We start from the raw sequence: 57,671 nt of genomic DNA on the forward strand, positions 1-57,671 counted from the left end.
CGGCCAACTCCTCGAAATCTTCACGCCCTCCATAAAAAGCAAGATCGGCTTTTTACTGCGGCCGCTCCAGTTTTTTTTCGGAGCTGAACGGGCCGTTTCAGCTTTGTTGTGGCTCTTACGAAGCGTCCCTTGCTGAGTTAGAGCCACAATATGCATGAGAACGTAGTGAGCATATAATCCATGTACTGCATCGTGTCCTGCGCCTTCGGATCCAGCTTCTACGGCCAACTCCTCGAAATCTTCACGCCCTCCATAAAAAGCAAGATCGGCTTTTTACTGCGGCCGCTCCAGTTTTTTTCGGAGCTGAACGGGCCGTTTCAGCTTTTCATTCAATAATTCTCCACTACAATATCCGCGCATCGTTTGCACAGTGTTGGATGATCGTGGTTTTCGCCTACGTCTTTTTTCACAACGCGGCATCGTTCACATGTTTCGCCTTCCGCTACGGTTATCGCCACAGCTACGTGGTTATCTTTGATTGCTTTGGCTGGTGCTTGATCCAAGCCTTCTACTAACTCAAAATCGGATACGATTAGCAGTTGTGCAAAGTCGCCTTCTAACGAGTCGAATAATTGTTTTGCTTCGCCATCTACGAACAATGTCACTTTTGCAAGCATCGATTTACCGATGATTTTTTCGTTACGCGCTTCTTCCAATGCTTTTTGCACAACATCACGAATTTGCATAAACTGATCCCACTTCTCAGTAATCGTAGCTGTTGCCAAGTAGTTCTTCACTTCTGGCATTTCGGCTAAATGTACGCTCGTTGTTTCTTGACCAGTTATGTGCGACCAAACTTCATCTGCTGTATGTGGCAAAATTGGCGCCAGTAATTTCGTCAACACAACAACCGCTTCATAAAATACCGTTTGCATCGCGCGACGATCTTTGCTATCAGCCGCTTCGATGTACACAACATCCTTCGCAAAATCCATATAAAATTGGCTAAGCTCTACCGTACAGAAATTATTAATTTGGTGATAAATCGTTGAAAACTCATACTTATCATAACTTTCACGAACATTCTTAACGAGCTCATCCAGTTTAATCAACAAATATTGATCGACTTCACGTAAATCTTCATACGCAATCGCATCCGTTGCTGGTGTAAAATCAGAAATATTTCCAAGCAAGAAACGCATCGTGTTACGAATTTTACGATATACTTCCGAAACTTGTTTTAGAATATTATCACTGATACGCACATCCGCTTGATAATCCACAGAGGCAACCCATAAGCGTACGATATCCGCGCCTAATTGATTGATGACTTTCCCTGGAAGCATCGTGTTTCCAAGCGATTTACTCATTTTACGACCATCGCCATCTAAAGCAAAACCATGACTTAAAACGTTGCGGTACGGCGCTTGTCCACTGATAGCAACACTAGTCGTTAACGAGGAGTTGAACCAACCACGATATTGATCAGAGCCTTCCATATACAAATCAGCCGGACGATTCAAGTAAGGACGCGCTGCGAGAACGGCTTGATGACTTGATCCTGAATCGAACCAAACATCCATAATATCGTTTTCTTTCGTAAACTCCCCATTTGGACTGCCTTCATGCGTAAATCCAGCTGGTAACAAACCCTTCGCTTCCCGCTCAAACCAGATATCCGATCCGTGCTCACGGAATAATTCCGAAACGTGATTAATCGTCTCATCCGTAATGATCGGCTCCCCGTTTTCCGCGTAGAAAATCGGAAGAGGAACCCCCCATACACGTTGACGCGAAATAACCCAGTCCCCGCGATCGCGAACCATGTTGAATAAACGCGTTTCTCCCCATGCAGGCGTCCAAGTCACCCCTTGTACAGCATCTAGCAACTCTTGGCGGAATGTATTAATGGATGCAAACCATTGCGGTGTCGCACGGAAAATAACTGGTTTCTTCGTACGCCAATCATGCGGATACGAGTGCGTAATGAATTCCATTTTTAGTAACGCACCGACTTCTTCTAGCTTCTCCGTCACCATTTTATTCGCTGTATCATAAAATACACCTTCAAAGCCTGGTGCTTCGTCCGTGAAAACGCCGCGACCATCCAGTGGGGCCAGCGTCTCTAAGCCATATTTTTGACCGATGATAAAATCGTCTTCCCCATGCCCAGGCGCCGTATGAACTGCACCAGTACCAGCTTCTGCCGTGGCATGCCCGCCGTTCATCACCAAGGAATCACGATCATAAAATGGATGTTTCGTTACAACGCGATCAAGCTCGGAACCACGCACTGTTTTAACAATCTCAGCGGCTTCCCAGCCCAATGTTTCGCGAAGGCTTTCGAAAAGCGCTTCTGCCACGACATATTTTTCGCCATCAACTGCTGCAACGACGTATTCTAAATCTGGATTCACCGTAATCCCCATGTTCGCAGGAATCGTCCACGGCGTCGTTGTCCAAATCACGATATTCGTGCCTTCTTCTAGCGCACCTTTGCCATCTTTCACTTTAAACGCCACAAAAATCGAGGCAGATTTCTTATCTTGATATTCGATTTCGGCTTCCGCTAAGGCAGATTCACTCGATGGAGACCAATAAACTGGTTTCTTGCCTTTGTAAATATAGCCTTTTTTAGCCATCTCACCGAAAACTTTGATTTGTTCTGCTTCGTACTCGGGTTGCAACGTGATGTATGGATTCGCCCACTCACCAGTTACGCCGAGACGTTTGAATCCTGCACGCTGGATATCCACTTGTTTATACGCGTACTCTGCACAAAGTTTACGGAATTCAGCGACGGACATTTCTTTACGCTTCACACCTTTATTAGCTAGCGCTTGTTCGATTGGCAAACCATGGGTATCCCAACCAGGAACGTATGGCGAACGGAAACCACTCATTGATTTTTGACGAACAATCATGTCTTTGATAACCTTATTCATTGCGTGGCCCATATGTAGCTCACCATTCGCGTAAGGCGGTCCATCGTGTAAAATAAACGTCGGTTTGTCTGCATTTTTTTGCTGAATTTGATCGTATAGATTCATATCTTCCCATTTTGTTTGCCATTCTGGTTCTTTGTTAGGAAGATTACCTCGCATTGGGAATTCTGTTTTCGGCATTAATAATGTGTCTTTATACTCCATCAGTTCATTCTCCTTTGTAACACTATTTTTTGTTATATCCGTGCCATATTCAGTGCTTTTCACGACAAAAAACCCCTCCCTCAAAAAAAGGGACGAGTCTAATAGTCGCGGTACCACCCTTGTTGACATTGATCTTACATCTTTGCCCACTTCGTTACATCGTTAACGCCGACTTACGCTTCTTCCTACTTGACGCTTGGTCGTTCAAAAGAAGAGCTCCAGAGTGATTTCCATATCTCTATCCTACTCACTGGGCTCTCACCATCCACCAGCTCGCTTTATCATAGGCTTTCATTAGAAAATGTACTTGTCTCTATTATGGCTTCTCTATTTCGTTTTCCTCTACAACTTCCAATGGTTCTACTGATTTCAACTCGGTTGCATCAACTTCGTATTCCATCAATTGCTTCCAATCGTCACTCTTGATTAAATCCATCTGTGTTTCTACTAGTATACGCAGGCGTTCGCGGAATACTTTCGATTGACGTTTTAAGTCTTCAATCTCAATCGCAATTTTGCGTGCTTTAGAAAGGGAGTCACTCAAAATACGATCCGCATCTTTCTCAGCTTCACGCACGATCAGCTTCGCCTCTTTATCCGCATTATCAATCACTTGATTGGCAGCTTCTTGTGCCACAATTAATGATTTGTTCAGCGTCTCTTCAATATTCGTGAAATGTCCTAAACGGTCATCCCTTGAAGATAGTGTCTCCTCTAGGCGTTTCTTCTCTTTAATCAGTTGTTCATAATCCTTAATAATTTGGTCGAGGAATTCGTTCACCTCGTCCTCTTCATAACCTCTAAAACCACGGCTAAACTCTTTGTTATGTATATCCAGCGGTGATAATGGCATGCTCAACACCTCCATATGGTCAAAGCCTATCAAAATCTAGGCTAGCCCCTCTATTATACCATAAAAATTCATTTCATATATACCTGTCTATTACTATAATAAAATTATGACTTTCTCGCAAGTATTAGCTTCCCAAAAGGCAGAAACTTTAGCGTAAATAGCCAATTTCCATTCGAATTTTATCCTTCTTCGTATGCCCGTTAATCTCGCCCAGTTTCACACGTCCGTATCCACGAGCCGAAATAATATCCTTTTCTTCACATTCAAAATCAGGATTTTCAACGGTTTTCCAGTTTACTTTGACAAGTTTTCCTTGCACTAATTGTTTCGCTTTTTGTCTAGAAATATGATGCGCCGTTGCTACGACTAAATCGAGTCTTAGACTAGTGATCGTGGTGCTCTCATAATCCCAATCTGCACGTACTGGCAACGCTTGGCTTAGCGGGATTTCTTCTAGCATAATGTTCACTTTCCCTATTTTATCAAGCTGCAAACTAATGTATTCTTTCATTTCCACCATCACGAAAAACTGCCACAGCTCGTTCTCCGTCAATATATCGCCAAAGATATCCCGTTTCATTCCAAGCGACATTACCGTCCCGAGAATCATCTGGTGCGTCAATGTTGTGAATTTGACCGGATAGCGAATATCAAATAACGTAATCTGAAAATCATTCTCTGTTGGCTCGTAGTAATCCGGATAAATAAGCGCCCGTCTACGCTCTGCATGTGCCACTCCACCCCAGAACTTCACACGGATATGCTCATATCCACCAACAACTGATTCAAGTATATGACGTTGCCGCGGATCTAAAAAATCGGTCAAACGGGGCGTATATTGGTCCTCTACTTGCACAATCCATTCCAGCGCCAAGTCAATAAAACCATGTTCCTCTGCTCTAAAATGTTGATAAATTCCTTCCATGTCCCTTTACTCCCTTTAATAACAAAACATCTCCTTGTAAGATGTTTTGAAAAATAGTCGTACACATAGTCCCCATTATAGCACGGTTTCCCCATTTTTGACACCCATTAAAAATCCAAAAAATACCGAATGAAAGCACACCTGATTTTTCAGATCGGTTTCATTTCGGCATTCCTTTTTAAATAAAAAATGGTAAAATATAATTGTAAACTAAGTACTGCAAACCAAACGTTGCCATTCTTATTGCAAAAAAGGCGATGATTGGCGATAAATCAAGGACGCCACCGATCGGCGGAATGATTTTGCGAAACGGTGCTAAGACCGGCTCACAAATCTTGGCTAAAAAGCGACCAAATGTCGTTTCATATGCGCCAGGAAACCATGACAGCAAAATATAAACAAATAAGACGTACGGAAAGTAATCCAATACTAAAAAAACATAATGTGCGATCTGATATGCTAAAATGTGTTACACCTCATTTACATAAAATCTTGTTCTTCCAACATTTCAGAAATAGCGCCATCAACCTCGACGTTTTCTGGTGTGCATAGAAAAATATTGTTACCAATACGCTGAATATCTCCACCTAAAGCATACACAGTCCCACTCAAAAAGTCCACAATGCGGATTGCTTGATCATGACTGATACGTTGCAAGTTCACAACCACTGTTTTGTACTCCTTCAAGTAGTCGGATAATTCTTGTGCTTCTGCATACACGCGCGGTTCCACTAGTACCATTTGGCTAGAAAATTGCGCGCCATTCATGCTTACAACCTTGTGATCGTCGTCCACAGGTGCTTCACTTTGATTTTTAAAATAGTTTTTTCCTGTTGTTTTTTTCATTTTATTCTCAGCTGGAACCTCGCGAAGTGGCTGCGGCTTTGTTGCAACTGGCTCTTCATAATAATCTTCGCCCTCTTCCTCATCTAAGAAAAAGTAAGATTTAAATTTATTTTTCAATCCCATCTGATTGACACCTCCACATTTAGTTTTCCTCTACTAAAGCTCTTCCTACTCTGATAAACGTTGCGCCTTCCTCTATTGCAATCTCAAAATCATTCGTCATTCCCATCGATAATTCATGACACGGAACATTCGCGATTTCAAGTTTCTCTATTTCTTGTTGCAATGCTTTTAATCCTTGAAAAACGTGGTGTAAAGTTTGTTCATCATCGGTGTTTGGAGCCATTGTCATCAACCCAATAATTTCAACGTGTTGATAGTTCTGCGCTTTTACAAACGCAATTGCTTCTTCGGCATTAAAGCCATGTTTTGTTTCTTCCTCCGAAATATTGACTTGCAAAAAACAAGCCATTTTTTCAGTAGCGCGCTTTTCAATTTCATCCGCCAGAGATACCCGGTCTAAAGAATGTAAAAAACGCGTATATGGTAGGATGGCTCTCACTTTTCGTGTTTGTAAGGATCCGATAAAATGCCAAACAACATCTGGCTTACCCGCGAATGCCTCTACCTTTTCAGCAAAAACATCGGCGCGATTTTCGCCAAAATGACGAATGCCTAAATCGTATAGCTTCTCCATCGCAGCCACATCTACGGTCTTGGTTACGGCAACTAAATGCACGTCACTTCGCTCGCGATGACTTCTTGCTACTGCTCCCGAAATTTTATCTTCCACCAACTTTAAGTTATCGTTATAGCTCATCACATATCACCTATTTTTACGTTTTAGTTTCGACGATTTCGATTGCGGATAAACGCTGGTACTTCGACATCGAGGTTTTGACGTGGTTCTTCCACGTGCGGTGCTTGTTGTGCTTGTTGTTCTTCTTGTGTATTCTGTTGTTGCGAGGGTGTTCCGCCGGTTTCTTCTTTAACTGCATAACCGGGACGGTTCACTTGAATCGATGGATTGGGTTTGTTTTGTGCCTGTGCTTGCGATTGCGCTTGTGCCTTAGCTTGAGCAACTTCGTCAAAACCAGTGGCAATTACCGTAACAATCAATTCTTCCTGCAAATCGTCATTAATAACGGAACCAAAAATCATATTCACGTCTTCATCAGATGCAGAAGACACGATTTCAGCTGCTTCTTGCACTTCATAAAGGCTAAGATTAGAACCACCTGTAATATTCATCAAGACGCCTTTCGCGCCATCAATAGACGTTTCCAGAAGTGGTGAAGAAATCGCTTTTTTAGCTGCATCAGCTGCACGATTTTCACCCGTTCCAATCCCAATTCCCATCAAAGCAGAACCACGATTTGTCATAATTGTTTTCACATCGGCAAAATCAAGGTTGATTAATCCTGGAACAGCAATTAAATCAGATATACCCTGTACACCTTGACGTAAAACATTATCCGCTTCACGGAACGCTTCTAACATCGGTGTATTTTTGTCGACAATTTGTAACAAACGGTCATTTGGAATGACGATTAATGTGTCCACTGCTTCTTTCATTGCTTCTGTACCAATTGCCGCTTGCTTTGTACGTTTCGGCCCTTCAAAACCGAATGGGCGCGTGACCACACCTACCGTTAAAGCACCCATCTCTTTAGCAATCGTCGCAATGACAGGTGCTGCACCAGTTCCAGTACCGCCGCCCATACCGGCTGTTACAAAGACCATATCGGCTCCATTTAATGCTTCTTCAATCATTTCACGACTTTCTTCCGCAGCTTTTTTACCGATTTCAGGAACAGCGCCGGCGCCTAGTCCACGCGTTAATTTCGTGCCTAGTTGCAAATGAACCTCTGCCTTGGATAGATTTAAAGCTTGTGCATCCGTATTGGCTGCGACAAAATCGACACCTTGGACGCCATGTTCGATCATACGGTTGACAGCATTATTCCCGCCACCACCGACACCTATTACTTTAATTGTTGCTAAGCTTTCTGAGCTTGTGTCAAAATCTAACATATTATTGCCTCCTAATTTCACCTTTTTAACGAAAAACACGTACTTTTTTAATCGAAAAATGCACCGAAGAAATTCTTCATTTTAGTAGAAACTTTCTCTTCTTCTGTTTTCTTTGGTTTTTGTTTTGGTGTGTGCGCTTCTTGTTCCATAGTTTCAGCCGGCGCAGAACTCACGCTCCGACCTTCTTTTTCAGCCATTTGATAGGCGTATTTTATCAATCCAACGGCCGTTGTGAAACTCGGTTCACGAACACCGATATAATCTGGGATTGCTAGCCTGACATGCGATTGAAATACTTTTCCTGCTAGATCAATCGCACCCGGAATTGCCATCGAGCCACCTGTTAGCACGTAACCACCTGGTAGATGATTTTTTCCAACACGCGCCAGCTCTTCCATCGTCAATGTGAAAATTTCTTCCATCCGAGCTTCGACGATATCTGCGACCTCTAGCTGTGTGAAATGCTGCTGTTGATCACTACCAATGACATCGATACCAAATACAATATCCGCAGATGCGTCGTCGTAAAAAGCATATCCTTGTTCTAACTTCACTTTTTCAGCATTTGTTGTCGATGTATTTAAGCCAAGTGACAGATCTTTTGTCACGTGATCCCCACCGACTGGCAATACCGTTGTATACGTTAACTTGCCTTGTTCAAAGACACTTATTGTCGTTGTTCCAGCACCAATATTGACAAGTGCCGTGCCGAAATCTTTGTCATCTGCTGACAAGGAAATTGCTCCCTCTGCAAGGGGTTGTAAAACAATATCCGTAATTTCTAAACCAGCGCGCTCTACGCAACGTAGCGTATTATGTAAGATGGTTTTTGAGCCAGTAATAAGTGTCCCTTCGACTTCTAAACGCACACCAATCATGCCTCTAGGATCGGTCACACCTTCTAGTCCATCCACAATATATTGATCTGGAATGATATTAATGATCTCTCTGTCTGGGGATAGCGGAACAACTTGCGCTGCGTCCATGACATTCCACACATCTTCATCTGTTATTTCACGGTTTTCACTGCTAATTGCAACAATACCACGACATGGGTCAAGTCGCACTTGGCTGGATACGATACCCACAATCACTTGTGAAATATGCACGCCTACCATGCGCTCTGCTTGCTCAATTGCTTTTTTTATGGAATCTACTGTTTTATCAATATCAATGACCACGCCTTTTTTGACACCTTGGGATGCCACGTTGCCCACACCGATAATATTGAGTCGGTCGTTTGCCATTTCAGCAATAATCACTTTCACAGATGATGTTCCAATATCTAAGCTCACGTAAATTTCGTTTTCTCCCATTTATCGGCACCTCCTTCATTTAAAGTTATCTCTCATTATATTTGTCTACTCGCAAGAATGTTAGTAGTAAGTGTTTTATTCATAAGTTTATTTTTGTTGTTGGTGTTTGCTGATTAAGATTTCCCTTTCCAGCAAACATGATAATTGTCCAAAATAGTTCTGTTTTTTTTACAACGCATATCTACAGTCTACACCAAGAAAGATAGTAATAAAAGCACAAAGGACGTTTTTCAGCAACTTTTTAGCTTTTTTTTTAATTCAGCTCTAAAAAAGGAACGTGCATTCTCATACAAAATTTTTTTATGTAGTAAAACACACATCTTTTTAGCTTTTTAGTTTGTCGCTCCGTGTCATTTTTTCTTATCCAAGGCGGCTTTTTCTTCTTTATCTTTTAAATATGTTCGGAAGTAAGATCCTATTTCTAGATCAATAATTCCTTTTTGATCCGCTTTTAATTGCGCGACGATGGACGGATAATGCGCCATTTTTTCAGCGAAGGTTGCAATTGTTGCAGATACCTCATTGCCATCGTTCATATAGAGAAAAATGTGCTCATCATCACTTTTGGTTGGTGCAAAATGGACCTCCGAAATGGAGAGTCTCACGCCTTCTGGAAGCTTGTTTAATTGCGAAACCATATCCTTTAGTGCGGTTCCGTTTTTGAAATTGCTAAATATCGGGCTATTGCCAATCGGAAATTGCTTAGGCTGGGTTGTGAGCAGTTTACCTGTTTCTAAAATGTCAAAGTATTGCCCCTCTTTTTCTTGGTAGCCTACCGTCTGGTTCTCTGTAATATGGACGCGTAAAGTGTTAAATCCCTGAAGCTCTATCGTCGCCTTTTTGATCAACAGATTTTCTTCCAATTTCGACGCACTTTTGGACTTATTTAGTGCAAAAATAAATTCGTCGAGATTTAGATTTCCTTCTGCTAAAATTGTTTTTTCGTCCACTTGGTGATTGCCATCAACATAGATGCGCGCAACCTTACTCAGCGGTGACAAAAAATAGAGCGTAATCAAAATGAGAAGAACGAAAGCGCTTATCAGGATCGACATATGGCGAATCAGTTTCTTTTTGCGATATTTTTTTAGTTCAGGAATTCTGCTTTCGATGGAAACAATTTTTTTATTCGCCACGGTTTGTCCTCCTCATCTTTGTTAGTTGTTTATGATTTCATAAATGGCATTGACGAGCTGATCTGCTGCATCCGGAACGCCTAGTTGTTTCGCTTCATATTGCATTTTTGCAAGCTTTTCTGGGCTACCCATGATGTTATCAATCTCATCTAGCAAGCGCTGAGGCGTTAGATCTGCTTCCGTTAATACGGAGGCTGCTGCTTTTTTCGCTAATGATTCTGCGTTTTTTTCCTGATGATTCGCTGTCACATATGGGCTTGGGATTAAGATGCTCGGAATACCTAGCGCTGTCAGTTCTGCAAGTGATGTAGCGCCTGCTCTTGATACGACTAATGTGCTCACGTTAAGTACTTTTGGCATGTCGTAGATGAATGGTTGAATGCTAATGTTGTTACTTAGCTCCATATTGGCTAACTTCTCTTTGATCTTTTCAAAATGAACATCACCTGTCACATACAACAGTTGATAAGAACGCTTGCCGATTTTTGCTAAATTGGCTTCGATTGCTTCGTTAATACCCCTAGCACCACGACTTCCTCCAAAAACGAGCACGGTGGGTTTGCCCATTTCTAAACCGTATTCCGTCAAAACATCCCCTGATTCGATGCCAACAACTTCGGACGCGCGCGGGTTACCAGTGAAAACAACTTTTTCAGCGGCGAATGAGTCACTTACTTCTTCAAAACAAATCGCTACTCGGTCTGCGTACCTGCTTAAAAATTTATTAGTCAATCCAGCGACACTATTTTGTTCGTGAATCAATGTCGGGATTTTCAATTTTGCTGCCGCATAGACAACCGGTCCACATACGTATCCACCCGTGCCAATAACTGCGTCAGGCGCAAAGTCTCGAATCAACGTTTTACTTCTTGTAACACCTTTAAAAAAACGGGTAATCGTTTTGACATTTTCAAGCGAGAGCGAGCGTTTAAAACCGGTAATATCAATAGCTTCAAAACGAATCCCTTCACGCCTAACGATCGTGGACTCTAGTCCTTTTTCCGTTCCAATGTACAGAAATTCTGCTTCAGGATCTCTTTTTTTTATAGCTCGGATTAGCGCAAGGGCTGGATAAATATGTCCACCCGTGCCGCCGCCGCTTATTACAAATTTCATTTTCCCACCTCATCCGGTAATTCTTCGATGGCATCCATAAAGGCGCGACCACGAACTTCAAACGTCCGGTACTGATCCCAGCTTGCACATGCCGGTGATAATAAAATAATATCGCCTGGGTTCGATAATTGATAGGCAAGTGGCACTGCAGCTGTGACATCATGGACTGTATGCACATCAACGCCTGCCTCTTTCCCAACACGGCCTATTTTTTCGGCAGTTTCTCCAAATACGATTAATGTTTTTACATTTTTAAAAAATGGTTTTAGTTCATCGAATTGGGTGCCGCGATCAAGCCCGCCCGCAAGCAAAACGATTGGCTTATTGAAACCGCTGAGCGCACTTTGTGTCGCTAAAATGTTCGTCGCTTTAGAATCGTTGTAAAATTTACGACCGTTCAGCTCTTTTACAAACTGTGTCCGATGTTCCACACCTTTAAATGTTTCTAGAATATGCATAATTTGCTCATTGCTGACGTCACAAATTTTTGCGACTGCAATCGAAGCTAGAATATTTTCGAGGTTATGTTCTCCTGGAAGCAAGATATCATCCCGGTTTCCAATAACTTCATCATAAAACATGATATTTCCATCTTTGACGTAGGCGCCTTCTGCTAGTTTTTGTGTTGGTGAAAATGGAATGACTTTTGCTTTTGTACGCTTCGTCATGTTACGCAGTTCATCTTGATCCCAATTGACGACTAAAAATTCATTTTTCGTCTGGTTTTCTTGGATACGCCATTTCGCCTTCACATATTCATCACGCGTCTTATGGTAATCGAGATGCGCCTCGTAAATATTCGTAATCACCGCGATTTTCGGACAAAACGTACGAATCCCCATGAGCTGGAATGACGAAAGTTCCATCGCAATATATTGGTCTGTCGTCGCTTTTTCAGCAACTTCTGAACTAGGAAAGCCAATATTCCCGGCAAGTAATGATTTGTTAGGCGACATTTCGTTTAACATGTGATGTATGATTGTCGTGGTCGTTGTTTTTCCGTTTGTACCTGTAATACCAATGATCGGCGCGTCTGATATTTGATAAGCCAGTTCGACTTCCGTTATAATCGGGATCATCAAATCTTGCGCTTTTTTAATCATTGGATTTTCATACGGGATGCCTGGATTTTTCACAACAAGCTCGAACCCTTCATCCAAAAGCTCTACGGGATGTGAGCCACAGATAACTTTAATGCCTTGTTCTAACAGGCCTTGCGCCTCTGGATTTTCACTAAACGGCTGTTGATCGTTGACCGTCACAAAGGCGCCGAGTTTATGCAGTAATGTCGCCGCACTGACGCCACTTCTCGCCAAGCCCAATACAAGTACTTTGCGATGCTTATATTGAATAATGTTTTTCATTTCTACTCCTCCAGTTTAACTCTCTACCATTTTTTAAAGGATGACGAACAGGGCAATGATGGCACATACAAGGCCAGTCCCCCAAAAAGTGAAAACAATACGCCACTCAGACCAGCCAATATCGGCATGCTCAAAGTGATGGTGGATTGGACTCATTTTGAATAGTCGTTTTCCGTTTGTTACTTTAAAATAGAATACTTGGATAATAACCGAGGCCGTCTCAATGACAAAAACAAGGCCGATTAAAAGCAACATCCATTCTTGTTCCAACAGAATCGAGATTGCCGCAATCCCACCACCTAGCGCGAGTGATCCGGTATCTCCCATAAAAATTTTCGCAGGGTTTTTGTTAAAAAGAAGGAAGCCAAGCATGGCGCCGACAATGGCTAAGCAGAACATCGCCACGACGTTTTGCTCTTGGTAAATCGCAATGATTCCAAACGTGCCAAATGCAATCACAGAAAGTCCAGAAACAAGACCATCTAAACCATCCGTCAAGTTAACAGCGTTGGAAAATCCGACCATCCAGAAAATCACAAAGATAAGGAAGAACCAACCAAGGTTCACTTCTATAGATGTAAATGGAATCAGGAGCGTATCTGGATAACCGCCCCAACGATATACGAGGTAGAACAAGAGCGAAATAACGACTTGTCCGATAAATTTTTGTTTGGATTTTAATCCTAAATTTTGTTTTTTAACCACTTTGATGTAATCGTCTAAAAAGCCCAGTGCACCAAATAAAACGAGCGGGATAAGGAGTAGCAATGCCTCGCTTCCAAACCAGCCACCGATCAGTACCATGACGACGAAACTCACAATCATAGCTAGTAAAAAGACAAGTCCTCCCATCGTCGGCGTTCCTGATTTTTTTTGATGGCTTTGTGGTCCTTCTTCACGAATACTCTGACCAAACTTCAATTTTTGTAAAAACGGAATGAATAGTGGCACCCCGATTACAGTAATAATGAACGCCATCGCAAATGTTGTAAATATCCAATATAATGACACGCTTTTTCGCTCCTATCTTTTTATCACGAACAACGTAAATCTGTTCTGTGCAATATTAGTTTTTATAGTATCTTCGCCAAAATAGCGTCTCGCGCCTCGATGCGATCGTCAAAATCATGGACGACATCGCCAATGATTTGATACGTTTCATGCCCTTTTCCAGCGATCAAAATGACATCTCCCGCCTTTGCTTGATTTACGGCAAACCGAATCGCGTCATGTCGTTGTTCCTTCACTGTATAAGTCGCATTGGGCACGCCCGCCAACATATCTTCAATGATCTGCATCGGCGCTTCTGTTCGCGGATTATCCGATGTAAAAATAGGATCTGTGGCATACTTCACGGCAATCTGCGCCATCTGCGGCCTTTTTCCTTTATCACGATCACCGCCACAACCAACAACAACAAAAATCCGTCCTGTTGCAAACTCGCTCACGGTTTTCAAAACATTCTCGAGTCCATCTGGCGTATGCGCGTAGTCTACAATGACCGGAAATTGCTGGCCTGCATCCACAAGCTCAAAGCGTCCCGCGACACCTGGTACCTTTTCCAATGATGCGATAATTTCTGGAAGCGTGTCTGGACCTTCTTTCGCCGCGTAGATCGTTGCGATCGCTGCTAGCGCATTATATACATTGAACTTGCCGATTAATTTCAATTCGGTATGGAAAACCTCATCCTGAAAATGGAGATCAAACGCGGTGCCCTTGCTACTAATCCTGATGTTCCTTGCTTGAAATGTCGCTTCCTTCTCGATGCCATACGACAATAAACTCACGCCAGTTGCCTCCGTCATGAATCGCGCATACGCATCATCGGCATTCATAACCGCCGTTTTAGCTACACCACCATAACCGTTACCAAGCTGTGCAAATAGCAAGCTCTTCGCGTGTGCATACTCTTCCATCGTTTTGTGGTAATCGAGATGATCCTGCGACAAATTCGTAAATACAGCTATGTCATACTCTGATCCATAAACGCGGCCTTGCACCAATGCGTGGGAAGATACTTCCATGATTGCCGTCGTCACTTTGGCCTGCCGCATTTGCCGGAATGTCTTTTGTAGCGTTAAACTATCCGGTGTCGTGTTTTTAGTCTCCAAAATCTCAGCACCAATTTTGCGGTACATCGTGCCAATCAGACCCGTTGTCACCGCATGATCTGCTAGAATAAACTCGATGAGGTGACTCACTGTCGTTTTACCGTTTGTTCCTGTAATACCAATCAAAGCCATTTCAGCTGTCGGATTTTCATAAAACGCCGTAGCAAGCATCGCCATCGCCCGTTTCCCGTCCTGTACCAAGATAATCGGTAGCGTCACATCCGCCAGCATCCGCTCCGCAACAATCGCCACCGCGCCTTGTTCCTGCGCCATTTTCGCGTAATCATGGCCATCAACGACTTCCCCGTCAATACAAACGAATAGCGTTCCATCCCGCACTTGCCTGCTATCCTGTTCCACCGCATTAATTTCTATATGTAGCACATCTTCCTTCGCCTGCATGATTCGATTATAAGGAATTGCCTGTATCAGCTTCTTTAACTCCATTTTGAAACTTCCCTTCCATCCCGATCGCCCTAACGCCAAAAAACGATATCACATCCCTTTAAAAAGCGGGGAAGCATATCAGCCGCGCGTAACGATGACAAATCTTCTCCTCTATATTAGCAAAAACAACGTGGGAATACTAGTCTTTTAACAATGTTTCCAATGTGATGAAAAGAAAGTAGGCGCCTCGCGTTGCCTGTCACGAAGTTTGGCGCCTACTCCTCACGCATATTAATTTAATAAGGCATTTAGCCCTGCCGCTTCTTCCACCGATGTGTCCGTCGAATCGTCTTTATCCTTCGTCACCACAGGCACTTTGTTGAAATTCGGAATTTTATCCGGTGTCGCAAGCTCAATTATCACATTGGATTTATCGTTCAGCACGGACCCCGCAGATAGGCTCTGCTTAAGCACATACCCATTTCCAGTCACTTTAAAAGGAACTCCCGTTATTTCGGAGACTTTGAGCACATCATTCTTCGCCCAATCCTTCATATCAGGAATCGTCATGTCGCCTTCTGTCATCAAAATAACACGCTGGCCTTCTAAAATCTTCTCACCAACTTGCGGTAATTGCTGCACAATTTTCTTACCATTACCAATCACGACAGGAACCAACTTCTTCGCTTCCAGTTCTTTCTTAGCCGCGGCCGGCGTCTTACCTGCCATCGTCGGAACTTCGACCGTTTTTAGTTTATCTGTATCCGCCGACTTGATATTCAAGTATTGCAAACTGTTCTTCATTACCGGGTTAAAAATTTCAGATACCGCCTTGCCGCCTGTCACACCTGTTGGCAATTGCGGTTGCAACATCGTCACATACATGACAAGCTCTGGATCTTTTGCTGGTGCCATGCCCATGAAGGAGAATATATAGTTATTATCCCCTGTCATATAACCCCCACCATTCGGATTTGGAATTTGGGACGTTCCGGTTTTACCAGCGATATCATAACCGTCAATCGCGTACAGTTTCCCCGTACCAACTTTACCTTTAATAACATTTCGTAATTCCTCACGCGTTTGCTTCGCCGTTGCTGCACTGATCGGGCTACCCGTCACTTTCGGCTTCGTCTCCGTTGTTTTACCCGTATTTGGATCGACAATTTTTGAGACAACGTATGGTTGCTTCATCGTTCCATCACTCGCGATTGCCGTCGCACCTTGAAGCATTTGCATCATAGAAACCGTTGTTCCTTGGCCAAATACCGTTGTTACCTGCTCAATTTTTTGATCAAAAAGGATCTTGCCTTGCGCTTCATTCGGAAGGTCGATACCCGTTTTTTGACCAAATCCAAAATTTTGCAAATAGGTTTTGAATTTATCAGGGCCCATACCAGCGAGCATTTTTGCAAACGCTACGTTACTGGAGCGTTCCACACCTTCACGATACGTAATCGATCCCCAGCCAACACCAGCATTATGGTCATGTATTGGAATCTTACCAACATTGTATGTTCCAGATTGATAGTATGCATTGGGGTTATAAACACCGAGATCGATAGCCGATGCAAGCGAGAATACTTTCATAACCGAACCAGGCTCATACGTTGTTTCCACCGGTAAGTTCGCCCACTCTTTCGTCAAACCTTCCTTCGTCGTTGGATTAAACGTATCGCGCTGACTCATAGCCAAAATCTCACCCGTTTTCGGGTTCATCACAACCGCCATCATATTTTTGGGATTATACTTCGCATCCACCGTATTGAGCGTATCCTCTAAAAATGTTTGGATTTTCTTATCTAGCGTCAAATAAATATTCTGGCCATCTTGCGCTTCCTTCACACTACTTTTCGTGTTCGGCAAAATATAACCATATTTATCTGCATCATAATTAATCGATCCATTTTTACCAGTTAAAATGCTATTGTACGCCTTCTCAATTCCCATTTTACCGATTAATTTCGACATGCCATCCTTCCCAGTCTCCTGCTGGGCATAACCAACAAGATGCGAGGCAAAGACACCATTCGGATAAAATCGCTCTGCTTGCTTTGTAAAGACAAGCCCTGGCAGCTTGGAAGCCTCAATCTTATCCTTCACTTCGGCCGACAAGTGCTTGCCAGCCTTCCCAAATTCGACTTGGAATACCTTCTTCTTTTCGAGCTTTTTCAAAATATCCGCTTCTTTTAACGGTAAATATTTCGCTAAAAGCGCCGCGGTCTTCTCTTTTTCAACCACATGATGCGGGTTTTTCGGATCGACGGTTTGCTTCGGATCAAGCACAGCCGCCAACGTATAAGAAGCAGTGTCCTTTGCAATCACTTCGCCCTTTTGGTCCAAAATAGAGCCGCGATTTGCTTCCATGACACTGCTTCGTAAATGCTGTTTTGCCGCCTTCGCAGCAAGAGGAACGCCGTTAACATCGCCAACGACTTGCATGTAAAAGAAGCGTCCGATAACCGACAGAAAAATAACGCCAAAGATGATGAAAAGAACCAGGGCGCCCCTTCGCATGTTTCCTACTCGTTTCTTCATTTGCCTTCCACTACTTTCACATTATCTGGATCGAGTTTCAAACCAAGCTCTTTCGCTTTTTGCCACACACGTTCGTAACGGCTGAGATCTGCCACTTCTGCCGACAAATCTTCGTTCGCTTTCACTTGTTTATCCACATCCGTTTGTTTTTCTTGAATACTTTGGTTCACATCATATATTTGCGCCTGCACGCTGATGATTTTAAATGCAAAAACCGCAATCACAACAATGAAAATGGAGGCGATCAGTTTCTCACCAAGCGTTATTTTACCACGTTTTAATATTTGCTTCCTAGGTTGCGGCTGCGGTACTTCTCTATGTACACGTTTTGGTTCCGCATTCGTTTTGTAAGCTACATTATTACTCATTTACATCACTCCTAAATATTCCGTTCCACCACTCTAAGCTTTGCTGATCTGGCACGGTTGTTTTCCGTTAGTTCTTCCTCAGATGGGAGAATCGGTTTTCTTGTTATTAGCTTCATTTTTGGCTTATATTCATCTGGAATAATCGGTAACCCTGGTGGCAGCTCTGGTCCCTTCGCTTGTTCTGCAAAAATTTGCTTCGTCATTCGATCTTCTAATGAATGGAACGTAATCACGCTGATTCGTCCACCTGGTTTCAGTAGTTCAAGCGCTTCTTTCAGCGAATCTTCTACTGCACCTAGTTCGTCGTTCACTGCAATCCGAATCGCTTGGAAAACCCGCTTTGCTGGGTGCCCACCTTTTCGTCTTGCTGGCGCTGGAATCGCGGCTTTAATCGCATCCACGAGTTCCCCCGTCGTCTCAATCGGTGCCACTTCACGTCTCCGTTCAATCTCACGTGCCACTTGCTTCGAAAACTTCTCCTCGCCATACCGGAAAAAAATGCGCACAAGATCCTCATAACGCCAATCGTTCACGACATCGCGTGCCGTAAGCTCGGCATCCTGATCCATTCGCATATCTAGCGGTGCATCTTGATGATAACTAAATCCACGTTCCCGTTCATCTAGTTGCGGTGACGAAACACCTAAATCATACAAAATTCCATCCACTTCGGTAATCCCAACTTCTAGTAATGCTTCCTTTATATATCTAAAGTTGCTTTTGATAAACGTCACTTGTCCGGTGTACTCACTTAAACGTTCTTTCGCGTGAGCAAGCGCCTTGCTATCTTGATCAAACGCAAATAAATGCCCCGACTCCGAAAGCTGGCTCAACAAGTAAGCACTATGTCCTGCCCCACCGAGCGTACAGTCGACATACACACCATCTGGCTTTATGTTCAAGCTGTCTACCGTCTCTTTTAACAATACTGTCTCATGTTCAAACATCCGAGTATGCCCTCCTCTTTTAAATATCAAAGCCAATCATATTTTCGGCAATGTCTGCGAATGATTCCTGTGCGTCATCGAAGAATTTATCCCATTCTGACTTGCTCCAAATTTCAATACGACTTGCGACCCCGACAATCACCGTCTCTTTCTCGAGTTCCGCGTAGCTTGTTAAGTTGGACGGAATATTCATCCGACCTTGCTTATCAAGCTCACATTCCGAAGCCCCAGAAAAGAAAAAACGGGTAAAAGAACGAGCATCTTTTTTAGTCAGCGGGAGTGTTTGGATCTTCTCTTCCACTTTCGTCCACTCATCAAGCGGATAAGCAAAAAGGCATTTATCAAGCCCTCGGGTAATGACAAATTGATCCCCTAATTGTTCACGGAATTTAGATGGCACGATTAAACGGCCCTTTATATCAATGTTATGTTGATATTCGCCCATGAACATAGTCCATCCCCACTTTCTTATTAACAACTTTACCACAACTCCCCACTTCGTACCACCAAAAACTAAAAAAAAGCGCAAAAAAATAAACCTTGTCCTAAAAACAAGATTACTAAGCGCTGATATAGAGCGATTTTTTCTTATTCCACAGAAGTGGAGCACAAGTGGGGACATTTCCCACTAAACATTTAATATCCAGTTAATGTCTGGTTTATTTTTATATGGCATACTAGTTATATAAAGGAGGTTTCAGATTATGCGCCAATTATTTCTATTTTTAGCCACGATTGCAATCATTACACTTGTAGCCTGTTCCAACGAATCCAAATCAAGGGAATCAGAAAATATACCAAAACAGGAAACGGAGGAGAAAATCATGCCCAAGAAAAGCACAGCGAATTTGAATGCCTCTTTACTCAGAGCTACTAAAGCAAAAGATCTCGAACAAATCAGGTCGCTTCTTGACCAAGGGGCACAGGTCGATGCGGTGAACAGTAAGGGAGAAAGCGGGTTGCTCATCGCGACACACGAAAACGATATTCAGATGGCACAACTTTTCCTAAAGTATGATGCCGACGTCAATTTACAGGATCATATGCAAGATAGCCCCTTTTTATATGCTGGCGCAGAAGGCCGCACAGAGATCTTAAGGCACATGCTTTCCCATCACCCCGATTATAAATTAACCAATCGCTTCGGAGGGACCGCCCTGATCCCCGCCGCTGAAAAAGGCCATTTAGCGAATGTTCGACTGCTCCTAGCCGAGACCGAAATCGATGTCAATCACGTAAACAATCCAGGCTGGACAGCAATTTTAGAAGCCATCGTCTTGTCTAACGGTAATAAAACGCAACAACAAATCGTGCAGGCCCTACTCGAAAATGGCGCTGACCCAAATATTGCTGATGCAAACGGCGTAACGCCACTCCAACACGCCAAGGAACAAAACTATCACGCCATAGCGGACATGCTCCAAGCACACGGCGCTAAATAATTCAAAAAGAAGAGGCATACACCGGTTCCTCATACTCGGCCACACCTCTTCTTTTGGTAATAGTTCCTGTCGTCAATTGCCATCCACATGTTGTCAGAATAGAAGATCTCAGACCATTTCAAAAAACAAGCACAATACTTTTTGCCAACCCAATGACGAATAATAGCAAGTATAAAATCGCGAAAGCAAAAAAACAAATTCGCCAATAACCACGAATCACTTTGCGGAAATTAATATCGCCTTGCGACTTCGCATACATCGTCACAAAAACAATGCCTACCAAAAATAAAAACAACAAAATATAGAGCAAAAAGGACTGATCAAACAGCACAATCATGAAGAAATGCACCGCTAAAATTAGGAAAAAAGTCGTCACATCCGCGCTCCGTTTGATCGCTTTGGGTGTTCGCTTCGTCATATACTGCGTCACTATAAACGTCAACGTAAATATAAGTACTGGGACGATAATAACAAGCGCCGTCACATTCGTTAACCAATTCACTGTAAATATTCTCCCTCTAGCCCCTTCACTAGGCCGTATAATGTCTCTGAAATTGGAGCGGGTTTGCCCTGCCTTTTCGCAAGCTTGACTACCGCTCCAGTTATACTCTCAATCTCCGTCCGCCGCTTCGCCTTGACGTCCGTTGCCATCGAAGAAAAGTTCAGCGCCGTCGCCTCGCATATTCCAGATACCTTCTGAAATGCCTCCTCGCGCGCTAAAACGGTCGCCACTTCTTCCGTCAATCGCTTCAATAATTCCAACATATACTCATTATGTAACAATGCACCATTTGACACACCAAGAACAGCAGTCAACGGATTAATCACCGCATTAACCAATAATTTATTATACAACATTTCACGATAATCTACCTGCTCCAAAAAAAGAAAGTCTGGGTTCGCATCAAATATGCCATATAAAGCCTCGTTAGCACGTCCCCGATAAAGCGCCCAATTCGTTCGACCCATACCACGCCATTCCGCCACCCTATCATCGATTTTCCCGACGCCATGCTCACAAGATCCCACCAAAATCGTCTCCTGTGGCAAATTCGCTAACAATTCCAAATGCCCAATTCCATTTTGCAAAAATAAAAGCGGCGTCTCCAGAGAAATTTCGCCCCATTGCTTTTCGAGCGAATCTAGTTGATAAGACTTCACCGTTACAATAACGAGATCCATTTCCGAAAAATCGGCTTTTTCGATCCGCACGCCACGAACAGCAGCTACTTTTTCTGTTCCAGTTAACCTCACCGCTATACCATTATTTTCATTTATTACAACCGCTTGATGTTCGGAGTGCGTATAAAGCGTCACATCCGCTCGCAACATCCCAGCATATAAAAGTCCTAATGCTCCTGCGCCAATAATGCCCACCCGATAAGTCAAGCTACTCACTCCTTTTAAACACCTTGGCTCTATTTTAGCAAATCCTCGTGTATTTTGCATTTTTAAGAAAAACACCACGTAACATTCTCAAAAAAACTTATAAAAACTTATAAAAACTTATAAAAATATAACGAAAAACTTAATAACTAGCAAATTTTGCTTTTATATTGTATACTAACTTTGGTGATGCATATGGAACAAAAAGCGCGCGTAGCAAAAATTTTAGACTTGCTACAAGAAAGACAATCTCTCACACTCCCAGACTTAACAAGCTATTTCGGAATCTCTAAAGACACGGCCCGACGAGATATTCTAAAACTCGTGGAACAAGACCTAGCGGAAAGAACACGCGGCGGGGTCACACTCCCCAAATTAAAACAACAAATTGAAAATTACACCGACCGTTTAATACAACATAGTCATGCCAAACAACGCATCGCAAAAAGAGCTGCTTCGCTCATCCATGACAAGCACACAGTATGGCTAGATGTCTCCACCACCGTCCAGTTAATATCGGAACATTTGGCCACGCCAGATACATTTCTTGTGACTAACTCGGTAGACAACGCGCTGTCCTTTTCAAAGCAGAAGCAACGTATTTATTTACTCGGTGGTTTTTTTCACGCAGATTTTCACCTATTAAATGGAGCCTCGACCATCGCACAAATCCATCATTTTCATTTCGATGTTGCCTTTATCGGCGCTTCCGGAATTACAAACCAAGGTGTTTTCTACCCAGAATTTGATGATATCCAGCTACATCAAGCCATTAGTGATAACGCAAGCAAGACCTATCTATTGATCGATAGTTCCAAGTTTCATGTCACAACTAATTTCAAGATGGACTTCACAGGAATCGACGCCATTATTACAAACAGCCCTATTCCAAAAACACTTCTAGATACCCTAAAAGAACAAAATATAGCTTGTATTATCGAAGGAGAGTAAAATGATGCGTACCCTTATTAAAAATGTTGTTATCGCGACAGAACTAGGAAAAGAACCCGCCTATATTCAAGTAGAAGACGGACGAATTCAAGCGATTAGTTCACAGAATCCCGAAAGTCATTTTGACAAAATAATCGATGGGTTAGGAGAATTGCTAATCCCCGGAATGATCGATGTTCACATTCACGGCGCAAATCATTACGATATGATGGATGGCACAACAAAAAGCATTCAGGAAGTATCAAAGAAATGTCTGGCAACAGGATGCACTGGCTTTCTCGTCACTTCTGTCACCTCATCATTAGCGCAACTTATAGCCATGATCGAAGCCGTAAAACAAGTCATCGGTAAAGAAGAAGGCGCCAAAATTTTAGGCATTCATTTAGAAGGGCCTTACTTAAATATCGAGAAAAAAGGAATGCAGGATCCTCACTTTATTAGACATCCCGATTTAAACGAAATGAGGAAAATTATAGAGCACGCCAATGGATTGATCAAAATGGTTACGGTAGCACCAGAACTCCCCGGAGCAACGGAGCTGATTGATTACCTTAGATCACTTGATATCATTGTGGCTGCTGGACACACCAATGCGACCTACGAGGAAGCGAGTATCGCCTTTCATCACGGTGTAACACATATCACCCATTGTTGTAATGCCATGCCTCAAATTCACCATAGAAACCCTGGCATTACTACCGCAGCTTTAGAAAATGATCAAGTCAGTATTCAAGCTATTGTAGATAACGTTCACCTGCATCCAGGCATGGTCCGATTAATGCATAAAGTAAAAACTGCCAAGCGAATGGTTTTGATCACCGACGCCTTGCAAGCAATGGGTGTTGGCGACGGTGAATATCAATTCGGCGGACATCACGTTACTGTATTAAATGGAGTAGCTCGTTTAACAGATGGCACATTAGCTTCCAGCACCGTTACCATGAACCAAGCCTTAAAAATTGGAACAGAGATGGGAATTCCTCTTTCTGATGTTATTCAAATGGCTTCTAATACTCCTGCAACTATTTTAGGGCTCGAAGATTTAGGTGCCATTAAAGCTGGGAACATTGCAAATTTGGTTTTTCTAGATGAGCATTTTGAAGTGTCTAACGTTTTACTGGATGGCCTGTTAGTTTCCCTTTAGTGGATGGGGATTATATGTATGTATAGTCTCAATTAGTGTACGGAGCAGTTACTCTAGCTTTGCGTCATAAGAACCACTGAAGGATTACATGCTCACTTTGTTCGCATGCATATTGATGTTCTAATTCAGCGAAGGGTGCTTCATAAGAACCTCAACAAAAAAACCAGAAGATCCATGGCGTCTTCTGGTTTTTTTATTTGGGCAAGCGTACGTTTCGCTTGCTTTTGTTCACGCATAATTAGTTGCTTTCTACTACTTCTTTGCCGTTATATTGACCACATTCAGGACAAATACGGTGAGAAAGTTTGTACTCGCCACAATTTGGGCATTCAACCATACCAGGCACTTGTAATTTGAAGTGCGTACGACGCTTGCGTTTTTTTGCTTTAGATGTTCTTCTAAAAGGTACTGCCATTTCCATACACCTCCTTCGCGACTTTTAGGATATCTCCCTCATCGCAATCCATCTAAGAAAAATTTCTTTCTCTTAAAATATATTCCAGCTCTTAGAATTAGTCTTCTTTCTTATCAAAGAAATCGGCTAATCCTGCAAGACGAGGATCCACTTTTGTTTCTGCTTGTATTGCCTGTTGCTCCAGTTCTTCTTCTGTCACGACATTCCAATCGTTTCCTTCTGATAACGCATTTTCTATGTTATCGCTGTAGACTTGCATCGGAATTTCTAACAAAAGTAATTCTTCAATCACCGGTAACGCATCAATTTTATCGCCATCCATAAGGTGATGCATCTCATCCAGTACCTTCTCCTCTTTGTTCACATACGTTTCGATAGATTCGATATGATACGGATAAAGAACATCTTCAAATGTTCTGGCACATGGCAATGTCAGCGTTCCATCCAAAACAAGATTGATTAACACAGAATCTTGGCGCACTGTAATATCTCCTGAAACACGTACAAGACTTGCTTCACGGACATCGTGATTATGCTCTTTCAAGTATTCTGCCACATCTATTTCCTGCTCAAACGGCACTTTCTTACCACGGTATTTCTGTAGTTGAATTAATGACCATTTCATCGTTTATCACTCCAAGCGCAACAAAAAATATTATAGACTTTTCTAAGCCTTTTGTCAATCCCTATTTATTAAGCGAACCATGTTATCATGCGCGATTTTATGGTATTCTGGAAGTAATCGAAGGTAAGCATCGACAAGTTTCTTAAAAACATCTATCTTTTTCGAGATCAAATATAGGTTACCTTGACTCATTTAAATATCAAAACACCTATTACTATTGTGACATGGAGTTGATAATTTTGAAAGCAACAGGCATTATCGTAGAGTATAATCCTTTTCATAATGGGCACCTCTTGCATTTGCGGGAAGCTCGGAAACAAACCGATGCCGATGTTATCATTGCGGTAATGAGCGGTTCTTTTTTACAGCGTGGCGAGCCAGCTCTTCTTCCAAAATGGGAGCGCGCGCAAATGGCTATCGATGCTGGTGTCGACCTTGTAGTAGAATTGCCGTTTCATTTCGCTACGCAACAAGCAGATATTTTTGCAAACGGTGCGGTTGACATTCTAGATGCGCTTGGTGTGCAGACGCTCTTTTTTGGAAGTGAAAATGGAGATGCGGACGCCTTTACTCAGACTGCAAAGTTGTTGACAGAACAAAGTATACCTTTTAAAGCCGCTATGGGTCGTTTCTTGGAGGATAAGGCGAATAGTTATGCTGTAGCTTGGAATTTAGCAATTCGCGAAATAGCACCCAATTTAGCGCTTGATTTAGCACAACCTAATAACATACTGGGATTCCACTATACGCGGGCTATCATCGAGCAACGAAAAAGGATAGAAATTGCAACGATGACTCGGCAAAATGCAGGCTACCATGATGAAAGCCCGGCGCACCATTCTATTGCTAGCGCGACCGCTATACGCCGCATGTTACTAGCGAACGATTGGCAATCAGTGAAACAATACGTACCCGAAACCACACTTGCGATTTTGCACAAATACCGTGAGACATACTCCTTCGTGTCATGGGATGATTTTTGGCCGTTACTGCGTTATCAATTGATGATGGCGCCAACAAGTCAGTTACAGGCCATACGCGGCGTTTCTGAAGGCATTGAGAACCGTCTGCAACAAGCAACGCAACTTGCAACAAATTTCGATGAATTCCTAGGCGCTGTGACAACAAAGCGTTACAGCAGCGCTCGAATCAAGCGAATCTCCTTGCAAATACTCGCACAACAAGCACAAACAAAAGCGCCTATACAAAATTATATTCGCCTTTTAGGTATGTCCTCCGCAGGGCAAAGATACCTCAGCCAAGTTAAAAAAGTAGCTACTTTGCCGATTGTCAGCACCGCCTCAAAAACCGACCCAGCACTCATTCAAAAAGATGTTTTAGCGACAAAACTGTATTCACTTTCACCAAGCTTAGGAGACCAACTTCTACGCGATTATCACACATCACCATATAGAAAAAAACTTTGACCCAAGCGGTCAAAGTTTTTCTCTGGTCTCTATTTTTTCTCGGTCACTGTTTTTAAATAATCTAGTGCCTCTTGGAATGTCTTTACAGGGACGATCTTCATCTTGGAATCAATCGCTTTCGCTGTTTTCACCGCGTCTTGATAATTGCTCACAGCCTTAGGGTCCGCCTTTTTCATTTCTGGCGTCACTGTATCATCTGGAGCAAAGAAAATTTCGACATCATCGCGATCTGCTGCAACAATTTTTTGATCAATACCGCCGATTCGGCCCACATTCCCGTCTACATCAATGGTTCCCGTGCCTGCAATATTATGCCCTTTTGTCCAATCGGTCTTACCAAAATGATTATAAATTTCAAGCGTGAACATCAAACCCGCGGATGGCCCGCCGATTTTTTCGGAGTCAATCGTTATTTTAGGATCGGTCACTAGCTTTTGGTCATCAACGAGTGAGATTCCGATGCCAGGCATTCCTTTTTTATCAATGTCAATCAGTTCAATCGATGCTTTTTCAGATTTATCTTGATGTTTGTAGCTGATCTCGACTTTGTCCCCCACTTTTTTACTGCGGACATATTTAATAAACTCGGCACTAGATTCGAACGTCTTACCATCGATGGCCGTAATCAAATCTCCTGCAGCTAAATATTTCGCTGCCGGTGCATCTGGCATCACACTGAGCACATAAACACCGCGATACTCCACCTTCACCGATTTCCCCGCCGCTTTATAAGCCACCTGGATCGCGTTGTTTTTCGACTGATTCATGAGCGATAATTGGCGTACATTATATTCTTCATCCGTCTCATTTTCTCCACGAACATCGGATTCTTTCTCAATCTCCTGATATGGCAACACTTTCGCCGCTAAATAAGCGTATATGTTGGCTTGCCCCATCGCAATCGTCACCAAACGAAATACGCCTTCACTATTGCTCGGGTATCCTTCCACTGAAACGAGCGGACTCAACTTGTCGGCGCTCCCCGGTCTCGTAACATAATATGGTAACGGTACAAAAAATGCGACAACTAAAGCCAAGACGATCAGCCCAGCTAAGAGTTTTTTCCAATTCTTTTTAATCATCTTTTTTCTCCTGTATTCCTAGTTTATTTAACAGCGCTTGGTGCACGATCGGTGGTACAAGTTCAGCAATATTACCATCATACTGCGCCACTTCCTTTACAATACTCGAACTTAAAAAGGAATACTGCGAACTCGTCATGATGAAAAACGTCTCAATGTGATCATCCAACACGCGGTTCATCGATGTAATCTGCATCTCATATTCAAAATCACTAATCGCCCGCAACCCGCGCACAATCACATCCGCTTCTTTTTGCTTCGCATAATCGACAAGCAATCCCGACGCACTTTCCACGTGCACATTTGGTAGATGCTTTGTTACCTGCTCCATCAAATAGATCCGTTCTTCCACATCAAACAACGACTTCTTCGACGAATTATTCAAAACGGCCACGTACAACACATCAAAAACCTTTGCCGCGCGCGTAATAATATCCAAATGTCCATTCGTAATCGGGTCAAAACTACCCGGACAAACCGCGATTTTATTCATTTTCGGCCACTTCCTTCTCATATTCGAAAATCGACAGCACCGTAATGCCATAGCGCTCTTCCCGAATTTTTTTAAATCCCGCCACGATTTCCGGCAACAACGCATCCGCATCATGCTCACAAATAGCTAATGCCGCATCGTTCACCAACGCAAGCTCCGCAAGCGACGTCAAAAGCTGCTCCAACTGCTGCTTCTTGTATGGCGGATCTAAAAAAATTAGATCAAACGACCACTCATTCTTCGTCAAAACTTTAAGCGCCCGCTTCGCTTCATTCCTAAAAATATGCGACCGTTCTTCCAGATGACATGCCGCCACATTCCCGTGTACCGTCTTAATCGCCGCTTGCGCCTGGTCAATAAACACGCACTCGCTTGCCCCACGACTGAGCGCTTCGATACCCAATCCGCCACTTCCAGCAAACAAATCAAGCACCTTCTCCCCATCAAAAAAAGGGCCAATAATCGAAAATAGCGACTCTTTAATTTTATCCGTGGTCGGTCTTGTATTCGTTCCTGGCACCGCCTTCAAATGATGCCCTTTACGTTCTCCAGCAATAACTCTCATCTATATATGTACCTCCAAAATACAAAACGACATCACCCAGCCTCGCAAAAACAAGGCCGAATCATGCCGCTATTGTTATTAAATACTGATTTGTACGTCTTCCATGCGGTCACGAAACTTCATGTCTTTCTTCGATTCGTATTCCGTGTTTAAAAACGGCCGATACGATAATTCCACACGTTTCACATAATGGAACCGCGATAATTTAGCTGAAATTTCTTCCACATCAACCATATCACAATACAACACCGCATATTTCAATTTCCTAGAAACATAGTGCACATTTCCAAAACGCTTTAAAGAACGTACTTGTTTCAAATGATTCATCCAAATAATAATGGATTGACGTTCATTCTCCATTGCCTTTCCTCCCTCTTAAGCTGAGCAACTACAACCGCCGCCTGTGCCACATCCACCTGTAGAACAAGAAGACTTGGATTCAAAAAACGGATTTCCAGTTGGAACCTTAATATTTTCCGAGACAGCATCTGCCAAAATAAAACTAATTTCATCGAGTAAACTTTGTAAATCCATCTCCGCTTGCCGAAACGCTGCGACATATTCATCCATGTCAACCTCACGTTTATATTGACGAGCCAAACGATTCACTTCTTTATAATCCGGATGATAGCGACCAAAACGTTGCACTTCATCGTATTGTTCCTTTATCTTTGCCAAGCGCTTAATACGCTGATCGGTTGGTAAACTTGTCGTCATTTGGTGTAAGCATTCGCGATATCGATCCGCTTCTACTGACTCCAAAATCATCGATGCAAGGTCATCTGACATATCGAGTAGCGCCAGATTTTCCATTGTAGCAAGCATCTTGCCACCTTCTTTCCATCGTAAATCAAATTACAAGCTCCATTATAACACGATTCTGCAAAAAACGCTTTACTTTTGCAAGAAGTTCTGCGTGTAAAATTTCCGATAAGTTCCAGCCCCCATGTCCGTGAAACTATCATCAAACAAGTTCTTGCGGTGTCCAGCCGAGTTCAACCAACCTTCTACTGCCGCCGGAGCATCCAAATAATTCGATGCAATATTCTCCGCTGCCTTCTGATAATCGACACCCGCGCGACTCATCCGATCGCCAAGCGAACCGTATGTCGGTGAATCATGATCAAAATATTTGTTCTGATACATATCCACACTATGCCCATACGCTACTTTGGCAACCGCTTCGTTCCAATCCAACTGCTTCTTGTCGTAGCGACTACGGAAAATATTCGAAATATCAAATACTTGCTGGTCCGACGCTTTATCAATCTTGTCCCATTCCGCGTCCGTCACAACATCTTTAAAAATATCCCCTTGATACGTCATTTCGTACGGATGCATCTTAATCAGCGACAGCTTATTGAAATAGCGCACACTGATGACCTTTGACTCAAATTTATCAAAATTCACCTGTGCATACACACCATTTCCAAGGCTGATGAGCGGCCGAATATTAAGCTCATCCTCCGACAACTCAAACCGATAGTAATTGTCCTCGTAATTAAACGTAATCTCCGACTGCAATTTCATATTCAGAAAAACTTTTTCCGTCGCCATCCCGATTTTAAACGGCGCTAGCGGCAACTTATCACCGAGACCATAAATCGTTTGTACCTTCTGATTAACCACACCGACCTGCATATACTGGTCATCTGTTTGATGGAAAATGTAATTCTGATACCCATATGGAGACTCATCAACCCGCTTTGGATCGCCGTATTTCTTCTCCAGAACTGATATATCTTTATTAATATAAGTCGCAAGACTAGTTGCCGTCTCCGCTTTTGGATCATTCTCATTTGTTTTATTTTTATCTACATTCCCTTGTTGCACAGCCTTATCTTCCACAGAATTTACATCTGTAGGCGTTTCAAAAAATAGATCCGTGTAATAGCCGACAAAAAGACACACCACCACCACAGAAAGTGTTCGTAAAATAAATCGCATAGACTTCTGCACTCCTTCATGCTACTCTCTCTATTGTATCGGCTTTTCGTCAAAATTACTAGTAAGAAAAGCGAATTTTTTCGCAATAAAAAACCCGACCGCAAAGTCAGGCTTTTGTCTTATAAAAATACACCGATAATGACCATCGATACGAACAAAATAGTCATGTAATTAATCGAGTATACAAAGCTGATTCGCGCCCACTTCATGCTGTCTTCCATTTTGAATCCATACAGGCATAACGCTAACCAAATAACGTTTAAAACTGTCGCCAAAATGACATAGACAAGGCCCAGTTCCCACATGAAAAACGGTAAAATCGTCAAAAGTACCACCCAGAAAAGCGTACTCCATTTTGTCCGTTCGATGCCTTTTACAACGGGTAGCATAGGAATACCGGCTGCTGCATACTCCTCTTTCCGCTTAATCGCAATCGCATAAAAATGCGGTGGTTGCCAGCAGAACATAACGAGGAACAACATAATCGGTACAGCACTAAACGTCGGCTCTACTGCAAACCAACCGATAAGCGGCGGCACAGCACCCGAAAAACTACCAATCACTGTATTACTGACCAATTTCCGCTTGGCCCACATAGAATAAACAACGACGTATAGGAAAATACCAATCAAGCCGATGACACCAGCCTGCCACGTTGTCATAAATAGCAATGCTTCACCGACAATACCAAGAACCGCCGCGATGAGAAGCGCCCGTTTCCCAGAAATTTTACCCGTCATCGTTGGGCGATTTTTCGTCCGTTCCATGATCCCGTCAATATCGCGATCAATTACATTATTAAACGCACCCGACGCAGCCACGACCATTCCTGACCCCAAAATTGTAAAAATAAGAACGTCGAGATTCTGCATAAACGAAACGTTCGTTAACTGAAATGCGAGCCACATCCCTGTAAAAGCTGTAATCGTGTTGGAATTAACAATCCCAATCTTCACGAGTTCCGTAAAATCTTTCACAGTGAACTTCGCAGCAGTATCCACATTTGCTGTCTTCTCCATTTGATTCACTTGTTTTCCCCCTTAGCTTGTGTTGCACTTTACAAATTTCTCACATAGATTATTAGGTCTATGATTGCTTATTAGTTCACAATATCCTTATGAACGCCATCCTAACTATTATCGGAAATAAACACCCTAATTGTCAAGCCATTAAGCTTCATTTGAGCAAGAAGAACTGCCTATGCAACTTTTGGTTCGCCTTCTGATTTCACAAGCCACACTCTTTACTTACACCTTCAAACAAGTTAAAATGAGATAGTATATGGCAATGCAATTTATTTGTATGCTCAGTTTTGAATTAATACATACGAAGGAGGAAACCATCCAACATGAAAACATTTCTAAAAGTCTGGTCCGTGCTGACAATTCTGTGCATGACATTCGTTGTGTTCGGCGGCGCGCTCGTGACAAAGACAGGTTCTGCAGACGGCTGTGGTAATACTTGGCCACTTTGTAATGGACAATTTGTTCGCCTAACAGACATTACACCAGAAAAAATTATCGAGGTTATGCACCGACTCACAACAGGAATTAGCTCTATTTTCGTTATTGTTTTAGCCATTCTAGCTTGGATTTATATTAAAGATCGTCGCGAAACGAAACCACTTGCGATTATTGCTGTTGCATTCCTAGTATTGCAGGCCTTCATGGGAGCTGCAGCCGTTATGTGGGGACAAAATCCTTACATCATGGCGCTACACTTCGGCATTTCGATCATTTGCTATGCTGCCATCGTCTTACTTTGTCTCCTTATCTTTGAAGTAGACAACAAGTTCGACGCCAGAAACATGGTCATTGGCAAAAAGCTAAAAGTGAACATCTACCTGCTCACGATTTACACATATCTCTCGGTCTACACCGGCGCTCTCGTACGTCATGAAAAAGCAAGCCTCGCCGTACCTGCCTGGCCCTTTGAGAACGGTAAGTTCGTCATGCCAACCAATGTGCAAGATTATGTACAATATTTACACCGCCTCGCCGCTCTCATCCTTGTCGTGTGGATTTTGTATGTCACTTGGATTGTATTCCGAGAGTACAGCCATTATCGCGTCCTAAAATATGCGATGGTGCTCGAAATTATTTTCGTAGTAGCCCAAGCGTTTACGGGTATCATGTCCGTGGTTACCAATGTCAATCTGTATGTCGCTCTGGCACATAGCTTAATTATCACCATGATGTTCGCCTTGATGACCTACCTATGTCTACTCGCTAGCCGTAGTAAGCAAAATCGGTTACGCATCCGATAGATCTCAACTAAACATAAGCAGAATCCACGCCCTGTGTAAAAAGAGGATAACGTGAATTCTGCTTATTTTTGTGGAGATCCCTTTTGTTCTAGTTTCGTTTTTTATGGTAGAATGAATAAATAACTTGAAGAAAGTAGGGAATCGGTTGAAAGCTCCACGTCGCAGTATTTTTTATGAATTATTTATGCTCGTTTTAGTCATCCTCTCTCTCCTAACCATCCCGATACACTCCCCAGCAGTAAACGTTCTTAATATTGTTATTTGGGCCGTTTTTGCGGTGGATTATTTTGCAAGATTGATTCGTGCTGAAAATAAAATAGAATACATTAAAACTCATCTCTTTGAACTAATCGCTATTTTACCAGTATATAGTTTCTTCCGCTTGGCTCGTGTTGTTAGCCTCATTCGGATATTGCGACTAACAGCTATTGGAAAGCGCTACATTATCCCACTGTATAGTTTCTTGCGTACGAACGGCTTTAATCGGATGGTCAACACCTTTGTCATTCTCGTGATACTCATCCCTATCCCACTCATTTTCGTCGAGCCCAGCATCAAGAACTACCCTGATGCACTTTGGTTCTCTATCGTTACAACAACAACCGTCGGATATGGCGATATCGTTCCAGTCACTGGCCTTGGTCGCTTCCTCGCCGTGTTGCTCATGCTTTTTGGAATCGGTTTTATCGGGATGCTTACTTCTACCATTCGTAGCTTTATCACGAACAATCACAAAAGGCTTAATAGCTCCGAAAAAATAACTAAAATCACAAAAAGTATCGAGCAAGCTGGCACGCTAACAGAATCAGAAATCCAAATGATCCAAACCTTCCTTCATAGTAAGAAAAAGGAAGAGAATACGCCATAAAAAAAAGTGTTTGCGCCTTGTCTTGTCGACAGAGCACAAACACTTTTTTATGCAGATAAATTAAAGGACCAACCGATTCCGTACTTATCTGTTAACTGGCCGAATTTCTCAGACCAGAACGTTTTTTGTAACGGCATCACTTTCGTAGCACCTTCCGATAGAGCATCGAAATAACGCGTAAGTTTATCCGCATCTTTCGTATCTAACACAAGTGTCACGTTATTTCCAGGTATGAAATCGGCCATGAACGGCGGTGTATCGGAGAACATAACGGTATCTCCCTCGATTTGAATACTCGCATTCATCACTAATTTCTTAGTCGCGTCATCCATTTCTGGTCCACCTTCTTCTTTCCCATGAAGATCACCATACGTCATCAAATCTGTGCATTCTGATCCGAAAATCTGACCATAAAATGCAATGGCTTCACGCGCCTCTGTTTTAAAATTGATATAAACCCCTAATGTCATCTTTTATTCCCACCTTCATTTGATTTATAACGCTTTCATTCCTAGTAATTATATCATGTTATAACCAAAAAGAAAACTAACATATAAAGTAAGTACCGTGATTCTGCACTTTTGATTAAGTAACTAGATTGATCAAACGGGTCTCGACATCAAAACGATAACGCTCTGAAAGCGCCTCTACTTCTAAGATTCTAATGAGTTCTTCTTCTGTCCCATGTCCATGCAAAATGTTCTCATGACAAAAAGCAACTGTCACCAAATCATCCGAGCGTTCAATACATTCTAACTTGTCACCAAGGCAAATCTCGCCCACTTCAATCGTACGACATAAATATCCTGTAAACCCTGTATTTCTAACTTCTTTGAATAATTCAGATAAATCATTTCGTTTACCAATCGTGGCACATGGATTGCGCGCCTCTGTCACTTGGATGATCGCCCTACCAATCCGAAATACATCCCCAATGCAGACATCTTTTTCAAGCATATTGGTTACGGTTAAATTTTCTCCGAATGCTGCGTGTGGTAATGCTATTTGAAATTGTTCATTCCAACGCGTGTAATGCTCAGCAGGATAAATGCACACGGTACGATCTGGCCCACCGTGATGCCTTAAATCATGCGAACGATCGTTTACAAACCCATATTGCGTTAACATGGCTTTTTCTACTGGTTGTTTGATAATCCCTGTCATCATTGATTTCTTTTTACCAACTGGCATCTCTTTTGGCTCACCAATTGCGAGCCCAACAATTTCTCTATCCATGCCCTCACCCTCTCTGATGCTTTCAATTTAACAAAAAAACGCCGAACTTTCAAGCTCTGACGTCCTTTATTTAGATTTTATTTGTTGCTACCTTCACAATTCTGACAATTATCCAGATGAAAATGGTAACATTGACAACAACGATTACAAATAGCATAAACATAGTAATAAATACCATCCCTGAGCTGTCTTTTGTTGAGAATCCGTATAATCCAACAATAACAAGAAACAAAATGTTAACTGCTGTCGGAACCAAGTCGACCAATAATACCGTTTTCGCATGCTGTTTCACGTACGCCGATTTAACCAACATCCATACAACAGCAGGGAATACAATTGGTAAAAAGAAATGGCTCGCATAAGAAAGAATTGCCCAAACTTTATCGCTTGTCATGCCCTTTCCAACCTCCTGTTATTTTTTTCGCTTTGTTATAAAAGTCCATAAAGCTAGAACAAATGCTAAACTAGCAATGCCTAGCGAAATCCATTGTATCACAGAAGTCGTACGCTTATCATCCTCTGTTGCCGCTTCGCTTGCTTTTTTCCCGTGAGAATCGGTCGCGCTATCCGATACAGCTTTAGAAATCGTAGTAGTCGCATGTGGGTAATCTGCGTCCTCATTTCCCGTCCATTCCACAATGGAACCATCTTGATAGTATTGATAGGCATTCCAATCTACTGTTTCGGCTTTGTCTGGATTTTGCGCGACAAAACTAAAGCGTTGAAATTGACCATTCTTAATGCCACCTGCCGTCGCCGTCCATGTCACCGTGTTGTCAGCCTTGTTAACCACTACATTCCATCCAGGAACCGGCTCATAGGACTGAAACGCAACACCTGTTGGAATTTTAATAACCAATTTCGTCGTTGGGCTATCCTTTTCCACAGGCACTTTCACCGTATACGTTTCCCAAGCGCCTGTCGTTGATTCCGTTGGTGCAACTGTCACGTGCGCACTAGCCAACACCGGCGAGATCACCAACATCGCACCCGTCAATAAACCTGTCATCCATTTCTTCATTCCTGCCACTCTCCCTTATTGCTTTATTTTGATTGTAAACGTTTTATCCACCTCTGAAAAATCATTGGCAAGCGCATGAATCTTGATTTTCCAACGCCCTGTCGCATTCAAATATAAACCACTTGCCACGTATTCCTTTTGCGCATTTTGGAGCGCTTCGAATTCGCTTGGTTTTTTGCCACCACTCGGAGTCGCTGTCAACGTCACTTTCTGAAAATCCGTCCGGACTTGCCCATCACGATCTGTAAACACAACAAGGAACGTGTTATCACCAACGATTGCCGGCGCGATTTTCAGTGAGACAAAACCGGAATCCGTCGCCATTTCTTGCGAAAAAGCAACCGGCGGCGCGGGCGGTGGTGTCTGTACATTCGTCAAAAATGCCGCCACGCCAAGAATCACAAAACCAATGCCAAACTCAGCGACCATCGTTTTTGCCGACATCATTTTCCCAGTTTGCCGCATGTACAAATAATGCACCAATCCAAGCGCGCCCATCACGAGGAACAACGCCACTTTCAACAAAATAACCTTGCCATACTCCGTCGTAAACAGCTTCGGCATCGATCCCAAATTCATCACGCTCATCAATAGCCCACTCACAATAATTAATCCGACGAAGCTTGCCGCCCATGGGCTAAACCGGTTCCAAGTAAGTTGCGCCTCCTCCGGCATTTTCCGCAAAAGGACGAACAAGACCAAAATACCACCGACCCACGCAGAAGCACTGACTAAATGCAGAAAGTCCATCGGAATCGCGATACTTTTATCCGAGCTCCCCGCCGCATGTCCCTGCATCGCTTTAGCAAACAAGATTACCGCGAACAAACAAAGCGGTACCAGCCATAACCACGTGCGTCCCAACCAATTTTTCCGAAAAATAACGATAAAACTCGCAATTAATAATAAAAATGACACCATCTGGAGTAACCATAAATGTCCGATTCCAGAATGACGAATAAGTTGCCCCATGGCCCCAATATCCAGTACTTTCCCACCTGTATAGATCTGAACTTGCACGGGCAAAAATAACAGGAAACCAAGCGTGAGTAGTCCAGCGCCAACATACAGCACGCGTCCCGCTCTTTTAGATAACCGTTTGTCGATCATTCCCCGATACAACACCAAGAAAAACAACAGTACCCCTGCAATCAAACTAAAGCCTATGTATAAAACCATTTTTACTATCGTGCTTGGCCAAGCAGATGTTGCATTTCCACCTATTTCCGAACCTGTCGCAAAACTTTTATCCGTTTTGCCGACTTTAAAAGAGATAACCCCAGAAACCGGATGTCCATCAGCTGATACCACACGCCATTCCGCACTGTAAACATCTGCTGGTAGCGAATCTTGCACGCCGACCTCAACAACATGATCATTTTCTGGATTAATAAACGCTTTTCCTTTTTCCACACGATTTCCTTTTGAATCCCTAATAATGATCGAAGGATACTCATTTTGAATCATCTCGGTGAATGTTAATACGACCTTTTTTGGCGCCTGATCAAGCGTCGACTGGTCCACTGGCGTCGAACTTTGCAAGTACGCATGGGCATTTGCCACAGTTGGCGAAAGACAGAAGAAGCAGACCACTAGAAAAAGCCCCGTCCCCCACCATAAAATTTTTCTCACTATTCACACCCCTTCTCTTCGCGAAAAAAACATCTACCCTCCTAAGATACCATGCCCCATTTATTTACGAAATTAATTTGCTTCAAAAAAGAAGCCCAGAACCTCCTCAAAGACTCCCGGCTTCCATTCCGCCAAACCCTCGCCGTACGCAAGCGCGGATTCAGCTATATTGAGTTATTTAATCATGTTGTTGGATCAGCAACAACGTTCCAATGAAGCGCTGCATTATAATCCCCAGCCTTAGCATCATGCGGAATCACAAGTGCCACACCGTCCGTTCCACCAAGCAGAATCGAGTTCGAGCCCATACCACCATTTTCAGAAGCAATCGCAATATCAATTTCGTCCCCATCGCTATTCAAGTTGCCGCCTACCGTTGTAATCTTATCATCGGCACCGTTATACACAGGCTTGAATTGTAATTCGCCACCTTCTACTAATTCACCGGTTTGCGATACTTTTAATGTCCATCCAGTTCCTGTTCCACGTAAATCCGCCACATTCACAAAAGCCGGAATCGTAGTATCACCAACGACATCATCGTTAGAAAAGATCGTTTCCTCTCTTCCTGTCAGCGTATGATCATCAAAATTTAAATCTGACACATAATTAATACGCAATGGCCCCTCAATCGGATTAACCGGATCGATTGGCAACTCCGGTAATTCCGGATCAATTGGATTAGTAATCGGCGGGTCTACCACACCACTACCTGGTAAAACGTTCACCGTCGCCTCACTCGTCGCCTTATCCGGACCATCAAATTCTGCAGCACCAGCGCCCGCAGCATATATACTTATCGTCATTCCAAAAATCGTTAAACCTGCCATCATTTTCTTCTGCTTCATCATCTACTCAACCTCTTTCACTCTCTAATTTTTCGTTCCCTCATGTATATTAAGCTTAATATAATTAATATTCCGCCTATAATTAATGAAAAAACAGAATTATTATCTCCAGTATGTGGCAATCCTACCTCATCTACAGGTGCTTCTTCCACTACTTCCAATTCATTTTCGACAATTCGTATATTAATATCGGACTTGCCCGTTGTGGCCTCCACATATTGATGTCCTGAAATCCCGAGTGAAACGACTACTACGAAAAGCAAGCCTCTACACATACTCGAATTTCTTTGCCTTTTCAAAAGCTCACCTCCTTTCTCGTCAACGTTTTAGCAATATATGAACCTTGCTCTGTATATCCTTTAAAAATGACATACTCATCATGAAATTCTGCCTCAATCAAACCGATATAATCCAAACAAATCATCTGGTTGTATATGTCGCCTCCGAATGACTCCTCTTCCTTATCTTGCAAAAATAACAATCCATCCATCGTTCCACCTACTCCGGTCGTAAGTATAGTCCAACATCCCATTCATCAATATTCCTGACTTTGACTGCATCAAAACGTTGAAATTTCTTCTCTAAGATATGGCGTGGATTTGCTTCCCCGTGATCATGCACGGCAATCCAGCGGTTATGACACCGGTTTTTCTTATCTGTAAACTCCACCTGAAAAATAGCAATATCGTCAAAATGATGGTCAACTTTCATCTTCCTCACTCCTCTTCTTCATTCCTAGTTTCTTCTTCGTCTCATGTTGTCTCCAAAACAACACTATCACCAATCCTAATAAAATAATAATGGCGGCGATAAATCCAATCGTGGACCAACCTCCTTTATCCAAATCTAGCGCCGTATCATTCAAATCGCTGGCCGTTTCCTTGTCTATTTTAAAATCGCGTTCCCAAGCCCAACTATCTTCCCCCGAAGCTGCTGTCAATTTTAATGTATAGTTGCCAGGCTTTAGTGGTTGATCCTGTGTATGAATCGCATAATCAAAATTAGAATTCGGTGCCATCCGTAACTTCTTTGACTGTTGCTCGAATAGTGCCTTACTACCATTTTCACGGAATACCTCTGCTTTTATCGCCAAGTCCCGTATGATAACGGCTTGATCATTTTGTAAGTTTGCCGTTATTTTATTGCGATAATTTTGCTGTGCTGCTTTTATTTCTCCTAAATTCAAATTAGGTTTTACCAACGTATCATTTTGCGAAAGCACGACGCCAATTGTATAGGAAAACCGATTTTGTAACTTAGCGCTCTCAGCCCCATCCGTCGCCTGCTCTTTTTCCGAGAAGACAATCCCCCCTAAGATGACACCATTCTTCTCCTCATCCGGCATCTTGACCTTTATTTTAGCCGTCGCCTTCGATTTCGCTTTCACGATGATTTCTTTCTCGGCGATTTCAGCCAGCGCCCCGAAACCATGTTTGAGTGACTCATCCATCGGTCGTTTGGTCGCATTATAATCCACGATACCATTCCCATTCGTAAATGCTGTATTGGCCGCAGCCTCAATCGTCAAATCCTTATCTGTAGCGTTATGAAGCGCCACTTCTAACTCTTGTTCCTGTCCTGGCTTCATTTTTAAATTAAAATAACTCGTGGCGTCACCTTGTTGATTCGCAGGTAAAACCGCCTTCACAGAAAAGGCCGGCTCCTCCGCAAAAACTGGACTTTTAACCACATACATACTAATAAAACATACCAATATCAAAATCGTTTTTTTCATATTTACTCCTCCATCATCTTATCCGGTAATCAAGTTCTCACTGTAAGCATCGTACGTCATATGCATAATATCAGAAGGCATATCCACAATTAACTTATTAATAAATTCCAACTCTCGAACCGTCGGAAAAGGTGAAATCCGCAGTGATAAACAATTATTCAGATTTCCTTCAATATCATAATTATGCAAAAATATATCGACATCACGCTCCCGGATTGCCTCTTCCGTTATCTCCTCATTAAAAAGAAAATCATATTTCACACCATGCGGGATATGTTGTCTGACACGTGTCATCAAATAATTCATATAAGTCGACTCCCCAGAGAAAGCAAACAGGATTGTTTTATTCCGGTAATTCTCTTCCCCACGGTACGCACACGTTAGCATCGTCAAACTCACAGCTACATCTTCCCGATAAGCGATTGGCAAATCCTTCACATGTTCATTTTGTGTCAATTGATCCAACCAGTAACGATACGTGTATGGATATTCAGACTTCGTATAGACATTAAGCTCATATGAATTCTTTTGGAATACTTCCGATATTTGTGTGAGTAACGTAAGATTTTCGGTGAAAGCAATAAAACTTGCGTGAGCATGCTCCAATTTTGTAGCAGGAATTCCTAGGTGCTGTAAATGCCTCCATGCGAACAAATCCTCATATATTTCTATACATCTATCTTCCCCGCGCATCTGAAAGTGCTTTCCATCATTCAACTTATAGACAACACTATCCAAACAAATGATATACGCATAGATCATCTCATCTTCCGGAATACTTCCAAACTCAAAATTCACCATCAACTCGTCCTCATATAGTTGTCTAAAAATTTGATAGCTACTCTCCTCTGAAATCTCACCTTTCAACGCCTCACTCAGCTTAATATAATTACTATTCTCCAACCGCTGTGTGATAACGCCAAGCCATGACACCATGCGATGATAATCTAGGTGCAACACTCGATCTAGTCGTTTTTCCGCTTTTTCCAACATTTTTTTATAGAAATGAGAAATCACTTTCTTCTCCTCCACACTCGCTGACAGGACATCCGTTTGCTTCCGTTGATTAAGATAACTAAAATAGAAACACCGAATATCGCTTTCCTTCCCAGCAAGTTGAAGTGGAGCTGTCTCCAAATCTAGTTTATATGGTTTTATTATTTTCACAAGTGTATTAGTATAACGGCGTAATGTCATTTCAGAAATCCAAAGTTTCTCACTCCACTGCGCCACTGAAAAATGCTCTCCCCGAAACATCGCATCCAGAATTTGAAATAAAGGGCTGTTACCGATGAAACTCTGAATAAAATCACTGATGGAAAATGCAGCTTGCCATTCCAGTAAAACACTCTTATTTCCAATATTCGCAAGCCACACCCCTTCTGGAAATACGTCTTCTAAAATTTCCAAATCTTTTTTTAATGTTTTTATGCTGACATTAACCACATCTGCTAGTTCCTCGATTGTGCTTGGATGACGAGACTTTACAAGATAGTCTAGCAAAATAACTAGTCGCTTATTCTTTTTATCTGTCAGTAAGTCTAAATACAATTTGTTCATTTTTTTCTCCTCCTCGCAAGAACCTTATTATTTCATTTTTTAGGTATGTTTTTCAATAACTTTTTTTTCTTCATTTTGGAATAAAGCTATACTTTGTGGCTAGTTAAGTAACGCCAAGACTTGTAAAAAACGGATAATACAACTTATCGTCCTACTTATCTTGTTCTTTATACCATAAAAACGCGCAAAAATAAAACTGGAATAGCCGGAACATCATTCATGTTCTGGTTATTCCAGTTCTGTTATTGCTTGACCCGCGCCACAAATTGAAACCTATTACCAACATATTGTGAACGAGTAAACTCAAATGGTCTACCATCTTGTAAAAATGTAATTTGTCGTAATTTCATCACTGGAGAACCTAGTTTTACATCCAAATATGGCGCCACTTTTTCAGAAACAAGCGCGGCCTCCATAATTTGTTCTGCTTCACCGATATTTTGGCCCAGTTTCGACAAAATAGCCTCATATAGCGAGTCCATAATATCTTCTTTATTCAATAGCGAAGCAATGTTTTCTGGAACGACAACAACCTCAAACAAGATCGGAATTTTGTCACCGTAACGAATCCGTTCAATCCGCATCACATTACTATTTTCAGGTAATTGCAAGGCCTCCCGTTCTTGTACGCTCGCGGGCCTGATACCATACGAAACAATCCGTGATGATGGCGTCTTGCCCTCATGAATCATTAAATTCGTAAAACTCGTTACAGCTTCCAAATGCTCCGTCATCTTCTTCTCAGCAATGTATGTTCCAGCACCAACACGGCGTTGCAGAATCGTGTCATCCACAAGCCCTTGAATAGCTTGGCGAACCGTCATCCGGCTCACATGAAACATCTCGGCTAACTGACGCTCTGCAGGAATAGCTTTTCCAACTTGCCACGTGCCATTTTCTATTTTCTGTTTAATTTCACCTTGGATTTGAATATAAATGGGTATTCCCGATGACTTATCTATCATTTTTACACCTTCTTTTTTGTAGAAGTGAATTATATCATACAACACCAAGCTATGCCATTCTTGTAAGAACGAACTAGCTTGGTGCTCTCTATTGCTTATAAAAGTGATGCTGCTGCCTTATCGACAACAATCGTCACATCTGGATGGTTCTGTAAGACAGACGCAGGAATTTGAACATCTACTTTACCTTCCACCGTATCTTTAATTGCTTGCGCTTTATTTTCACCGAATGCTAGCAAAATAATTTTTTTTGCACCCATAATCGACTTAATTCCCATCGAATAGGCATGCGTTGGCACATCTTCTTCACGTTCAAAATAAATCTTATTCGATTCACGTGTTGATTCTGTTAACAACACTTTATGCGTTGGCGTTTCAAATGGCGTACCTGGCTCATTAAAACCAATATGCGCGTTCGTACCAATTCCCAACACTTGAATATCGATTGGATTGTCCGCTAAAATCTGCTCATAACGAGCACATTCCGCATCGGCATCGGTTGCTAAACCATCTGGTAAATAACTTTTTTGAAATTTCTTTTTTGAAAATAAAACATCATTCATATAGAAATGATAGCTGTTTGGATCATTCTCCGCCAAGCCCACATATTCATCTAAGTTTACAGATACTAGCTTTGATGTATCTACGTCACTTTTCACAAATTCTTTATATAAATCTGTTGGTGTACTTCCTGTTGCTAAGCCTAATGTTTTCGCTTCACCAGCTTGGATTGCTTTCTCAATAATTTGGAAAGCTTCCTTTGATGCTTCTGCTTTTGAATCTTTTACAATAATGTTCATGAATGGTTTCCTCCTACTGTTTACTATGTTTTTTACCAAATGAATAGGTAGCTTGAATTTCAAGGGCATCGTCCAAAAGGTTAAAGTCGGCATCTTTGCCTACCGCAATACCACCTTTTGAATCCAGTTTAAACTCTTCTGCTTGGTTAACAGATGACATTAATACCGCATCTTCCACCGAACAACCAGTGAATTGGATCATATTTCGGAAAGCATCATCATACGTCAACACACTACCTGCTAGTGTTCCATCTTCCAAACGCGCCTGACGATCTTTCACATATACTTTCTGACCGCCGAGCTCATAATCACCATCTGGCATTCCTTTTGCGCGCATGGAATCCGTAATAATCGCAATTCGTTTCGGACCTTTCACGTTATAAGCCAATTTAATCATGTCAGGATGCACGTGAATCCCATCTACGATCAATTCCGCATGAATGCTAGGCTCTAACATAACGTGCCCGACAACGCCTGGTTCACGGTGATGAAGCGGACGACACGCATTGTACATATGTGTCGCATGGCTCGCTTTACTATGGATCAACTCCGCACGAACCGCGTTTGAATGTCCAACAGAGGGCACGACACCAAGCTCGATACAAAGATCTTCAAATGCTGGTGATGTACTATGTTCTGGCGCATACGTCACCAATTTGATACGACCACCGCTTACCTTAAACCATTTTTTAAATAATTCCAAATCTGGTGCTGTAATATATTCTTCCGGTTGCGCCCCTTTAAATACCGGCGACACAAAGGGTCCTTCTAAATGAATCCCACCAATCAGTGGCTCGTCTTTTGCTACTTCGTCGATAACTTTTAACGCCTTCTCAATATTCTCATTGGATTGCGTCATTGTTGTTGCAAAATATGTTGTGATTCCTTCATTTAGCATGCTTCGAACTTGCTTTCTTAGCTCTTCAGGGTTCGCATCCATCGCATCAAAACTATAACCACCATGTGAATGCACATCGATAAATCCAGGAACTAATTTCTGACCTTTTGCATCAAGGATTTCCTCATTCGCCACTTCTTGATAACTCGACATCGGTCCTACTTCAGTTACAGTCTTATCAAACCTCACAAAACCGTCTTGGATAACGGAATCGCCTGTGTATACTACTGCGTTCTTGATTACTTTTGAAGTCATTCATAATCATCCCTTCTATAACTGGTCTATACCAATTATTATACAACTTATTCGAAAAAATGCAACCACTTTTCGTTTTTATATTTACCCCCAATCCCAATATATAAGCATACCAGTGGTGAAAATAAGAAACAGCTTTACTCATGCGCCAATCAACAAGCTATACTAAAAAAGGATACGGTGCACCTAAGTAGCTAGACGCACCGTATCCTTCTATGAATCAATCTATTCTTGTTCTTTCTTTTCTTCTGGATCTTTTTTCTCAAGCTCAGGAATTAAAACTTCTTTTTCTTCTTCTGATTTTTCCGCTTTGGCTTGTTTCTTCGCATCGCGTTCTAGATCCTCTAACATGTCTTCCATCGATGCATTATCTTTCTTCTTGAAGTTTTGTTTCTCACGTTCGATGATCTCATCTACCATTTGTGTAAAATCTTGTGTTTTTCCTTTGATAGCTTCTTTGCCTTTTGCTGTTTTCTTTTCCAACTCTGCCATCAGTTCATCAAATGTTTGCGACAACTCACTTGTCATATCTGCTTGCTTTTTAGCTGTGTCTGCAAGATCGCGTTGTTTTTGTGCTTCGTGATAGTCTGTTACGCTTCCCCAGCTCATATCGTGAATGACTTTATCCATTTTTTCAGCTGTTTCTGCTGCATTTTTCTCTGCCGTTTCTGCAAGATGTTGTGTTTTTAGGTTTTTCCATTTCAAACGCATTTCGTGCATTCGTAGCTCTAGTTTATCTAGTTGCTCCGACGCGCTGTCGTAATGGCCTTGGGTTGTAGCCAATTGTTCTTTATATTGCGCTACTTCTTCTTTTGCAAAATTAGCGAGCTTTGTTTCTCCAGCTTCTTCCGCGATACCAGCTTGATACTCGCGTTTTTCGATGTATTTCTCAATTTCCGTACATTCTTTATAGAACAAAGATTTCAACTCACGTTGTTTGTCCACCGCGCGTTCAATATCTTTCATTTCTTTCTTTGTTTGGTCCATATAATAAGATACTGAGTTACGTTTCTTCTCTTCACGTTTTTCTTTCATTGCATCCCAGTCATTGTTTACAGCTTGTTTGAATTTGTTAAAAAAGTTTGTCATTGTTATTTCCTCCAATTGTTTAGTTATATATCAATAATCAAATGTATTCGAGTTGGTTGTCTTGCGCTTATTTCTTGTTAAGAAGTAAATCAATGCGACAACGATGGCCACAGTAACAATACCATGCAAGTTAGACAAAATAACTAACGCTCCGACACCGATAAGTACACCGTATAAAATCTTTTCTCCTACACTATTTGCTACCATTAATTGCTTCCAAGCCCAGTAGCCAAGTGCAGCTCCGAGCGCCGCCATAATCGCGGGCCAAAGGAAAACAATGATCGCAATAATAAGGGCTGCGACTAATACTCCAATAATAATTCCTCTCATGATTATGTCCTCCTTGCTTTACTATACAACTATCATAAAATAGATTCGCCATTTCAGTAAGCTACTCTAGTTGGAACTTTCACTACAACTAGAGTCCTACTAAAACAATATGTACCTGTTTCCTCTACTATATCAAACCTTGATTTAACTTACTAAGAATATATCCCCAACGCATCTTCCTACCCAGCTTGTATGTTTTGCACGCCACAAATAAAAATGATAGCGTTTTAATTATATTGCCTGTATCTTTTTTGATGTAATCGTTACACTTTCTATCGATTCTGATTTTTATTTTTTCTTTACAAAGGTTATACTCTGATGGGGGGTGATAATTAAAAAAAGCAAGGAGTCTCTAGGTATTGGGGGTGATTCTTGAAAAATCTAACAATTAGGTACTTTCTAACTTTTGTGCAAGGGGATATTGTTACATTGGGATGAATCGAAACAGAGGTGAAGGGGAAATGAAAAGAGATTTAAATAGGAATCTGACTACCATTTTGAAACATTTAGATGCTGGTGGCCTATCGCTAACAAACTTCAATAAAGCGAGTACACAGATAGAGAGAAAAACGAACCTTAGTAAAGATATAATTTTGGTTGTCCTTTACACGTTAGAAAGTTACGGCTATGTTTTTCGAGTATATCACTTGGAAGATATAAGCTACCATATTACACCAAAGGGAAAAAAGCTAATAGAAAGAGAAGACTGATATGAAAAAGGCCTACTACCAAGTGAAGATGCTTGGCGGTAGGCTATAGGTACTCATTATTTCTTTAGTTCTTGTCTCCTGTTTTCGTAATCAATGCTTGTCATCGCACCCTCTGAAACCATATTATTTCCTTCCAAATCTTCTTTTCCTTCTTCCAAAGGAGCCAGTGTCCGTTGATTTAATATCACGCATGTCACTATACCTCCAATTGTCCCAGCTATCATTCCAAGCATTATCCAATTCTTTTTATTTCGCATTTTGTGAAACCTCCCTGCCGTTAATTGCTATCCCTCTCTCTTTTCCCACTTCAAATGAAAATAAACCGCATCCTATATCAAGACACGGCTTACATCGCATTATTTTATTTATGCTAAAAATGGATCTTTTGGCTTGCGGACGAAACTTAAGATTGCCGCAATAACAAGTAGTAGACCTGGCACAAAACCTGCCACTACAAAACCGCCAATGGTTACGATAATTCCAGCAATAAGGAACATAAAACCTGCCAAAACAGGCTTCTTATTTCCAGTAATGCCAATCAGTCCGATAATCAGCAAAACCGTGAAAACGATCGTTGCGATTAATGCTAAAATAGCATATGTATGCACCATATCTAAAATCTGCTTGGCACTCGGCACATCACTTACCGCAATTCCTGAATCCTCTAGGCTTTGATCATAACTTCTTGTAAAGGATGCTACGCCCTCTTTTGTACTGGCTGTGCTATCTATGATAAACCCAATGGCAGTAAACCCTACTAAGGTCACTAACCCAAAAAGCATACCGATTACAGCTAGAACAACCTCGGCTGTACGTTTAATCATATTCTACTATTCCCTCATTTCTTACGTGTTTGTTTCAGTATACTATAAATAAATCCAGCTGTAAAAATAAAGATGGCATTTTTGATAGGATAGAAGGTGCGTTTTTTCAAAAAAACTTGTATACTTTAGAAAGATGTTGCTATTTTAGAAAAGAGGATATGTCTTATGTGGAAAAAAAGTTTATGGATGGGACTCTTATCGGCTATTTTTGTTGCTGGGTCCATATTTGTGTTGCTGCAACTAAACGGGACACACCAAAAAGTGAATCAGAGTACGACACCGACGATCTTTATTCATGGTTATCGTGGAACGGATCGATCGCTCCATGGAATGATTCGACGTTTTGATCAAAAATATGATTGGGCGACGGATGCCCTAACCGTAAAGGTCAGCCCAACCGGAGATATTTCTGTGAAGGGGACTTATAGTAAGAAAGCGGACAATCCGCTGATAAATATTGTTTTCGCGGACAATCGTGCGACCGTGACGCAACAATCTTTATGGACAAAAAAAGTGATGCGTTACCTCGAAGATACGTATGACATTAAGAAATTTAATGCAGTAGGACATTCGATGGGCGGCGGCGCCTGGGTTTCTTATCTGTCCTCTTATGCCAACAATCCCGATTATCCAGAAGTTCAGAAAATCGTATTTTTGGCGGTTCCTTTCTATCCTGAAGAGTATGTGAATGGGGACCAAGAAGTCGATTTAGAAAATGCGAATGCGATTCATACAAAATTCGCTAAACAGATGGAAAAGCGATTAAAGACTACGACGGAAATCATGATTATTGGTGGTAATTTGGAAGATGGTTCGAACAGTGATGGGGAAGTTAAAATTGATAGCGTGATGTATGGCAAGAAATTGTTTAGCAATCAATACGTTGAGGCTCATACACTGACAGGTCCGACGGCGAAACATAGTAATATGCATGAGCTACCTGTCGTCGATAACTATGTCGCCAAATTTTTATGGGGATTTAAGGGGTCAGTAAAATGAAGAAAATTTTAGTAGCTATTAGTATTCTAGCCGTATTTGCGATTGGATTCGGCTTTATTTTCGCCACACATGATGCGGCAAAATCAGAACAACAAAATACAACAGAAAAACAAAAAGCACCGGCAAAAGTGAAGAGTATTGATGTGCCAACCCTTTTTCTCCACGGTTATTCTGGAACGAAAAACTCGATGGGGCACATGATGGATCGTCTAGCACGAAATGGTGATGCGACGCGCTCCATCGTTATTTCTGTGACACCTGATGGCCAAATTAAAATCGATGGTGAGTGGGATAAATTTGCGAAGAAGCCACTCATTCAAGTTCTTTTTGAGGATAATAAGAGCTCACTAACGAATCAAACGGCTTGGCTACAAAGTGTGATGCGTGAGCTTAAAAGCACGTATCATATTCCGGCGGTGAACGTTGTCGGGCATTCGATGGGCGGCGTCGATTGGACCAGTTATATCGAGGCCGCAAGCAATCAACCAACGTTCCCAGCGGTGGCTAAACTGGTCACGATTGGTGCCCCTTTTAATGGCCTTGTTATTGGCGAGGATGGTAAAACGGCCTATGATTTGACCGAGAATGGACCTGCGACGCAAACAGAACGCTATCAAGGTTTCATCGCGCGCCAAAAAGCGATCCCCGCTTCACTTGAAGTTTTGAATATTGCTGGGGATATAGAAGATGGTACAAAGAGTGACACTAGCGTTTCGTTAGCCAGCGCTTTATCTGGCAAATTTATTTTCAATCACGTTGCGAGTTATAAAGAGCTTGTCATGACTGGAAGCCAAGCGCAACATAGTAGACTTCATGAGAATAGAGATGTTGACGACGCAATAAAAGCCTTTTTATGGCCCTAAAAAAGAGTCGTATCCAAGTTTTGGATGCGGCTCTTTTTTGGTTTGTCTAACTTTTTTTCTTTTTGAATCCTAAGAATGTGCGGTTGTTAATTTCCGCTTCGTTTCCGCGTACGCCTAGTACATCGAACAGGAAGACAACGACCGGAATACCTACAATCAACCCCCATACTCCAAAGAAATGCTCGGAGAAAATAAGGATAATGAACGTATAGAAAACCGGTAAATCGGTTTTGGATGACATCAGTTTTGGATTAAGGATGTAGGTTTCCACGGCGTGTACGATGACGATCGTAATTAAAATAACAACGACGTCTGTAAGTCCGCCCACTGAGTAAGCAATAATAGAGAGTGGAATACAGGAAATAATCACGCCGGCAACGGGAATAAGCCCTAGCAAGAATACCATAGTAGATAGTGTCAGTACTTGCGGGAATCCCATCGCAATCAGAGCAATGGTTGTCAGCACTGTATTTACAATGGCGATCAAAAACTGCGCCTCTAAAACAACGCCAAACGTTCCAACGAATTTCTTGCCAAAGTAAGCAATTTCACGAAAAACGGGACCGATTTTACTCGTCAAAAACTTGCTTGAAAAATGCACAACGCGCTCTTGCTCCAAAGAGAAAAATAAGCTGAGAATTAGCGCCATGAAGAACGAAATCCCAATGCTGCCAATGCCGCTAAGCGATCCAATGATGAATTTCAAACCGGAATTAATGTACGCTTTCACATTGGAGTCATTGAACAAGCTCATCACATACTTGATAAAATCATTATTTCCAGGGTTATTATAGAATTTCATAACGCCGTTAAAGGTCGAGACGATTTGCCCGATAATAATGGGTAGATAATGCGTAAATGCAAAGTATAAGAAAATCACGATCAGTATGTATAACACAATAACGATCAGCTTTCGTGGCACTTTCACCCACCGCAAAATAACTTTTTCTAGCCGTGTAATCAAAAAGGTGAAGATAAATGTTAATAAAATCAGGTCTATCATACTTCTCACCAAATATAATACAAAAATGAGAAGCGCAAAAATAAGAAGTCGTTGCAGTCCAGTATTTACTTTAAATTTTCCCCATAGTTCTTCCAATGAACACACTCCCATCGTTTCTTAACATATTCTAACACATATTCCTCCTTTCATGAAAAAATTTGTTAGTTTTTCTATTAAATTTGAGAAATGCTGCTTTTAGGGTTTACTTTTGACAGAATACGCGGTAATATATCCTATGAACCAATCATCCTACCTTTAAAGGAGAGTGTCTAAAATGATACATAAATTACAAAAAAAATCATTGGTAGAACAAGTATATAGCCAAATTGAAGATATGATTAAAAATGGTACGTGGCAAATTGGCGATCGATTACCCGTTGAGGCAGATTTAATGGAACAATTTGGTGTGAGTCGCAATACGTTGCGAGAAGCAATCCGTGCTTTGGCACATGTCGGCCTGCTTGAAGTAAAACAAGGCGACGGGACATTTGTTTTAACGACAAGTGAGCTTAATGCTGTTTTGCAAAAAAGAATTCAGGGTGCTGCGGTGCTTGAAATTCTAGAAGTTCGGCATGCGCTTGATCGGGAAGCTGTATCGTTGGCTTGTTTACGTCGCACAGAGGAGGATTTGATTGAGATGGAGAAGTTTCGCGATCAATGCTTCCAATTTACAAAGGAGAATAATCTAGAGGGGTTTGTAGAGGCAGATTGGCAGTTGCACCAAGCTATTACAGCGGCTTCTTATAATCCGCTTTTAATTGACATGTACGCGCACCTGTTCGAGGAAATTCAAATGTCCATTACGAGTACGACAGAAATGAATGATTCCAGTGCGGCGGGTCATAATGATCTGATTTTGGCGATTCGCAATCAGGATGCAGCCTCTGCCGTACATTGTGTGGATCTGTATATTTCGCATTTTAAACAAATTATACTGCCGAAGAAAGGAGAATGAAGTCATGGGAGAAGAAAAAATAAAGATGCGTAGCAGAATTTTGCTTATTATCGGGATTTTACTCGTTGCATCCAATTTGCGCGCACCGATTACAGCAATAAGTCCGCTCCTCAGCTATATTCGAGTCGATTTGCCGCTGTCTAATACAATGACGGGATTTTTAACGACATTACCGCTTCTCGCCTTTGCAGGTTTGTCCCCTTTTGTTTCGAAATTGGCGCGCAGATGGGGCATGGAATTCGTTGTCTTTTTTGCACTATGTTTGATGGTTTTCGGTAGCTTAGTTCGGCCTTTTGGTGGGATTCCGCTACTTTTGTTCGGTACGTTTTTAATTGGGCTCGCCATTGCTGTTGGTAACGTACTACTGCCTAGCTTGATCAAAAAAGAATTCCCTTTTAAAATGGGGCTGATGACAGGAATGTACTCGATTTCGATGAATGTCTGCGCGATGCTTGCTTCGGGACTTAGTGTGCCCATTGCAGTAAAATCCGGATTTGGCTGGCAAGGAGCACTTGTCGTTTGGTCGGCTTTTGTGATTATTGCGCTTCTGTTCTGGCTACCGCAACTAAAATATAATAAGAAAGTAGTTCTTGATTCTACTGTGCAAAAACCAAAACAGAGCATTTGGGGTTCCCCGTTAGCTTGGAAAATCACAATTTTTATGGGCATGCAGTCTACGGTTTTTTACGTAATGGTAGCCTGGTTGCCCAATATTTTAATCAGCCAAGGGATCGACAGTACAGAAGCTGGATTTATGCTGTCGTTACTACAACTAGGCATTCTTCCGTTCACATTTATCGTGCCCATAATCGCTAGCAAAATGAAATCACAGCAACCGATTATTATTGCGATGGCCGTATTACTTTTGGCTGGTACGGCTGGATTGATGTTCGGCTCCGGTCATCTTTTTCTCACAAGTGCCTCTGTATTTATGATTGGGATTGGGTCAGGAACCGCCTTTAGTATTTGCATGATGTTCTTTAGCTTGCGAACCACAACGGCATCAGAAGCGGCAGATTTATCTGGGATGGCTCAGTCTATTGGATACTTGCTAGCCGCGACAGGACCGACCTTATTCGGGCTTCTGCACGATGTGACCGATAGCTACACGGCACCACTTGGCATACTTATCGTTGCTACACTACTGTTGCTCATTATGGGACTAGATGCAGCTCGAGATAAGAAAGTATTTGATAAAGTGAGCTAGACAAAACACCCTTTCACATAAAAATAAGCAGGAAATCACGCAACCCATTTTTTCGGGTAAGGCGTGACTCCTGCTAGAAGCAATCCGTGCTTGAGAGCCAATTTATTGGAACTTATGGCTCCTCATTATTTTTGAATGTATGCCCATCTAAAACTATACGGAGCGCCGAATAAGTGTTTAACAACGCCTTTTACGTATGGTTTTTCAAGCACAGCCGTTGCGTTTTGATAAAGTGGCGCAATTGCTGCATCCTTATCTAGTAATACTTTCTCTGTATCAAGCATGGCTTGCCAACGTTTCTCTGGATTTGTCGCTAGTGTTGTCGTAATCTCAGTTGTCAGCTTGTCATATTCCGGGCTAGAGTAGCTCATGTTGTTATAGTTGTTGTCTGTCTGCCAGCTTGCGATGTATGTCATTGGGTCTTTGTAAGCTGGTGCCCAGCGTGAAAGTTGAACGGTGTAATCTTGTGCCTTATCGAGTGCTAGCCTGTTTTTATAAGGGACCGTTTTTAGGTTTATTTTCAAGCCTTCTAAATGACTTTCTAACTCGCTTTGGATGAATTCTAAAGTTTTCTTGGCAAATTCTTGATCATCACCAACAAGTTCTAATGTGATTTCATTTTTGCCGAGTTGTTGTTTGGCTTTAGCGAAATGTTCTTTCGCTTCCGCAACGTTATAGGTGAGATGGTCGCCGCTATCTTCACGGAAATCTTTTCCGGTTTGTGGGTTTTGGGCAAAGCCGTTTGGAATTTCGCCGTTAATTGCAGTAGCACCATTTGCGATAACGGTATCCGCCAACGCTTCTTTGTTAATCGCCTTCGCTATCGCTTTTCGTAATTCGACATTGGCAACATCGCTTTGTTTCTGGTTGAATTTAAGCCAGTAGACATAGGAGTCTGGTTCTGCCACAAACTCTTTGTTATCCTTGTACTGGCTTGCATAATCGCCAGTGAGCGGAGCGCGGTCAACTTTTCCCGTGTTATAAAGATTGACTGCGGAACCCGGTTCTTTAGCAACTTGGACATCGATACGATCTAATTTCACGTTCTTTTTATCCCAATAGTTGTCGTTTTTGAGGAAGCTCCAAGTTTTACTCGTTCCAGACCAGTCTGTCATCGTAAATGGACCATTGTACAGCATATGATCGGAATCCTTCGCAAAATCTTTTCCTTCTTTTGTTACGTAAGCTTCTTTTTGCGGGTAGAATGGGCCGAATGTGAGCAGTGAGTTGAAGTATGGCACAGCCTGAGTGAGCTTAATCTCGATGGTTTTATCGTCTAGCGCTTTAACGCCCAGTTCTTTTGGATCTTTTTTGCCGTCAATGATATCACTCGCGTTTTCAACGACATCGCGATATAGGAATGAGTATTGGGCACCTGATTTGGGATTCACGACTTTGCGCCATGCGTAAATAAAATCAGCAGCTTTCAGTTCGGAACCATCGGACCATTTCGCGTTATCACGAATTTTGATCGTATATGTTTTTTGATCTTCGCTTATCTCAGGCATCGCTTCGGCCGCGGCTGGAATGATTTGATCTTTTTGATCTAGTGTGTACAATCCTTCGAACACTTGATTCATCGCAGTGAAACTGACGCCATCTGTCGCAAGTGAGGTATCCATGAGTGGGATTTCGGTTGTTTCAATCACGCGTAATACTTGTTTGTTTGATGCGTCACTCGCCGTGTCTTTCCCACCACATGCTGCGAGTATAAGTGTACTTGCTACTAAAATGGTACTGATAATAACTCCTTTTTTCATATGTAAAACTCCCCTTTTCTGTGTGAATACTTCTATCATACGCTATTTCGATGTGAAAATAAATACCTTTTTCAAAATTAATTGAATTATTATATAACGTTTATCACATTAAAGGAGACAAGCGACACGCCTATCTCCTTTTTGTGTGCATTAGATTTGCTTTGTTTCATCGTATTCTTTCTTAATATCGGCCAGCAGAGTCTCATTTGTATAAAGTTCGAGTGCGGTTAACGCGATCAATTTTGCACCCTGGATCAAGGCTTTGTCTCCCGCCTCTGATTTTGCGGCTTCGCGGAATTCTACCGTGTGCCCGACAAGATTACTAGCACCAATTTTGATATAGGGGTGAATCGTTGGAATGACTTGGCTGATATTCCCAGCGTCCGTTGAACCAATGCCGCGACTATCGGTTTTTAGTGGTTCATCCAACTGCTCGGCAATCCGGGCAAAAACGCGATTAAACTGCTTATTAATCAGAAAATCATCGACGCCGTTCTGGATATTCGTGACTTTAAATGTCGTACCTGTTTGAATGGCCGCACCTTCTGCAACTTGAATAACACGCTTCGTTACCTCATCCAAGCGATGGCGTTTATCCGCACGTGTAAAAAAGCGAGCGCGAGCGTAATCTGGTACGATATTCGGTGCTTGACCGCCGTCTAAAATAATGCCGTGAATGCGGACGTCCGAAGTCACATGTTGACGCAAGGCATTAACACCGTTATAAAATTGGATCAAACCATCGAGTGCATTAATACCATCTTCTGGATTGGCAGCAGAATGGGCTGGTTTTCCGAAGAATTCAAACTCTAATACGTCTACTGCAAGCGATGGCGTCGTCAGCGCGGAGTCACTGGATGGATGAATCATGAGCGCAGCATCGATACCTTGAAGTAGATGATGCTTCACAAAACTGCCCTTTGCGCTACCATTCGGCCCACCTTCCTCAGCTGGGGTTCCAAGTACAACGACCTCTCCGCCGACTGCTTCGATAACTTCTGCGAGTGCAATGGCTGCGGCGACACTTGTCGTACCGATGATGTTATGTCCACAGGCATGGCCGAGTCCTGGCAAAGCATCATACTCCGCTAAAAATGCGACGGTTGCGCCTGGTTTCGTTGCTTTTTTGCGCGCGATAAATGCGGTTTTGTGACCTGCTACATCTATTTCTACCGTAAAACCGGCTTTTTCAAGAATTGTTGCTAATTTTTCGCTAGCGTAAAATTCCTCATTGCCGATTTCCGGGCGATCATGAATCGCATGACTAACTTCAATATAAAAATCCTTGTGCACATCAATATTGGTTTTTATGGCTTCAGACCATGTTATTTTTGTATCTACCATCTACGAACGCCTCCTTTTTTCGAATTTACTTCTTAGACCATGTTTCTTTGTATGTTTCTAGCTCATCAAGTGGGACGAAAGCTGGGATCGAGCTACCTTTATATGTTTTTTCGATAAATTTCTTCATTTCATCTGAGTGATAAATTTTCACGATTTGTTGAAGCGCCGCACGATCCGTATCTCCTTTACGAACCGCAATAATGTTAATATACGGTTTTGCTGTATCGGATTCTAGGAAAATGGAGTCTTTCAACGGGTTCAGTTTAGCTTCCACAGCGACACCATTATTAATCGCGGCAGCATCTACATCATCTAGTGCACGCGGGATTTGTCCTGCAATCATTGGTTTAATATCTAATTTTTTCGGGTTAGATTGAATAGCTTCCGGTGAACCATTCCCATCAAAATCATCGACTAATGTGATAAGTCCTGCTTCTTGCAATAACAGTAGCGCGCGGCCATAGTTCGTCGAATCATCAGGAACTGCGATTGTAGCCCCATTTTTGATATCCTTAATAGCTTTCACCTTGTTAGAATACACGCCCATCGGAGCAATGACCGTTGAAGCAAGCGGCTCAAGATCCAATTTATTTTCCTTGATAAAAGAGTCAAAATAAGCAATTGTTTGAAAAGCATTGGCATCTAAGTCCCCATCCGCAAGCGCACGGTTCGGCAATACATAATCACTAAACTCTTTCAACTCGATATGAATGCCGTCTTTCTTCGCAATCCGCTTAATCTCAGGCCAAGTCCGATCCCCAGCGCTAACACCGATCACGAGATTCTTCTCATCCCCGCTTGCCTTCTCATCCGCACCACCACAAGCACTAACCACAACAGCCAACAAAACCAATGTCAAAACGAATACCAACTTCTTCATCCAAAAAACTCCCTTATTATTTATTATTGAATCTTTGTACTTTCATCACCATCCGGACTCCTTTACCTAACCAAGGCACGCTCGATTCTAGGTAAAGCCAAGCACCATACCACCCTAGCGACGACGAATTTTGCGAGAAATGAAGTTCCCTAAAGACTGAACGCTCTGTACGATCACTACCAAGATGATGACGGTAACCAACATTGTGATATTATCATACCGCTGATAGCCATAAGTAATCGCCAAATTACCAATTCCACCAGCGCCGACGACACCAGCCATCGCGGTTGCGCCAACAAGTCCAATCGTTGCTGTTGTCAGCGTCAAAATCAGCGAACTCAAACCTTCTGGCAACATGAAACGCCAGATGATTTGCCATGCGTTGGCACCCATTGCTTGCGCTGCCTCGATAATTCCTTGATCCACTTCTAAAAGCGAGTTTTCAACAAGTCGCGCAATGTAAGGTCCTGCGTAGAAAACAAGTGGTACAATCGCTGCTTTCACACCAATGCTCGAATCAACAATAAATCGCGTCACCGGAATCAATGCCACAAGCAAAATAATGAATGGTACCGAGCGTAAAATATTAATGATCGGGTTTAAAATATTGAAAATCACTGTGTTTTGTAAAATATGTCCTTTGCGAGTAACCACGAGCAAGACACCGAGTGGAATACCAATAAGGCAAGCAAACAGGAGCGACCATGTAACCATGTATAATGTTTCAATAAATGCTGTGCTCAGCTGCTCAGATGTGACTTCCATCAACGCTCACCTCCTCTAGTTTGATATTTTGCGTTGCGGCATAGGCATATGCGCTTGCAATTTCTTCTGCTTCCCCGGTCACCTCTACAATCATGTACCCGAACGCAATCGCCTGAATTTCAGAAATGTTGCCACTTAACACACTGACATTCACATCGAATTGTTTCGCAATATTAGAAAGCAGTGGATTACCAGACGATTCCCCCACAAATGTAAATTTCCAAACCGTCGCATCATGATTCTGAATGAGTTTTAACGCACTTGCTGGAATATCGTCATTAATCACTGTTTTCACAAAATTTTTAGCAGTTTGGCTTTGCGGATTGGAGAAAATATCGAACACTTTGC

The 57,671-nt window shown here is 42.2% G+C and carries 65 protein-coding genes and 1 other annotated feature (1 of these 66 running past the window's edge); of the genes, 12 read left to right on the forward strand and 53 right to left on the reverse strand.

Annotated features, from left to right (window positions below; translation table 11 throughout):
* The 13 genes from HCJ54_RS15370 to mraY all read right to left on the reverse strand — a co-directional run.
* A partial coding sequence (locus HCJ54_RS15370) for a hypothetical protein (RefSeq protein WP_222712965.1) occupies window positions 1-228 on the reverse strand: 228 nt, incomplete at its 3' end.
* A gap of 101 nt (window positions 229-329) precedes the next feature.
* Window positions 330-3,089 (reverse strand): isoleucine--tRNA ligase, encoded by a 2,760-nt coding sequence (gene ileS / locus HCJ54_RS04955; RefSeq protein ID WP_187137055.1) that lies wholly within the window; start codon window positions 3,087-3,089, stop codon window positions 330-332.
* A gap of 85 nt (window positions 3,090-3,174) precedes the next feature.
* Window positions 3,175-3,418: a binding site (T-box leader), on the reverse strand.
* A complete protein-coding gene (locus tag HCJ54_RS04960) occupies window positions 3,406-3,942 on the reverse strand; it encodes a DivIVA domain-containing protein (protein ID WP_187136851.1) in 537 nt (178 codons plus the stop codon). (Overlaps the previous feature by 13 nt.)
* Before the next feature lie 148 nt (window positions 3,943-4,090).
* A complete protein-coding gene (locus HCJ54_RS04965; protein WP_187136852.1) occupies window positions 4,091-4,867 on the reverse strand; it encodes a YlmH family RNA-binding protein in 777 nt (258 codons plus the stop codon).
* Window positions 4,868-5,045: 178 nt separating this feature from the next.
* Window positions 5,046-5,294, reverse strand: a complete 249-nt coding sequence (locus HCJ54_RS04970) for a YggT family protein (protein ID WP_221638675.1) — start codon at window positions 5,292-5,294, stop codon at window positions 5,046-5,048.
* A 53-nt stretch (window positions 5,295-5,347) separates the two neighbouring features.
* Window positions 5,348-5,836: a cell division protein SepF gene (locus HCJ54_RS04975; RefSeq protein ID WP_036064261.1), complete on the reverse strand. Its 489-nt coding sequence runs from the start codon at window positions 5,834-5,836 to the stop codon at window positions 5,348-5,350.
* 19 nt (window positions 5,837-5,855) lie between these two features.
* A complete protein-coding gene (locus tag HCJ54_RS04980; protein WP_187136853.1) occupies window positions 5,856-6,533 on the reverse strand; it encodes a YggS family pyridoxal phosphate-dependent enzyme in 678 nt (225 codons plus the stop codon).
* Between the two features lie 23 nt (window positions 6,534-6,556).
* A complete protein-coding gene (ftsZ, locus tag HCJ54_RS04985) occupies window positions 6,557-7,747 on the reverse strand; it encodes a cell division protein FtsZ (RefSeq protein WP_187136854.1) in 1,191 nt (396 codons plus the stop codon).
* Window positions 7,748-7,794: 47 nt separating this feature from the next.
* Window positions 7,795-9,063 (reverse strand): cell division protein FtsA, encoded by a 1,269-nt coding sequence (gene ftsA, locus HCJ54_RS04990; protein WP_187136855.1) that lies wholly within the window; start codon window positions 9,061-9,063, stop codon window positions 7,795-7,797.
* Window positions 9,064-9,413: 350 nt separating this feature from the next.
* Entirely contained in the window at window positions 9,414-10,199 is a 786-nt protein-coding gene (locus HCJ54_RS04995; protein ID WP_342354445.1) for a cell division protein FtsQ/DivIB, read from the reverse strand.
* Between the two features lie 21 nt (window positions 10,200-10,220).
* Window positions 10,221-11,315 (reverse strand): undecaprenyldiphospho-muramoylpentapeptide beta-N-acetylglucosaminyltransferase, encoded by a 1,095-nt coding sequence (gene murG, locus HCJ54_RS05000; protein ID WP_187136856.1) that lies wholly within the window; start codon window positions 11,313-11,315, stop codon window positions 10,221-10,223.
* The gene (gene murD / locus HCJ54_RS05005; RefSeq protein WP_187136857.1) at window positions 11,312-12,679 is read right to left on the reverse strand and encodes a UDP-N-acetylmuramoyl-L-alanine--D-glutamate ligase; all 1,368 of its coding nucleotides are present in this window, start codon (window positions 12,677-12,679) and stop codon (window positions 11,312-11,314) included. The genes murG and murD overlap by 4 nt, the downstream gene beginning before the upstream one ends.
* 33 nt (window positions 12,680-12,712) lie before the next feature.
* Entirely contained in the window at window positions 12,713-13,690 is a 978-nt protein-coding gene (mraY, locus tag HCJ54_RS05010) for a phospho-N-acetylmuramoyl-pentapeptide-transferase (protein WP_187136858.1), read from the reverse strand.
* On the opposite strand from mraY, the gene HCJ54_RS15655 reads away from it, so the two are divergent.
* Window positions 13,647-13,775, forward strand: a complete 129-nt coding sequence (locus HCJ54_RS15655) for a hypothetical protein (RefSeq protein WP_221638677.1) — start codon at window positions 13,647-13,649, stop codon at window positions 13,773-13,775. The two genes, mraY and HCJ54_RS15655, sit on opposite strands and share 44 nt — an antisense overlap.
* Here HCJ54_RS15655 and HCJ54_RS05015 read toward each other — a convergent pair.
* From HCJ54_RS05015 to mraZ, 5 genes are all read right to left on the reverse strand, one after another.
* Entirely contained in the window at window positions 13,753-15,240 is a 1,488-nt protein-coding gene (locus HCJ54_RS05015) for a UDP-N-acetylmuramoyl-L-alanyl-D-glutamate--2,6-diaminopimelate ligase (protein WP_187136859.1), read from the reverse strand. The two genes, HCJ54_RS15655 and HCJ54_RS05015, sit on opposite strands and share 23 nt — an antisense overlap.
* 231 nt (window positions 15,241-15,471) lie before the next feature.
* A complete protein-coding gene (locus HCJ54_RS05020) occupies window positions 15,472-17,718 on the reverse strand; it encodes a penicillin-binding protein (protein WP_187136860.1) in 2,247 nt (748 codons plus the stop codon).
* The gene (gene ftsL / locus HCJ54_RS05025) at window positions 17,715-18,086 is read right to left on the reverse strand and encodes a cell division protein FtsL (protein WP_185409022.1); all 372 of its coding nucleotides are present in this window, start codon (window positions 18,084-18,086) and stop codon (window positions 17,715-17,717) included. The genes HCJ54_RS05020 and ftsL overlap by 4 nt, the downstream gene beginning before the upstream one ends.
* 11 nt (window positions 18,087-18,097) lie before the next feature.
* The gene (gene rsmH / locus HCJ54_RS05030; RefSeq protein WP_185525564.1) at window positions 18,098-19,033 is read right to left on the reverse strand and encodes a 16S rRNA (cytosine(1402)-N(4))-methyltransferase RsmH; all 936 of its coding nucleotides are present in this window, start codon (window positions 19,031-19,033) and stop codon (window positions 18,098-18,100) included.
* Window positions 19,034-19,052: 19 nt separating this feature from the next.
* Complete coding sequence (mraZ, locus tag HCJ54_RS05035; RefSeq protein WP_185409024.1) at window positions 19,053-19,484, reverse strand: division/cell wall cluster transcriptional repressor MraZ; 432 nt, start codon at window positions 19,482-19,484, stop codon at window positions 19,053-19,055.
* Between the two features lie 253 nt (window positions 19,485-19,737).
* On the opposite strand from mraZ, the gene HCJ54_RS05040 reads away from it, so the two are divergent.
* Window positions 19,738-20,475: an ankyrin repeat domain-containing protein gene (locus tag HCJ54_RS05040; protein WP_187136861.1), complete on the forward strand. Its 738-nt coding sequence runs from the start codon at window positions 19,738-19,740 to the stop codon at window positions 20,473-20,475.
* A 118-nt stretch (window positions 20,476-20,593) separates the two neighbouring features.
* On the opposite strand, the gene HCJ54_RS05045 is transcribed toward HCJ54_RS05040, so the two are convergent.
* A complete protein-coding gene (locus tag HCJ54_RS05045; protein WP_187136862.1) occupies window positions 20,594-20,977 on the reverse strand; it encodes a DUF3397 family protein in 384 nt (127 codons plus the stop codon).
* The gene (locus HCJ54_RS05050; protein WP_187136863.1) at window positions 20,974-21,864 is read right to left on the reverse strand and encodes a 2-dehydropantoate 2-reductase; all 891 of its coding nucleotides are present in this window, start codon (window positions 21,862-21,864) and stop codon (window positions 20,974-20,976) included. The genes HCJ54_RS05045 and HCJ54_RS05050 overlap by 4 nt, the downstream gene beginning before the upstream one ends.
* A 192-nt stretch (window positions 21,865-22,056) precedes the next feature.
* Here HCJ54_RS05050 and HCJ54_RS05055 point away from each other — a divergent pair, with 192 nt between their 5' ends.
* Window positions 22,057-22,812 (forward strand): DeoR/GlpR family DNA-binding transcription regulator, encoded by a 756-nt coding sequence (locus HCJ54_RS05055; protein ID WP_187136864.1) that lies wholly within the window; start codon window positions 22,057-22,059, stop codon window positions 22,810-22,812.
* Between the two features lies 1 nt (window position 22,813).
* On the forward strand, window positions 22,814-23,956 hold the full coding sequence (gene nagA / locus HCJ54_RS05060) for an N-acetylglucosamine-6-phosphate deacetylase (protein WP_222712966.1): 1,143 nt from the start codon (window positions 22,814-22,816) through the stop codon (window positions 23,954-23,956).
* A 238-nt stretch (window positions 23,957-24,194) separates the two neighbouring features.
* Here nagA (HCJ54_RS05060) and rpmF read toward each other — a convergent pair whose 3' ends face one another.
* Entirely contained in the window at window positions 24,195-24,371 is a 177-nt protein-coding gene (gene rpmF / locus HCJ54_RS05065) for a 50S ribosomal protein L32 (RefSeq protein WP_036064226.1), read from the reverse strand.
* Window positions 24,372-24,468: 97 nt separating this feature from the next.
* Complete coding sequence (locus HCJ54_RS05070; RefSeq protein WP_036064223.1) at window positions 24,469-24,996, reverse strand: YceD family protein; 528 nt, start codon at window positions 24,994-24,996, stop codon at window positions 24,469-24,471.
* 239 nt (window positions 24,997-25,235) lie between these two features.
* Here HCJ54_RS05070 and HCJ54_RS05075 point away from each other — a divergent pair, with 239 nt between their 5' ends.
* The gene (locus HCJ54_RS05075; protein WP_187136865.1) at window positions 25,236-26,423 is read left to right on the forward strand and encodes a nucleotidyltransferase; all 1,188 of its coding nucleotides are present in this window, start codon (window positions 25,236-25,238) and stop codon (window positions 26,421-26,423) included.
* Window positions 26,424-26,452: 29 nt separating this feature from the next.
* On the opposite strand, the gene HCJ54_RS05080 is transcribed toward HCJ54_RS05075, so the two are convergent.
* The 7 genes from HCJ54_RS05080 to cyoE all read right to left on the reverse strand — a co-directional run bounded on the left by HCJ54_RS05080 (window position 26,453) and on the right by cyoE (window position 31,538).
* Window positions 26,453-27,502 carry a SepM family pheromone-processing serine protease gene (locus HCJ54_RS05080; RefSeq protein ID WP_187137058.1) on the reverse strand — a complete coding sequence of 350 codons (1,050 nt, stop codon included), beginning with the start codon at window positions 27,500-27,502 and terminating at the stop codon, window positions 26,453-26,455.
* Complete coding sequence (gene coaD, locus HCJ54_RS05085; RefSeq protein ID WP_036064219.1) at window positions 27,498-27,998, reverse strand: pantetheine-phosphate adenylyltransferase; 501 nt, start codon at window positions 27,996-27,998, stop codon at window positions 27,498-27,500. The genes HCJ54_RS05080 and coaD overlap by 5 nt, the downstream gene beginning before the upstream one ends.
* Window positions 27,991-28,563 (reverse strand): 16S rRNA (guanine(966)-N(2))-methyltransferase RsmD, encoded by a 573-nt coding sequence (rsmD, locus tag HCJ54_RS05090; RefSeq protein ID WP_187136866.1) that lies wholly within the window; start codon window positions 28,561-28,563, stop codon window positions 27,991-27,993. Before rsmD ends, coaD begins: the two co-directional genes overlap by 8 nt.
* A gap of 78 nt (window positions 28,564-28,641) precedes the next feature.
* The gene (locus HCJ54_RS05095) at window positions 28,642-28,923 is read right to left on the reverse strand and encodes a DUF2129 domain-containing protein (protein WP_036064215.1); all 282 of its coding nucleotides are present in this window, start codon (window positions 28,921-28,923) and stop codon (window positions 28,642-28,644) included.
* Window positions 28,924-28,938: 15 nt separating this feature from the next.
* A complete protein-coding gene (locus HCJ54_RS05100; RefSeq protein WP_036064212.1) occupies window positions 28,939-29,388 on the reverse strand; it encodes a YlbF/YmcA family competence regulator in 450 nt (149 codons plus the stop codon).
* A gap of 69 nt (window positions 29,389-29,457) precedes the next feature.
* Window positions 29,458-30,510, reverse strand: a complete 1,053-nt coding sequence (locus HCJ54_RS05105) for a CAP domain-containing protein (RefSeq protein WP_187136867.1) — start codon at window positions 30,508-30,510, stop codon at window positions 29,458-29,460.
* A gap of 119 nt (window positions 30,511-30,629) precedes the next feature.
* Window positions 30,630-31,538 (reverse strand): heme o synthase, encoded by a 909-nt coding sequence (gene cyoE / locus HCJ54_RS05110; RefSeq protein WP_185409032.1) that lies wholly within the window; start codon window positions 31,536-31,538, stop codon window positions 30,630-30,632.
* Between the two features lie 320 nt (window positions 31,539-31,858).
* On the opposite strand from cyoE, the gene HCJ54_RS05115 reads away from it, so the two are divergent.
* Both HCJ54_RS05115 and HCJ54_RS05120 read left to right on the forward strand, forming a co-directional pair.
* Complete coding sequence (locus HCJ54_RS05115) at window positions 31,859-32,776, forward strand: COX15/CtaA family protein (protein WP_187136868.1); 918 nt, start codon at window positions 31,859-31,861, stop codon at window positions 32,774-32,776.
* 145 nt (window positions 32,777-32,921) lie between these two features.
* On the forward strand, window positions 32,922-33,644 hold the full coding sequence (locus HCJ54_RS05120; protein ID WP_187137059.1) for a potassium channel family protein: 723 nt from the start codon (window positions 32,922-32,924) through the stop codon (window positions 33,642-33,644).
* A gap of 47 nt (window positions 33,645-33,691) precedes the next feature.
* On the opposite strand, the gene HCJ54_RS05125 is transcribed toward HCJ54_RS05120, so the two are convergent.
* From HCJ54_RS05125 to HCJ54_RS05200, 16 genes are all read right to left on the reverse strand, one after another.
* The gene (locus HCJ54_RS05125) at window positions 33,692-34,114 is read right to left on the reverse strand and encodes a VOC family protein (protein WP_185409034.1); all 423 of its coding nucleotides are present in this window, start codon (window positions 34,112-34,114) and stop codon (window positions 33,692-33,694) included.
* A 115-nt stretch (window positions 34,115-34,229) separates the two neighbouring features.
* Entirely contained in the window at window positions 34,230-34,880 is a 651-nt protein-coding gene (locus HCJ54_RS05130) for an MOSC domain-containing protein (RefSeq protein ID WP_187136869.1), read from the reverse strand.
* Window positions 34,881-34,950: 70 nt separating this feature from the next.
* Window positions 34,951-35,274 carry a magnetosome magnetite crystal formation protein family gene (locus HCJ54_RS05135; RefSeq protein WP_036064201.1) on the reverse strand — a complete coding sequence of 108 codons (324 nt, stop codon included), beginning with the start codon at window positions 35,272-35,274 and terminating at the stop codon, window positions 34,951-34,953.
* Window positions 35,275-35,292: 18 nt separating this feature from the next.
* A complete protein-coding gene (locus tag HCJ54_RS05140) occupies window positions 35,293-35,901 on the reverse strand; it encodes a YcnI family copper-binding membrane protein (protein ID WP_187136870.1) in 609 nt (202 codons plus the stop codon).
* 15 nt (window positions 35,902-35,916) lie between these two features.
* On the reverse strand, window positions 35,917-37,533 hold the full coding sequence (locus tag HCJ54_RS05145; protein WP_187136871.1) for a copper resistance CopC/CopD family protein: 1,617 nt from the start codon (window positions 37,531-37,533) through the stop codon (window positions 35,917-35,919).
* A gap of 182 nt (window positions 37,534-37,715) precedes the next feature.
* Window positions 37,716-38,384 (reverse strand): WxL domain-containing protein, encoded by a 669-nt coding sequence (locus HCJ54_RS05150; RefSeq protein ID WP_187136872.1) that lies wholly within the window; start codon window positions 38,382-38,384, stop codon window positions 37,716-37,718.
* Between the two features lie 14 nt (window positions 38,385-38,398).
* On the reverse strand, window positions 38,399-38,680 hold the full coding sequence (locus HCJ54_RS05155; protein WP_187136873.1) for an LPXTG cell wall anchor domain-containing protein: 282 nt from the start codon (window positions 38,678-38,680) through the stop codon (window positions 38,399-38,401).
* A complete protein-coding gene (locus tag HCJ54_RS05160) occupies window positions 38,677-38,871 on the reverse strand; it encodes a hypothetical protein (protein ID WP_036064194.1) in 195 nt (64 codons plus the stop codon). Before HCJ54_RS05160 ends, HCJ54_RS05155 begins: the two co-directional genes overlap by 4 nt.
* An 8-nt stretch (window positions 38,872-38,879) precedes the next feature.
* The gene (locus HCJ54_RS05165) at window positions 38,880-39,092 is read right to left on the reverse strand and encodes a hypothetical protein (RefSeq protein ID WP_036064191.1); all 213 of its coding nucleotides are present in this window, start codon (window positions 39,090-39,092) and stop codon (window positions 38,880-38,882) included.
* Entirely contained in the window at window positions 39,082-40,116 is a 1,035-nt protein-coding gene (locus HCJ54_RS05170) for a WxLIP family cell surface protein (RefSeq protein WP_187136874.1), read from the reverse strand. The genes HCJ54_RS05165 and HCJ54_RS05170 overlap by 11 nt, the downstream gene beginning before the upstream one ends.
* Before the next feature lie 18 nt (window positions 40,117-40,134).
* Window positions 40,135-41,676 carry an AcpB/EbpR/MafR family transcriptional regulator gene (locus HCJ54_RS05175; RefSeq protein WP_187136875.1) on the reverse strand — a complete coding sequence of 514 codons (1,542 nt, stop codon included), beginning with the start codon at window positions 41,674-41,676 and terminating at the stop codon, window positions 40,135-40,137.
* A 242-nt stretch (window positions 41,677-41,918) separates the two neighbouring features.
* Entirely contained in the window at window positions 41,919-42,641 is a 723-nt protein-coding gene (locus HCJ54_RS05180) for a GntR family transcriptional regulator (protein ID WP_185409043.1), read from the reverse strand.
* Between the two features lie 95 nt (window positions 42,642-42,736).
* Window positions 42,737-43,441: a glucosamine-6-phosphate deaminase gene (locus tag HCJ54_RS05185; RefSeq protein WP_036064181.1), complete on the reverse strand. Its 705-nt coding sequence runs from the start codon at window positions 43,439-43,441 to the stop codon at window positions 42,737-42,739.
* A 13-nt stretch (window positions 43,442-43,454) separates the two neighbouring features.
* Window positions 43,455-44,594, reverse strand: coding sequence for an N-acetylglucosamine-6-phosphate deacetylase (gene nagA / locus HCJ54_RS05190; protein WP_187136876.1), 1,140 nt, complete (start codon window positions 44,592-44,594; stop codon window positions 43,455-43,457).
* Between the two features lie 225 nt (window positions 44,595-44,819).
* The gene (locus HCJ54_RS05195) at window positions 44,820-45,683 is read right to left on the reverse strand and encodes a PspA/IM30 family protein (RefSeq protein ID WP_425324792.1); all 864 of its coding nucleotides are present in this window, start codon (window positions 45,681-45,683) and stop codon (window positions 44,820-44,822) included.
* 30 nt (window positions 45,684-45,713) lie between these two features.
* A complete protein-coding gene (locus HCJ54_RS05200) occupies window positions 45,714-46,013 on the reverse strand; it encodes a lmo0954 family membrane protein (protein ID WP_187136877.1) in 300 nt (99 codons plus the stop codon).
* A 461-nt stretch (window positions 46,014-46,474) separates the two neighbouring features.
* Between HCJ54_RS05200 and HCJ54_RS05205 the strand changes: the two genes are divergently transcribed.
* Entirely contained in the window at window positions 46,475-46,723 is a 249-nt protein-coding gene (locus tag HCJ54_RS05205) for a DUF3116 family protein (protein ID WP_051998361.1), read from the forward strand.
* Between the two features lie 56 nt (window positions 46,724-46,779).
* Here the strand turns inward: HCJ54_RS05205 and HCJ54_RS05210 are convergent, their stop codons facing one another.
* The gene (locus tag HCJ54_RS05210; protein ID WP_187136878.1) at window positions 46,780-46,980 is read right to left on the reverse strand and encodes a hypothetical protein; all 201 of its coding nucleotides are present in this window, start codon (window positions 46,978-46,980) and stop codon (window positions 46,780-46,782) included.
* 108 nt (window positions 46,981-47,088) lie between these two features.
* Window positions 47,089-47,547 (reverse strand): DUF4064 domain-containing protein, encoded by a 459-nt coding sequence (locus tag HCJ54_RS05215; protein WP_187136879.1) that lies wholly within the window; start codon window positions 47,545-47,547, stop codon window positions 47,089-47,091.
* 165 nt (window positions 47,548-47,712) lie between these two features.
* On the opposite strand from HCJ54_RS05215, the gene HCJ54_RS05220 reads away from it, so the two are divergent.
* Entirely contained in the window at window positions 47,713-48,546 is an 834-nt protein-coding gene (locus HCJ54_RS05220; RefSeq protein ID WP_187136880.1) for an alpha/beta hydrolase, read from the forward strand.
* On the forward strand, window positions 48,543-49,409 hold the full coding sequence (locus HCJ54_RS05225) for an alpha/beta hydrolase (RefSeq protein ID WP_187136881.1): 867 nt from the start codon (window positions 48,543-48,545) through the stop codon (window positions 49,407-49,409). Before HCJ54_RS05220 ends, HCJ54_RS05225 begins: the two co-directional genes overlap by 4 nt.
* 46 nt (window positions 49,410-49,455) lie before the next feature.
* On the opposite strand, the gene HCJ54_RS05230 is transcribed toward HCJ54_RS05225, so the two are convergent.
* Window positions 49,456-50,412, reverse strand: coding sequence for an AI-2E family transporter (locus tag HCJ54_RS05230; protein ID WP_244966904.1), 957 nt, complete (start codon window positions 50,410-50,412; stop codon window positions 49,456-49,458).
* A 274-nt stretch (window positions 50,413-50,686) separates the two neighbouring features.
* On the opposite strand from HCJ54_RS05230, the gene HCJ54_RS05235 reads away from it, so the two are divergent.
* Window positions 50,687-51,367, forward strand: a complete 681-nt coding sequence (locus HCJ54_RS05235; protein ID WP_185409053.1) for a FadR/GntR family transcriptional regulator — start codon at window positions 50,687-50,689, stop codon at window positions 51,365-51,367.
* A 4-nt stretch (window positions 51,368-51,371) separates the two neighbouring features.
* A complete protein-coding gene (locus HCJ54_RS05240) occupies window positions 51,372-52,574 on the forward strand; it encodes a CynX/NimT family MFS transporter (RefSeq protein WP_187136883.1) in 1,203 nt (400 codons plus the stop codon).
* A gap of 125 nt (window positions 52,575-52,699) precedes the next feature.
* Here the strand turns inward: HCJ54_RS05240 and HCJ54_RS05245 are convergent, their stop codons facing one another.
* The 5 genes from HCJ54_RS05245 to HCJ54_RS05265 all read right to left on the reverse strand — a co-directional run.
* Window positions 52,700-54,334: a peptide ABC transporter substrate-binding protein gene (locus HCJ54_RS05245; protein WP_036064165.1), complete on the reverse strand. Its 1,635-nt coding sequence runs from the start codon at window positions 54,332-54,334 to the stop codon at window positions 52,700-52,702.
* Between the two features lie 150 nt (window positions 54,335-54,484).
* Window positions 54,485-55,678, reverse strand: a complete 1,194-nt coding sequence (locus HCJ54_RS05250) for a M20 family metallopeptidase (RefSeq protein ID WP_187136884.1) — start codon at window positions 55,676-55,678, stop codon at window positions 54,485-54,487.
* Between the two features lie 25 nt (window positions 55,679-55,703).
* The gene (locus HCJ54_RS05255; protein WP_187136885.1) at window positions 55,704-56,558 is read right to left on the reverse strand and encodes a MetQ/NlpA family ABC transporter substrate-binding protein; all 855 of its coding nucleotides are present in this window, start codon (window positions 56,556-56,558) and stop codon (window positions 55,704-55,706) included.
* Window positions 56,559-56,672: 114 nt separating this feature from the next.
* Entirely contained in the window at window positions 56,673-57,323 is a 651-nt protein-coding gene (locus tag HCJ54_RS05260; protein WP_036064158.1) for a methionine ABC transporter permease, read from the reverse strand.
* Window positions 57,307-57,671, reverse strand: the final stretch of a protein-coding gene (locus HCJ54_RS05265) for a methionine ABC transporter ATP-binding protein (RefSeq protein WP_187136886.1). The gene runs 667 nt beyond the window's last position; only the last 365 of its 1,032 coding nucleotides appear in the window; the start codon falls outside the window, past its right edge — the gene reads right to left on this strand; its stop codon occupies window positions 57,307-57,309. The genes HCJ54_RS05260 and HCJ54_RS05265 overlap by 17 nt, the downstream gene beginning before the upstream one ends.

The sequence above is a fragment of the Listeria grandensis genome (assembly GCF_014322885.1).
In the GTDB taxonomy this organism is placed as follows: Bacteria; Bacillota; Bacilli; order Lactobacillales; family Listeriaceae; genus Listeria_A; species Listeria_A grandensis.

Coding starts and splice junctions, on each gene's coding strand:
- ileS (WP_187137055.1), bottom strand. CDS start 3,089: ATGGAGTATAAAGACACATTATTAATGCCGAAAACAGAATTCCCAATG.
- HCJ54_RS04960 (WP_187136851.1), bottom strand. CDS start 3,942: ATGCCATTATCACCGCTGGATATACATAACAAAGAGTTTAGCCGTGGT.
- HCJ54_RS04965 (WP_187136852.1), bottom strand. CDS start 4,867: ATGGAAGGAATTTATCAACATTTTAGAGCAGAGGAACATGGTTTTATT.
- HCJ54_RS04975 (WP_036064261.1), bottom strand. CDS start 5,836: ATGGGATTGAAAAATAAATTTAAATCTTACTTTTTCTTAGATGAGGAA.
- HCJ54_RS04980 (WP_187136853.1), bottom strand. CDS start 6,533: ATGAGCTATAACGATAACTTAAAGTTGGTGGAAGATAAAATTTCGGGA.
- ftsZ (WP_187136854.1), bottom strand. CDS start 7,747: ATGTTAGATTTTGACACAAGCTCAGAAAGCTTAGCAACAATTAAAGTA.
- ftsA (WP_187136855.1), bottom strand. CDS start 9,063: ATGGGAGAAAACGAAATTTACGTGAGCTTAGATATTGGAACATCATCT.
- murG (WP_187136856.1), bottom strand. CDS start 11,315: ATGAAATTTGTAATAAGCGGCGGCGGCACGGGTGGACATATTTATCCA.
- murD (WP_187136857.1), bottom strand. CDS start 12,679: ATGAAAAACATTATTCAATATAAGCATCGCAAAGTACTTGTATTGGGC.
- HCJ54_RS15655 (WP_221638677.1), top strand. CDS start 13,647: ATGAACGCCATCGCAAATGTTGTAAATATCCAATATAATGACACGCTT.
- HCJ54_RS05015 (WP_187136859.1), bottom strand. CDS start 15,240: ATGGAGTTAAAGAAGCTGATACAGGCAATTCCTTATAATCGAATCATG.
- HCJ54_RS05020 (WP_187136860.1), bottom strand. CDS start 17,718: ATGAAGAAACGAGTAGGAAACATGCGAAGGGGCGCCCTGGTTCTTTTC.
- ftsL (WP_185409022.1), bottom strand. CDS start 18,086: ATGAGTAATAATGTAGCTTACAAAACGAATGCGGAACCAAAACGTGTA.
- rsmH (WP_185525564.1), bottom strand. CDS start 19,033: ATGTTTGAACATGAGACAGTATTGTTAAAAGAGACGGTAGACAGCTTG.
- mraZ (WP_185409024.1), bottom strand. CDS start 19,484: ATGTTCATGGGCGAATATCAACATAACATTGATATAAAGGGCCGTTTA.
- HCJ54_RS05040 (WP_187136861.1), top strand. CDS start 19,738: ATGCGCCAATTATTTCTATTTTTAGCCACGATTGCAATCATTACACTT.
- HCJ54_RS05055 (WP_187136864.1), top strand. CDS start 22,057: ATGGAACAAAAAGCGCGCGTAGCAAAAATTTTAGACTTGCTACAAGAA.
- nagA (WP_222712966.1), top strand. CDS start 22,814: ATGATGCGTACCCTTATTAAAAATGTTGTTATCGCGACAGAACTAGGA.
- rpmF (WP_036064226.1), bottom strand. CDS start 24,371: ATGGCAGTACCTTTTAGAAGAACATCTAAAGCAAAAAAACGCAAGCGT.
- HCJ54_RS05070 (WP_036064223.1), bottom strand. CDS start 24,996: ATGAAATGGTCATTAATTCAACTACAGAAATACCGTGGTAAGAAAGTG.
- coaD (WP_036064219.1), bottom strand. CDS start 27,998: ATGAATAAAATCGCGGTTTGTCCGGGTAGTTTTGACCCGATTACGAAT.
- rsmD (WP_187136866.1), bottom strand. CDS start 28,563: ATGAGAGTTATTGCTGGAGAACGTAAAGGGCATCATTTGAAGGCGGTG.
- HCJ54_RS05095 (WP_036064215.1), bottom strand. CDS start 28,923: ATGGAGAATGAACGTCAATCCATTATTATTTGGATGAATCATTTGAAA.
- HCJ54_RS05100 (WP_036064212.1), bottom strand. CDS start 29,388: ATGCTTGCTACAATGGAAAATCTGGCGCTACTCGATATGTCAGATGAC.
- HCJ54_RS05105 (WP_187136867.1), bottom strand. CDS start 30,510: ATGCGATTTATTTTACGAACACTTTCTGTGGTGGTGGTGTGTCTTTTT.
- HCJ54_RS05115 (WP_187136868.1), top strand. CDS start 31,859: ATGAAAACATTTCTAAAAGTCTGGTCCGTGCTGACAATTCTGTGCATG.
- HCJ54_RS05125 (WP_185409034.1), bottom strand. CDS start 34,114: ATGACATTAGGGGTTTATATCAATTTTAAAACAGAGGCGCGTGAAGCC.
- HCJ54_RS05130 (WP_187136869.1), bottom strand. CDS start 34,880: ATGGATAGAGAAATTGTTGGGCTCGCAATTGGTGAGCCAAAAGAGATG.
- HCJ54_RS05135 (WP_036064201.1), bottom strand. CDS start 35,274: ATGACAAGCGATAAAGTTTGGGCAATTCTTTCTTATGCGAGCCATTTC.
- HCJ54_RS05140 (WP_187136870.1), bottom strand. CDS start 35,901: ATGAAGAAATGGATGACAGGTTTATTGACGGGTGCGATGTTGGTGATC.
- HCJ54_RS05150 (WP_187136872.1), bottom strand. CDS start 38,384: ATGATGAAGCAGAAGAAAATGATGGCAGGTTTAACGATTTTTGGAATG.
- HCJ54_RS05160 (WP_036064194.1), bottom strand. CDS start 38,871: ATGGATGGATTGTTATTTTTGCAAGATAAGGAAGAGGAGTCATTCGGA.
- HCJ54_RS05165 (WP_036064191.1), bottom strand. CDS start 39,092: ATGAAAGTTGACCATCATTTTGACGATATTGCTATTTTTCAGGTGGAG.
- HCJ54_RS05170 (WP_187136874.1), bottom strand. CDS start 40,116: ATGAAAAAAACGATTTTGATATTGGTATGTTTTATTAGTATGTATGTG.
- HCJ54_RS05175 (WP_187136875.1), bottom strand. CDS start 41,676: ATGAACAAATTGTATTTAGACTTACTGACAGATAAAAAGAATAAGCGA.
- HCJ54_RS05180 (WP_185409043.1), bottom strand. CDS start 42,641: ATGATAGATAAGTCATCGGGAATACCCATTTATATTCAAATCCAAGGT.
- HCJ54_RS05185 (WP_036064181.1), bottom strand. CDS start 43,441: ATGAACATTATTGTAAAAGATTCAAAAGCAGAAGCATCAAAGGAAGCT.
- nagA (WP_187136876.1), bottom strand. CDS start 44,594: ATGACTTCAAAAGTAATCAAGAACGCAGTAGTATACACAGGCGATTCC.
- HCJ54_RS05195 (WP_425324792.1), bottom strand. CDS start 45,683: ATGACAAACTTTTTTAACAAATTCAAACAAGCTGTAAACAATGACTGG.
- HCJ54_RS05200 (WP_187136877.1), bottom strand. CDS start 46,013: ATGAGAGGAATTATTATTGGAGTATTAGTCGCAGCCCTTATTATTGCG.
- HCJ54_RS05205 (WP_051998361.1), top strand. CDS start 46,475: ATGAAAAGAGATTTAAATAGGAATCTGACTACCATTTTGAAACATTTA.
- HCJ54_RS05210 (WP_187136878.1), bottom strand. CDS start 46,980: ATGCGAAATAAAAAGAATTGGATAATGCTTGGAATGATAGCTGGGACA.
- HCJ54_RS05215 (WP_187136879.1), bottom strand. CDS start 47,547: ATGATTAAACGTACAGCCGAGGTTGTTCTAGCTGTAATCGGTATGCTT.
- HCJ54_RS05220 (WP_187136880.1), top strand. CDS start 47,713: ATGTGGAAAAAAAGTTTATGGATGGGACTCTTATCGGCTATTTTTGTT.
- HCJ54_RS05225 (WP_187136881.1), top strand. CDS start 48,543: ATGAAGAAAATTTTAGTAGCTATTAGTATTCTAGCCGTATTTGCGATT.
- HCJ54_RS05230 (WP_244966904.1), bottom strand. CDS start 50,412: ATGATAGACCTGATTTTATTAACATTTATCTTCACCTTTTTGATTACA.
- HCJ54_RS05235 (WP_185409053.1), top strand. CDS start 50,687: ATGATACATAAATTACAAAAAAAATCATTGGTAGAACAAGTATATAGC.
- HCJ54_RS05240 (WP_187136883.1), top strand. CDS start 51,372: ATGGGAGAAGAAAAAATAAAGATGCGTAGCAGAATTTTGCTTATTATC.
- HCJ54_RS05245 (WP_036064165.1), bottom strand. CDS start 54,334: ATGAAAAAAGGAGTTATTATCAGTACCATTTTAGTAGCAAGTACACTT.
- HCJ54_RS05250 (WP_187136884.1), bottom strand. CDS start 55,678: ATGGTAGATACAAAAATAACATGGTCTGAAGCCATAAAAACCAATATT.
- HCJ54_RS05255 (WP_187136885.1), bottom strand. CDS start 56,558: ATGAAGAAGTTGGTATTCGTTTTGACATTGGTTTTGTTGGCTGTTGTG.
- HCJ54_RS05260 (WP_036064158.1), bottom strand. CDS start 57,323: ATGGAAGTCACATCTGAGCAGCTGAGCACAGCATTTATTGAAACATTA.